Below are 55045 nucleotides of genomic sequence, written 5' to 3'. Positions count from 1 at the left end.
CGGGCCATGGCGCGGTTTTCCACCTCGGCCATGGCGGTGAGCACATCCTCGAGCTGGGCCGCGTTGACGGCGAGCGCCCCTGCCCCGTCGTCGCGGGAAAGCTTGAGGTTGAGGGAGACGTTGCCGCGCCCAAGCGCCTTTCCGATGCGGGCGCGCAGGGCGGGTTCCAGCCCCTCGACCCAGTCGGGGACGCGCAGGCGCAGGTCGAGCCCCTTGCCGTTGACGCTGCGCATTTCCCATGTCCAGGAAAAGCCGTGCTGCGCCCCCTTGGACGCGGCGAACGCCGTCATTGATCTGAGCACGCGGATCCTCCTGCCCTGTCCCTGTCGGGTGCGGTTTCGTTTCGTCCTAGACATTCGTCGGGGCAAGGGCAAGCGTGGCGGCGGGCACGGGGATGTGATCCGATCTTAACCAATTATTAACATTTCGGGCGCCCTGTCGGGGAAAACGTGTCACATTCCAGGGAAGCCCCGGATTGCCCGGCGGGCCGTACCGGGGGCTTCACGCCACCGACCCCAACGAGGGCAGACCCATGCATGACGACACGGACAGACCTGACGACGTGATCGAGCTTCGGCCCCCGGGCCCCGGCGGGAGCCGCGAGCCGCAGGCGCTTGTCGACTACTGGCAGGGGCTTCGGCAGGGAACCACGGTGCCGCGGCGGGCCGAGATCGACCCGCGGCGGATCGAGGGGCTGTTGTCGGACACGTTCATCATCGAGCGGATCGCGCCGGGGCTGGCCCGGTTCCGGGTGGCCGGCGCGCATCTGGCCGACCTGATGGGGATGGATGTGCGGGGGATGCCGGTTAGCAGTTTCATCCACCCCGACCGGCGGGACGGGTTCGCCGGCGCGCTGGCGCGGCTGTTCGAGGAGCCGGCGACGGTGCAGCTTGACCTGCTGTCGCGGGGCGGGTTCCGGCAGCCGGAGTTGAGTGCGCGGATGGTGCTTCTGCCGCTGCGCAGTGACCTGGGCGATGTGAGCCGGGCGATGGGCTGTCTCGTGGCCGAGGGCGAGGCGGGCCGGGCGCCGCGGCGGTTCGAGATCGCCCGCCTGCGGGTGGCGCCGGTGGATGGCGGCAAGGTCGAGGTCAGCCGGCCCGTGGCGGCGCCGCCGCGACCGGCGCCGAAGCGGCGCGGACGCCCGTTCCTGCGGCTGGTGACGAGCGATTGACGACGCGGATTGTCGCGAACCGGACAGGTTGGCGCGTTTTCCGGCTTTCGCGCGGGGCGCGGCGCCCCTAGCCTGCGGCGGAATTCCCTTTCGTCAGGATCCGCCCGCATGGCCCTTGTCTCTTCCGTTACCGCCACCCCGCTGCGCCTGCCGCTGAAACAGCCTTATGTCTGGTCGCAGGGGGTCGAGCATCATTTCACCGTCAACCTGATCACCATGACCCTCGAGGATGGCACGGTGGGGTATGGCGAGACGACCTTTGCGCCCGATGCGGATGCGCAGAAGATCGTGCTGGAGAAGCTGGGCCGGGGGCTGGTGGGCCGGTCGGTGTTCGATATCACGCAAGGTCTGCAGGATGTCTACCGCGAGCATTTCCTGGTGTTCGGGGGGAATATGCCCCGGTATTTCAATCAGTTGCGGAACGGTCTCGAGATGGCGGCGCTGGATGCGCAGGGCAAGGTGCTGGGCCGTCCGGTGTGGGACCTGCTGGGCGGGGCGGTGCGCAAGGACGTGGGGTATTTCCACTTCCTGCAGGGCCAGTCGGCCGGGGAACTGGCCGAGGATGCGGCGGCTGCGGTGGCGGCGGGCCATCCGATATTGTACCTCAAGGTGGGTGTGGGCGCCGAGTATGACATGGCCGCCGTGCGGGCCGTGCGGGAGGTGGCGCCCGATGCCCGCCTGCGGCTGGATGCGAACGAGGCGTGGGACCAGGCGGTGGCGCTTCGGATGATCGCGCGGCTGGCGCCCTATGACATCGAGTATATCGAGCAGCCGACCGCCAGCACGACGCAGGCGGCGTTGGCGCATGTGGCGGCGCGCTCGCCCATCGCGATCGGGGCGGACCAGAGCGTGTTCACGCTGCAGGAGGTGCATACGGCGGCCGCGGTCCACCGGGCCGACATGATCGCCGTGGGCCCGCGCGAGATCGGCGGCCTGCGCCCGATGATGAAGGCCGCGGCGGTGGCGGAGGCGGCGGGGGTGCCGCTCTGCATCCATTCGTCGATGACCACGGGGATCACCACCTGTGCCGAGCATCACGTGGGCCGGGCCATTCCGAATCTCGACGACGGCAACCAGATCATGTGGCAATTGCTGGCCGAGGATATCGTGGCCGCGCCGGACCTTGCGCCGAAGAAGGGCCGGCTTGCGCTGGAAGGCAAACCGGGGCTGGGCTTCACGCTGAAGGAGGAGGTGGTGCAGGCGGCCGCCGAGCGGCACCGGGCGTTCGCCGGCTGATCAGCCGACCATGGGGGTCATCAGCTCGACCTCCTGCCCCTCCTCGATGGCGGTGTAGAAGCAGGTGCGGCGGTTGGTGTGGCAGGCGGGCCCGTACTGGTGGACCCGGACGAGGATGCAATCGCGGTCGCAATCGACGCGGAGCTCGACCAGCTCCTGGACGTGGCCGCTGGTTTCGCCCTTGACCCAGAAGGATTGCCGAGAGCGGCTCCAATAGGTGACGCGGCCGGTGTCGAGGGTGCGGCGCACCGCTTCGGCGTTCATCCAGGCGAGCATCAGCACCTCGCTGGTCTCGGAATCCTGCGCGATGGCCGGCAACAGCCCGTCTGCGTTGAATTTGAGTGTTTCGGGGTCGAATGCCATGAAGGAAACCCTTTCCGTCTGCGTCACGCGCCTCTATCTATGGGGGGAACGCGGAAAGGGAAAGCCATGAGCGGCGAAACCGACCTGATCAAACTGTACTCGGCCCGGATCCTGGAACTGGCGGCGGATATTCCGCATCATGGCAGGCTGGAGGAGGCGGATGCGAGCGTGAAGCGGCGGGCGCCGCTGTGCGGTTCGACCGTGACGGTGGATATCAAGACCGACGGGTCGGTGATCACCGATTACGCGGCGGAGGTGAAGGCCTGTGCGCTGGGGCAGGCCTCGGCCAGTATCGTGGGCGGGCATATCATCGGCTGTGATTTGCAGCAGGTGACCGAGGCGCGCGATGCGCTGAAGGCGATGCTCAAGCAGGACGGGCCGACGCCCCCTGCCCCGTTCGACGGGCTGGAGGTGCTGCGGCCGGCGAAGGATTACAAGAACCGGCACGCGTCGATCCTGCTGACGCTGGAGGCTGCGGTGGAGGCGCTGGAGACGGCGCAGGCGTCGAGCTCCTGCGCCTGAGGGGCGCTGCGCGAGGTTTGGCGCACAATCTTTTGAATTCCGGATAAAAAAACCGCCGCACGCTTGGGGACAAGCGGCGGCGGAAGGAAGCTCGGTTCCGTTTTCGGCCTGTCCGTGATCAGGGGGAGGCAGACCCCGGGGACAGTGATCAGGCGCGGCGCATCGAGACTATGGGGACAGGCGATGCGGGTTGCGCGACAGGCCAGGAACGTCGCAGGCAGAAAGGTTACAGAAGCCCCGGCAGGTAGAGCCCGCCCAGAAGCGTGACCATCAGGGCGGCGCCGCCGATGAGATCCCCGACAAGGGTATCGCGGGAGCGGTAGGCGGCGGTCTTGAACTGGCTGAGCATTGGGTGGCTCCTTCGTCCGGTGTGGCTTTGTTGCTTATTTGTTCTCATTTTGGAAAGGGTTTGTAAAGAACTTTGTGAGAACAAAACGGAACGTATGGGGATAATTCAGGTTAACGCCTTGGTAAGGAACAAAAGTTTTTGTTCCACTTCCGTTCCTTCCTGTGGATAAGTTTCAGCCGACGCTGATCAGGCGGATCGCCTGGTCCTGCTCCATCAGCCAGAGGAGGATGCGCGCGGCCTGCCCCCGCTCGCCGGTCAGGTCGGGGTCGTCATTGAGGAGTTTGCGGGCGTCGGACTGGGCCACCGCCATCAGCGCCGCCTGCCCTTCGAGATCGGCGATGCGAAAGCGTGGCAGGCCGGACTGCGCCGTTCCGATCAGGTCGCCCGCGCCGCGCATCTCGAGGTCGGTCTCGGCGATGCGGAAGCCGTCTTCGGTTTCGCGCATGGTGGTGAGGCGCTTCTCGCCCGTCTCGGACAGCGGCGGCTGGTACATGAGCAGGCAGGTCGAGGCGGCCTCGCCCCGGCCGACGCGGCCGCGAAGCTGGTGAAGCTGGGCGAGGCCGAAGCTTTCGGCGCGTTCGATCACCATGATCGAGGCGTTGGGCACGTCGACGCCCACCTCGATCACGGTGGTGGAGACGAGAACGGCGGTGTTGCCGCGCTGGAAGGCGGCCATGGCGGCATCCTTCTCCTCGGGCGGCATCTGGCCGTGGACGAGGCCGACCACGCCCTCGCCAAGTGCCGCGCGGAGGCGTTTGAAACGCTCGCCGGCGCTGGAGAGGTCGATGAGTTCGCTTTCCTCGACCAGCGGGCAGACCCAGTAGGCCTGTCGTCCCTCGGCGATGGCGCGGCGGAGGTGGTCGACCACCTCGTCCATGCGGCCCTGGCTGACGAGCGCGGTGGTGATGGGTTTGCGGCCCGGCGGCTTCTCGTCGAGGATCGAGACATCCATGTCGCCATATTGCGCCAGCGACAGGCTGCGGGGGATGGGCGTGGCGGTCATGACCAGCACGTCGGCCTGGGCGCCCTTGCGGCCAAGCTCGAGCCGCTGGCGGACGCCGAAGCGGTGCTGTTCATCGACGATGGCGAGGCGAAGGTCCTGGAATTCCACATCCTTCTGGAAAACGGCATGGGTGCCCACGAGGATCTGGATGTCGCCCGCCTTGAGGGCGGCGAGCTTGCGGCGGCGTTCCGCCCCCTTGTCGCGGCCGGTGAGGATTTCGATGACGACGCCCGCGGCCTCGGCCAGCGGGGTGAGCCCTTCGAGATGCTGGCGGGCGAGGATTTCGGTGGGGGCCATCATGACCCCCTGCCCGCCCGCCTCGACCGCGATCAGGAGGGCTTTTAGCGCGACGAGGGTCTTGCCGGCGCCGACATCGCCCTGCAGGAGGCGGTTCATCCGCCGGTCCTGCGCCATGTCGGCGGCGATCTCGGCGATGGCGCGGGTCTGGGCGCCGGTGGGGGTGTAGGGCAGCGCGTCGAGCACCTTGGCCTGCAGTTTGCCGGTGCCCACGGTGGCGCGGCCCTTGGTGCGGCGGAGCTTGGCGCGGGCGAGGCCGAGGGTGAGCTGATGGGCCATGAACTCGTCATAGGCGAGGCGTTCGCGGGGGGCGTCGGACGGGCTGAGATCGGCCATGTCCTGTGGCGCGTGGGCGCGGGCGATGGCCTCGTGCCAGCTTGGCCAGCCGGCGCTGGCCTTTTGCGCCGGGTCGATCCATTCGGGCAGTTCGGGCGCGCGGGCGACGGCGGAATGGGCGGCCTTGCCCATGGTTTTCTGGGTGACGCCGGCGGTGAGCGGGTAGACCGGCTCGAAATCGGGGATGGTGCCGGCCTCGTTCGGCGGCAGGATATGGTCGGGGTGGACCATCTGGGCCATGCCGTCGAAGAGCTCGACCTTGCCGGAGACCACGACGCGCTGGCCGGTGGGGAGGATGCGGCGGAGGTATTCGTCGCGGGCGTGGAAGAAGACGAGCTGGAAGGTGGTGGCCGCATCCTCGACGTTGACGCGGTAGGGGCCGCCGCGGCGCTGGGGCGCGCGGTGGTCGCCGACGGTCACCTCGACGGTGACGGTTTCGGGGTAGTTGGCGCCCTGCACCGTCTCGCGGCGGCGGCGGTCGATGCCGGAATAGGGCAGCGTGAAGAGTACGTCGCGGGGGCGTTCTATGTCGATCGCGGCGAGGGCCTTGGCGGATTTGGGGCCGACCCCTTCCAGGGTTTCCAGCTCGGCGAAGAGCGGGAAAAGGATGGGGGGCCGGGTGCTCATGCCTGCCCTACGAGGTCGAGCCAGCCGTCCTCGTCGATGATCTCGACGCCGAGTTCCTCGGCCTTCTTGGCCTTGCTGCCGGCGCCGGGGCCGGCGACGACGAGGTCGGTCTTGGCGGAGACGCTGCCCGAGACCTTGGCGCCGAGGGCCTCGGCGCGGGCCTTGGCCTCGGCCCTTGTCATCTTCTCGAGCGTGCCGGTGAAGACGACGGTCTTTCCGGCGACGGGGCTGTCGGCGGTCTGGGGGCGGGTCGCTTCGGCGACGGTGAGGTGGGCGGTCAGGCGGTCGATGCTCTCGCGTTCGTTTTCCTGCGCGAAGGCGGTGACGAGGGAGCGGGCCATGACCTCGCCCACCCCGTCGATGCCGAGGAGGCGTTCCCATTCGGGGCCGTCGCAATCGGCGGCGCTGTCCATGGCGGCGGTGAAATCGTCCCAATTGCCGTAGAAGCGGGCGATGAGGTTGCTGGCCTGTTCGCCGACATGGCGGATGCCGAGGGCGAAGAGGAGGCGGCCGAAAGGGATGTTGCGTTTTTCTTCAATGGCTTCGAAGAGGTTCTTCGCGCTTTTCTCGCCCCAGCCTTCGCGGTTCTTGAGTTGGCGTGGGCCTGCGCCATAGCGCTCTTCCAGCGTGAAGATGTCGGCGGGTTCCCTGATCCATTCGTCGCGGTAGAATTGCTCGATCTGCTTGGCGCCCAGCCCTTCGATGTCGAAGGCGGCACGGGAGACGAAATGCTTCAGCTTTTCAACCGCTTGCGCCGGGCAGATGAGGCCGCCGGTGCAGCGGCGGACGGCGTCGCCCTCCTCGCGGATGGCCTCGGAGCCGCATTCGGGGCAGGTTTCGGGGAAGGTGTAGGGTTCGGCATCTTCGGGGCGCTTGGAGAGGTCGACATCGGCCACTTTCGGGATGACGTCGCCGGCGCGGTAGACCTGAACCCAGTCGCCTACGCGGATGTCCTTGCCGCCGCGGATCTCGTTGCCCTTGCTGTCGCGGCCGGCGATGTAATCCTCGTTGTGGAGGGTGGCGTTGGAGACGACGACGCCGCCGACGGTGACGGGGGTGAGGCGGGCGACGGGGGAAAGGGCGCCGGTGCGGCCGACCTGGATGTCGATGGATTCGAGGCGTGTCCAGGCCAGTTCGGCGGGGAACTTGTGGGCGATGGCCCAGCGGGGGGTGGTGCTGCGATAGCCGAGGCGGGCTTGCAGGGCGAGGTCGTCGACCTTGTAGACGACGCCGTCGATGTCGTATCCGAGCTCGGCGCGGAGTTGCTCGATCCTGGCGTATTGGGCGAGCATTTCGGTCGGACCGTCGCATAGCTCGGTGAGCGGGTTGGTCTGGAAGCCGAGATCCGCGAGGCGGTTGATGGCGCCCATCTGGGTGTCGGCGAGCGGCTCGCTGACCTCGCCCCAGGCATAGGCGAAGAAGCGCAGGGGCCGGTTGCGGGTGATGGAGGAATCGAGCTGGCGGAGGGAGCCGGCGGCGGCGTTGCGGGGGTTGGCGAATTGCTTGTCGCCCTTCTCGGCCTGCCGGGTGTTGAGGGATTCGAAATCTTCGTGGCTCATGTAGACCTCGCCGCGGATCTCGAGCACGTCGGGGGCGCCTTTCAGGGTGACGGGGATGTCGTCGATGGTGCGGGCGTTGGCGGTGACGTTCTCGCCCACCGCGCCGTCGCCTCGGGTGGCGGCCTGCACGAGCTTGCCGGATTCGTAGCGCAGGGACAGGCTGAGCCCGTCGATCTTGGGCTCGGCGGTGTAGGTGAGTTTCGCGTCGGCCGCGAGGCCGAGATAGCGGCGGATGCGGGTGTCGAACTCGGTGATGTCGGCGTCGTCGAAGGCGTTGGCGAGGCTGAGCATCCGCACCGCGTGGGTGACCTTGGCGAAGGCCTCGGAGGGCGCCGCGCCCACCTGGTCGGAGGGGCTGTCGGCGCGCTTGAGATGGGGGAAACGCGCCTCGATGGCGGCATTGCGCGATTTGAGCGCGTCGTATTCCGCGTCGGTGATCGCGGGGGCGTCTTCGGTGTGATAGGCGGTGTTGGCCTCGGCCAAGCGCTGGGCCAGGTCGGCCAGTTCTTCCGTCGCCTGCGCCTCTGTCAGGTTGTCGACCGCTGGTTTCTGCGCCATCTTGCCCCTCCGCCTGAACGGGGCGCGGCCGGCCTGCCGCGCGCCCCCGGTCTGTCGGTCCAAGTGATAGGGCGCGGCGGCGGGCGCGTCCAGACGTCAGGCGCCGACGGCGAGCGGCCTGTCCCCGTCGGCGGCGGGATCGGGATTGCGGAGCACGTAGCCCCTGCCCCAGACGGTTTCGATATAGTTGGCCCCGCCCGTGGCCTCGGCCAGTTTCTTGCGCAGCTTGCAGATGAACACGTCGATGATCTTCAGCTCGGGCTCGTCCATGCCGCCGTAGAGATGGTTGAGGAACATCTCCTTGGTCAGCGTCGTGCCCTTGCGCAGGCTGAGGAGTTCCAGCATCTGGTATTCCTTGCCGGTGAGGTGCACGGTCTTGCCCTCGACCTCGACCGTCTTGGCGTCGAGATTGACATGGACCTTGCCGGTGCGGATGACCGACTGCGCATGGCCCTTGGAGCGGCGGACGATGGCGTGGATGCGGGCGACCAGCTCCTCGCGGTGGAACGGCTTGGTCAGGTAATCGTCGGCGCCGAAACCGAACCCCTTGATCTTGCTTTCGGTGTCGTCGGCCCCGGTCAGGATCAGGATCGGCGTGTCGACCCGCGCGAGGCGCAACTGCCGCAGCACATCGTGCCCGTCCATGTCGGGCAGGCCGAGATCGAGCAGGATCAGGTCGTAATCGTAGAGCTTGGCGAGATCGATCCCCTCCTCGCCCATGTCGGTGGTGTAGACGTTCAGGTTCGCATGGGTGAGCATCAACTCGATACTCTTGGACGTGGTCGGGTCATCCTCAACCAGTAGCACACGCATGACGGTCTCCGTTCGTTAAACTCTTCCCGACACGAGTAGTGACTAACAATGGTTAACTACAGGTTACCCGGACCGAAATATTATCGGCTGCTACTTTGGGTTGTCGACCGCTTTGTCGCCAGAGGGACGATTTGTCGCTTTCAGGCCGTCGGTGCCATGGGCCGAGAGCGCGGTCAGCCATTCCTGGAATTCCTCGTCGCTGAGCCCGTAGCGTTCGAGCGCCTCCTCGCGTTCGAGCAGGCCGTAGAGCACGCCGCGCACCACCATCAGCTTGCGCGAGGCAACCCAGCGGCTGGTGTCGGGGGGCGGCAGGTCGGCCCGTGTCATCACCGTTCCGTCAGGAAGCTGCACGGCCCTTTTCCCGGCCACTTTCTTCAGATACATCACTCTCACCCTTACCTTTCATGGGCCGGAGTGTTGCCGCAGTCGCTTAACGCGGGGTGAAACCGGGCCTTGAGAGTGTGTTGCATTTTCCTATATTCCGCGGGACCGGACCGGAGAGAGACATGGCGCTCGACACTGAACTGAATTCGCTGGGCCTGCCCAAGGCCCCTGCCGACACGCGCGTCGTCGTGGCGATGTCGGGCGGCGTGGATTCCTCGGTCGTGGCGGCGATGCTGGCCGAGGAAGGCTATGACGTGGTGGGCGTGACGCTGCAGCTTTACGACCACGGCGCGGCGCTGGCCAAGAAGGGCGCGTGCTGTGCGGGGGTGGATATCCACGATGCAAGGCGCGTGGCCGAGGAGATGGGCTTTCCGCATTACGTTCTGGATTACGAGAACATCTTCAAGGACGCCGTGATCGACGAGTTTGCCGACAGCTATCTGGCCGGGGCGACGCCGGTGCCCTGCATCCGCTGCAATGAACGGGTGAAGTTCAAGGACCTGCTGGAGACGGCGAAGGACCTCGACGCCGATTGCATGGCGACGGGGCATTACATCCAGCGCAAGGTGGGCGCCGCGGGGGCGGAGCTGCATTGCGCCGAGGATGCCAACCGCGACCAGAGCTATTTCCTGTTCTCGACCACGCCGGACCAGTTGGAGTACCTGCGCTTCCCGCTGGGGCACCTGCCCTCGAAGGATGCGACGCGGGTGCTGGCGGCAAGGTATGGCCTGGCGGTGGCGGACAAGCCGGACAGCCAGGATATCTGCTTCGTGCCGAACGGAAATTATGCCTCCGTCATCGAGAAGCTGCGGCCGGGCGCGGCCGAGCCCGGGCAGATCGTGCATGTGGATGGCCGGGTTCTGGGCGAGCACGAGGGTGTCATTCACTACACGATCGGGCAGCGCCGGGGGCTTGGTATCGGCGGGCTGTCGGAGCCGCTTTACGTGGTGAAGCTGGATGTGGATGCGAAACAGGTGATCGTCGGGCCGAAGGAGCTGCTGGCGACCCGGGTTGTGCCGGTGCGCGAGATCAACTGGCTGGGCGACGAGGCGTTCACCTCGAAGGAAGAATGGCACGTGTCGGTCAAGGTGCGGTCGACCCGGCCGCCGCGGGAGGCGATCATCCGGCCTATCTCGGAGACGGAGGCGGAGGTGGAGCTGCTCACGGCCGAGGAAGGCGTGTCGCCCGGTCAGGCCTGCGTGTTCTACGAAACGGGCGGCAGCCGGATTCTCGGCGGCGGGTGGATCTGGCGGGGGTAACAGGGTTCCGTTACGTCAGTCGAGCCGGAGGGGCCGCCGCGCTTGCCGGACGTGAAGGACAGCTTATAAGGGAATGTATCAACAAGATACTTTCCCAAAAGGTGTTTCCTGTGCGTATCAGATTGCTCTCCTCCCTGCCCTTCGTTCTAGTTCTGGCGGCCTGTGGCGCCGATATATCTTCGGAACCGGTCAAGTTCGCCGTGAAGCCCGGCGTCGACCCGGCGTTCATCGCCACCACCGTGACCAAGCCCTTCCGGGCGCAGGTTGTCGATGAGAATGGCAGCCATATCCGGCAGGAAGACGGGGTGACCTGCGTGCTGGAATCGAAGGAATTGAAGGCGACGCTGGTGACGCCGGCGAAGGTGGAGTTTCCGATCACGCGCGGGCGCCCCTCGCCGATGCAGATGAGATGCCTGAGCGAGGACTACATGGCCGAAGGGGTGATGCATCCTGGCTTGAGCGGCACGATCGTGGTGGGCCCGTCGCTGGTCGGGGTTGCCGCGGCGGTGGTGTCGGCCGGGGTGGCGCATGCGCAGGACCGGTGGGGCTATGCCAATGAAACGGTCTGGGTGACGTTGCAGGAGCGCGGCGAGTAGGCCCTGGGCGAGCCTGTGTTTCGCATGGGCAACGGTGGATAGGCGGACCGGGGCGCTCACGCCGCGCCAATGGCGCGCACGGGCGCATGGCCCTAGCATGGCGCCAGACCCCCGGTAGGATGGAGCTGTCCCTTGACCCATGTCCCCGCGCGTTTCGCAACCTGCCTTGCGCTGTTGGCCCTTGCGGGCTGTGGCGGCGGGCTTTCCTCCGGCGCGACAGAGATATCGCCGCGGGATGCGGCGTTTTCGGCCCGAATCGACGATACCGTGCGGTTCGCCGTCAGGACCCGGGTGACGGAGGGGGGCGCCAGCCGCGAGGTTCGGGGGCTGACCTGTCAGTTGAGCTCGGACCAGTTGAGCGCGACGGTGGTGACGCCGGGCAAGGTGGCGTTTCCGACGGTGCGCGGCCGGCCCTCGCCCCTTCGGATTACCTGTTCGGACGACGCCTTCAGCGGCACGACCGTCCTGCAGCCGGGGGTGACGGACCTGAAGATTGCTGCCCCCTACGTGCCGGGCATGTCCTCGGCGGCGTTGAAGGCGGGCGTGAAAAACCCCGCAACGCTCTGGGTTTATACCAAGGGGCCGGTCTGGGTGAGTGTCAGGCGGACGGACGGTTAGCGACAGGGCTGCGATTTCCGGGTTGCCGTGCGGGGCGGGCGCTGCCAGTGTCCTTTTGTCCATACATAACAAGAGGCCCTGCCCCATGTCCACGCCCGCCGATACGCCGCCCGTCTACCTCGACTACCTGAACCGTTTCGATATCGACGCGCTGGGGTTCACCGACGGGGAGATCCTGTCGGCGATCGAGGATTCGCTGAGGATGCAGGGCAAGGGCGAGACGGCGATCGAGCCGCGGATGCATATCCGGCCGCGCGCCGGGGTCGAGGGGCATTTCAACGTGCTGCGCGGCTGGATCGGCGGCGAGATCGACAGCGCCGGCACCAAGGTGGTGGGCGATTTCGTCGATAACTACAAGTCGGGGCGGCCCTCGGAGTATGGGCTGCTGACGCTGTTCGATCCGCGGATGGGGGCGCCCAAGGCGCTGATCGACGCGACGGGGATTACCGAGATGCGCACGGGCGCGATCACCGCGCTGGGGGCGAAGTACCTGGCGCCGGAGAAGCCGAAGGTGCTGGGCCATATCGGGGCGCGGGGGACGGCCTATTGGAACGTGCGGCTTCTGTGCCACCTTTTCGATTTCGAGGAGGTGCGTGTGCATTCGCGGCGGCCGGAGAGCCGGGAGGCGTTCGCGGAGCAGTTGCGGCGTGACCTCGGGCGGGAGATTACGGTAACGGAGGACTGGAAGTCCTGCCTGCAAGATGCTGATATCGTTGTGGAAGCGTCGAGGTTGTCTGAGCCGCAGCCGCTTTTGAAGACCGACTGGATCAAGCCCGGTGCGCTGGTTGTTCCTTACGGCACGATGTCGGCGGTGGAGCTGAACCTGACGGATATCATGGACAAGGTGGTGATGGATGACTGGGGCCAGGCGCATGGGGTGTTCGGCGCGCTGAGGGAGCATGTGGATCAGGGCAAGCTGACCGAGGAGACGCTGCATGCGGAACTGGGGCAGATCGTGGCCGGGGTGAAGCCGGGGCGCGAAAGCGCCAAGGAGACGATCCTGTTCTGGCACCGGGGGCTGTCGCTGTCGGATATCGCGTTGGGCCATGCGATGCTGGCGAAGGCGACGGAGATGGGCGTGGGGCAGCGGTTGCGCTTCTACTGAAGGTGTTTCAGCACGGCCTTCGCGGCGCGGAGGCCGGGGGCTTCGCCGCCCTTGCCGAGGCGGTCCATGGTGAGTTGCATGGCGTCCGGCTGATCGCCGGGATCGTCGAGCAATTCCAATAGCTTGGGGGCGATGAGCTCAGGTCGGCAATCGGCGCCGTTGAGTTCGGGCACGGCGCGGGTTTCGCTGACGAGGTTCACGAGCGTGAGCGTGTCGATCCGGAGCATGTGTTGCAGGATCATGCGGCTTACGGGGTGCACGTCGTAGGCGATGAGCATCGGCGTGGCGGCGGCGGCCAGTTCGAGCGAGACGGTGCCGGAGGCCGCGAGCGCCCGGTCGGCGGCGCCGAAAGCGGCCGCCTTTTCAATGGCATAGACCTTGGGGCTGCGGTTGTCGGGGGCGACGATGACGGGCTGTCCGGGCCAGTTGGCGGTCAGTTCGCGAACCTGTGCTGCGCGGGCCTCGGTGGCGGGGATGACGAGGCGCAATTCGGGGCGGGCGCGGCAGACCTCTTTGAGGGCTTGGCCGAAGATGGGCGTGAGCTGTGCCACTTCGGAGCGGCGCGAGCCGGGCAGGACCATGAGCAGCGGCGCGTCGCCGATGCCGCGGCTTTCGCGGAAGGCGGCGATCTGCTTTGGCGTGGCCTGTGGTTCGCTCACGACCGGGTGGCCGACGAAATCGCAGGCCATTCCGGCGGCTTCCATGTAGGGCGGCTCGAACGGGAGAAGGGCCAGCACCTGGTCGATATGGGAGGCCATGCGCTCGGCGCGTTTGGGGCGCCAGGCCCAGACAGAGGGGGCCACGTAATGCACTGTTCTGATGTTGCTTTTCGCCTTCACGATCTTCGTGACGCGGAGGCAGAAATCGGGGCTGTCGATGGTGATCAGCACGTCCGGCTGCGCGGCCAGCACGGCGTTGGCGGCCTCGTGCAGGCGGCGGCGGAGATGGGGGTATTGGTTGAGCACCTCGACCAGCCCGTGCACGCTGAGATCGTCCATCGGGAAGATCGAGGAGAGGCCTTCGGCCTCCATCATCGGGCCGCCGATGCCTTCGAACTCGACATCGGCAAGCTGGTTCAGCCCGGCCATGAGGGCGGCGCCGAGCCGGTCGCCCGAGGCTTCGCCGGCGATCAGGAAGATGCGCATCTAAAGCTCTGACGCGACAAGGAAAAGGCCCTTGTCGCGCGCGGCCTGAAGGGTGGTTTCGCGGTCGAGGATTATGACCTTGCCAGCCTCGATCACGAGCCCCGCGAGGCCCGCACGCGCCACGGCGTCGATGGTGCGGGGGCCGATGGTGGGCATGTCGATGCGGAGGTCCTGGCCGGACTTGGCGGCCTTGACCAGCACGCCGGGGTGGTCACGGCGGAACTCGGGCGGGGTGGCGGCCACGAAGTCGAGCAGCGCGTCGGTGCCCTGCACGGTTTCGATGCCGAGGCACTGGCCGCCGGCGACGACACAGGCCTGGCCGAGGTCGAGGGGGGCGAGGCCGCGCAAGATCTCGATGGCGCGGGTGATGTCGGACCGTGTGGCATCGTCGGGTTCGGTGCCCGCGTGGAGGCCGGGATCGGCGGTGAGCGCGGGCAGGACCTGATGCGCGCCGACGACCGAAAAGCCCTGTTCCTCGAAGATGGCGATGACGGTCCGCAAGAGGCGGTCATCGCCCATTTGCAGCGCGGCCATCAGGCGGGGGGCGAGCGCGGCCATCTCGGCATCGAAGGCCGAGGGGTCGAGCGCGGGGCGCACGAGGGAGCCCGCGAAGACCATGCGGTCGATGCCCGCCTCCTTCATGGCCGAGAAGAGCGTGCCGATCTTCTCGAGCCGGTGGCGTTCCGACCGGGCCTCGAGCTCGCTGGGGATGCCCTCGAGCGTGATGACCATGGCGTCGGGGTTGGCGCGGGCAATGGCCACGGGCAGCGCGCCGGCGCAGGCGAGGATCGCAAGCTTTCCGGGCATGGTCAGATCGAGCCCGGGGTGAGGAAGGAGCGGTCGGAACCGGCGGTGATGAAGTTGACGATCTGGCGGACGTAGTCGCTTTCGGTCTCCTCACCCAGCCGGCGGGCGCGTTCCTGGAAGCTGCCCTCGCCCTGGGCCAGCATCTGGAAGGCGGCGCGCAGCGCGGTGATGTCGGAGCGGGCCACGCCGCGGCGCTTGAGGCCGACGAGGTTGAGCCCGTCGAGCTCGCCCCTCGGGGCCTGCACGAGGCCGTGGGGGATCACGTCGTTGGTGACCATGGTGACGGCGCCGATGATGGCCCCCTGCCCGATGCGCACCCATTGGTGGACGCCGGAGAGGCCGCCGATGATCACGTCATCCTCGATGACGCAATGGCCGGCCAGCGCGGCGTTGTTGACGATGATGACGCGGTTGCCGACCTTGACGTCATGGGCGACGTGGCAGCCCGCCATGAAGAGCCCGTCATCGCCGACGCGGGTCATGCCGCCGCCGCCCTCGGTGCCGGTGTTCATGGTGACGTGTTCGCGGATGCGGTTGCGGGCGCCGATCACCAGTTTGGTCTTTTCGCCGCGGAACTTGAGATCCTGCGGGATCTCGCCGATGCAGGCGAAGGGGAAGAGCGTGCAATCCTCGCCGATCTCGGTGTCGCCGCTGATGACCACGTGGCTTTTCAGCGTGACGCCGTCGCCGAGTTTCGCATCCGGCCCGACATGGCAGAAGGGGCCGATCTGCACCCCCTGCCCCAGCTGAGCGCCGGGTTCGACGACCGCGCTGGGATGGATATCGGTTTCGCCGCGCTCGCTCATGCCGGTCACTCCTTGGGCATGTCGACCATGGCGGTGAACTCGGCCTCGCAGGCCATGTCCCCCTCGACCGTGGCCACGCCGCGGAACTTCCAGACCTTGCCGCCGGGGCGGCCGCGCAGGGTTTCGATGTCGAGCGCCAGCACGTCGCCGGGTTCGACCATGCGGCGGAACTTGCAGCTTTCGATCGACATGAAATAGATCAGGACGTTCTTGTCCTGCAGCCCGAGATGGGCGCCGACCATGACGGCGGCAGTCTGGGCCATCGCCTCGACCATGGTGACGCCGGGCATGATGGGCTTTTGCGGGAAGTGGCCCTGGAAATGGGGCTCGTTCATGGTGACGTTCTTGATGCCGCGGGCCGACTGGTAGCCGTTCATGTCGACGACGCGGTCGACCAGCAGGAACGGGTAGCGATGGGGAATCAGCCGCTGGATCATGTTGATATCCGCGGTCTTCAGCGGCTCTGTCATCGTCGGTCCTTTCGGTAAGTCGCGTGCGGGTTCCCTACCAAGCGGGGCCGGGCTGGGCAAGCGCGGGGGTTAGTCGCCGTCGGTGGTGCCGGGATCGGTGACGGGATCGGGGCCAGTCTCGGTGACGGGATCGGCCGGCGCCGGGGCGGTGCCGGTATCGCCCTCGGCTTCGGGCAGGCTGTCGCCCAGGGCCGCGTCGATGCGGGTGATGGCGGTGCCGGTGACGTCGACCGCGTCGGTGCGGAAGAGCACGGTGCGGGCGTCGAGCACCACGGTGCCGCCGGCCTCGCGCATGACCTCGGAGAGCACCGGTTCGACGGCGCGGAGGAACTGGATCGGCAGGCGCTCGCGGTCGCGTTCGAGGTCGACCACGCGGCGTTCGCTGTCGCGGCGGATCTCCTGCACCTTGGCGTCGAAGGCGTCGGCCATGTCGCGGAATTCCTCGGGCGAGGTTTCGGCGCGCAGCTCGGTCAGGCGCTTCTCCTCGGCCTCGAGCTCGGCCTCGAGCCGGCGGTTGCGCGAGGCGAGCTTTTCCCGTTCGGCCTGGTGGTCGGCGACCATGCGCTGGCCCAGCTCGGTCTGCTCGAACAGGCGCTCGGGGTCGAGGACGAGGATTTCGCTGCGGATGATCCCGAGGTCCTGCGCCCCGGCCCGTGGCAGGCCAAGGCAGATCAGAGCAACCGCCGCAACAGCAAGGCCGCGCAGGCAGGTCAAGTTCAGAAGTCCGTTCTGACCGAGAAGTCGAACTGGCGCTCGATGTCGCCCGGCTCTTTCTGGAGGGCCTTGGAGAAGTCCATCCGGATCGGGCCGAAGGGCGATTCCCAGAACAGCGAGAGGCCGATCACGTGGCGCGCCTCGAAGCCGACCGACTGGGCCACGGGGGGCACGACGGTGTCGACGTTCCAGATCGAGCCGACGTCGTAGAAGGCGCCGCCGGTGATGCCGAACTCGGCCGGCAGGCCCAGCGGGAACTCCGCCTCGAACTTGGCCGCAGCGAAGAGGTTGCCGCCCAGGTGTTCGCCGGACTGGATGGGGCCCATGCCGTTGGGCTCGAAGCCGCGGATGACCTTCTGGGTGAACCGGTCGACGGCGCGGCCGCGGGTGCCGCCCATGAAGTCGATCGAGCCGGCCTCGAAGATGCCGCGCAGGGTGACTTCCTCGTTCAGGACGCGGGTTTCACCGACCACGCGCAGGGTCGATTTCAGGTATTCCTGGTCGCCGCCGAGCCCGGCATATTCCAGCCCGGTGTCGATCAGGACACCGGCGTTGGGGTTGAGGCCGGTGTCGCGGCTGTCGAACACGTAGCGGTAGCCGATGGCGCTGGCGAACTGGCCGCCGAGGGCCGCCTCGGCTGCAAGGGTCGGCGAGGCGCCGGTGTAGTTGCCGAGGTCGGAATAGGCAGCGCTGTAGTAGAGCGTCAGCCTGGAGCGTTCGGCCAGCGGGAAGGTGATGCCGGGCCGGAAGTTGGCATAGGTCGTGTCGTAGAGGCTGTTGTCGCCGTCGGTCTCGACATAGGCGGACGAGAAGGAGAAGGCGACATCGCGGCCGAGGAAGGCCGGTTCGACGAAGTTGATCGAGTAGTTTGAGCGGTCGCCCGAGAGCGCGACGGTGGCCGCCAGGGTCTGTCCCCGGCCGAGGAAGTTGCGCTCGCGGAAGCCGACCGAGATGCCGAGACCGGCATCGGTGGAGTAGCTGCCGCCGAAGGTGAGCGAGCCGGTGGTGGTTTCCTCGACATCGACATCGACGACGACCTGGTCGGGGCGCGAGCCTTCGCGGGCGTTCACCTCGGCATCGCTGAAATAGCCGAGGGCGCGGATGCGTTCGGCGCTTTCGCGGATTTCGCGCGGGTTGAACGGGTCGCCCTCGACGGTGTCGAACTGGCGCCGGATCACGCGGTCGAGCGTGGTGGTGTTGCCCTCGATGTCGATGCGTTCGACGAAGACGCGGGGGCCGCGGACGAGCCGGAATTCGACATCGAGCGTGAGCGCGCGGTCGTTGCGGGTGATGTTCGGCTCGACGCGCAGGAAGTCGATGCCCTTCTTGATGGCGAGCCGTTCCATCCGGGCGATGGAGTTCTCGACCAGCGTGGGCGAATAGACGACGCCCGGCTTGATCTTCAGCACGTTCTGGAACTCGGCCGAGTTGGCCTCGGGGATCTCGCTGGTGGTGGTGATCCGGCCGAAGCGGAACTGCTGCCCTTCCTGGATGTTGAAGGTGACGAAATAGCCGTCACGCTCGCGCGCCAGCTCGGCATTGGTGCCGGTGACGCGGAAATCGACATAGCCGCGCGACTGGTAGAAATCGGTCAGGACCTGTTCGTCGAATTGCAGGCGGTTCTCGACGAAGGTGTCGTTGGAGATGATGGCCCGCAACAGACCGGCCTGCTTGCTGCCGACGACGCGGCGCAGGCGGCGGTCGGAATAGACCTTGTTGCCGACGAAGCTGACGCGCTGGATTTCGATGCCCTTGCCCTCGAAGATCTCGAAGACGAGGTCGACGCGGTTGTCGCTGCGGCGGATGATCTTGGGGGTGACGCGGGCCGCCACGCGGCCGTTCTCGACATAGGCCTGCGAGATGTTGGAGGCGTCACGCTCGGCCTGGCTGGGACTGAAGACCTGACGCGATTTGCTCTGGACGATGCTGGTCAGGTTCTCGTCCTTGATCTTGCGGTTGCCCTCGAAGGCGATCTTGTTGATCGTCGGGTATTCGCGAACCTTGATGACCAGCGTGCTGCCACGCGGCTCGATCTCGACGGTTTCGAAGAGGCCGCTGTCGACGATGCGCTGGTAGGCTTCGTTGAGTTGTCCGGCCGAGACCGTCTGGCCGCGGGAGATGCCCGCATAGGTCAGGATGGTGCCCGGTTCGATGCGCTGGTTGCCCTCGATCGACACGGAGGTGAATCGGTAGGTCTGAGCGGAGGCGTCCTCCGGAGCGGCGAAGCTGGCCAGCACGATCGCGAAAACGATCAGGCCCCGTGCCACGAAACTCTTAAGGGAAAAGCGTGCTTGGCGCACGTCTCGCCACGCATTCAAGACATTCATTTGCAAACCCAGTCAGACATCCCAGTATAGGAAGTCAGTAACCTCTCTCTCTGGGCTTGTCAAAGCGCGTGTGGGCAGATTTTGTGTATGTTCCGGGACGGAAGACAAGAAGCGCCCCGACCCCGGGCAACCCATGCGGGCGCCGGGCCGTGTCAAGCGCGGTGAAACCGGTTGGAATCCGGGTGTTGCGCGGCGGGATTGACGGCGCGCGGAGGCCGCTCAGATCGAGCCGAAGAAGGCCCCGGCGAGCAGCGCCACGGCGATGGTGGCGAGATAGAGAATCCGGTCCCAGTTGACGTCCACCAGGAGGCTGATGCCGCGGTATCCGCTGACGATTTGTTGCATGGTCCTGCCCCTACTATGTTTCAGGCGCTAACTGACGCAGCAATGTGACGCGAATCCGGATCGGATTGGGGCGAAATCGTGGCGGGCCGCCCTGCCCCGGCGTCAGGGGCAGAAGAGATCGTTGGTGATGGCGAAGGCCATGACCGAGAGGACGAAGAACAGGCCGACGGTCATGATGATGCGCAACGCCTTGTCGCTGGGCGGGCGCCCGGCAACTGCTTCATACGCATAGAAAACCAGGTGGCCGCCATCGAGCACCGGGATCGGGAAGAGGTTCAGGAGGCCGACCGCGGTGGACAGGACGGCGATGAACCAGATGTAGTTCGAGATCCCCTGGCTGGCCATGGCGCCGGAGACCTCGGCGATGCCGATGGGGCCGGACATGTTGCAGCTGCTGATGGCGCCGGTGATCATGTGGTAGAGGCCCGAGACCGAGCCGGAGATCACCTGCCCGACCTGCGCCGTGCCGTTGGCGAGCGCGTCGAGCGGGCCGAGCCGTTCGGTGGCGGGCTCGAAGGCTAGGCCGCCGGCGATGCCGATGCGCCACTCGGTGCGGAAGCCGCCCTCGTCCTGCGGCTCGTCCACGCGGCGGGGGGCGAGGGCGAAGTCGAGCATCTCGCCGTCGCGCCAGACATCGAGCTGAAGCACGCGGCCCTCGGACGATTCGACGATGTCCTTGAGTTGCGCAAAAGACACGATCGGCTGGCCATCGACGGCGGTGATGACATCGCCCTGCTTCATGTCGATGTCGTAGGCCGCCGATTGCGGCGAGAGCTGCACCACGTGGGGCGGCATCGGGTACGGGCCCTGCACCGAGATCAGTTCGCCGTCGCGGCGGACCTCGTAATCGAGCAGCGCCTCCTGCGGGAGGGCGTCGATGAAATCCTGGAAGCTGTCGCCGGTGTCGGCGTCGCGGGCGGGAACCTCCTGCCCCTCGATTCGGACAAGTTCGTCGCCCGGCTGCAGGGTGATCCCCTCGACCGGCAGATCGGTCAGTTCGCCCACGGCGAGCGGTTCGGCGACCTTGCCCTGGGACATCATCACCGCGGTGAAGACGATGATCGAGAGGATGAAGTTGAAGACCGGCCCGGCGGCGACCGTGAGGGTGCGGGCCCAGAGCGGCGCGCCCAGCATGGTATGGCGTTTCTGGTCGCCGTTCATGGTGCCGTACTCGTCGCTGGCGGTGCCGCTGGCGGCGTTGGCGTCGCCCATGAACTTGACGTAGCCGCCGAAGGGCAGTGCCGCGAACTGCCAGCGGGTGCCGTGCCGGTCGGTGCGCGAGAGGAGCACCGGGCCGAAGCCCAGCGAGAAGACCTCGGCCTTGATCCCACACCAGCGCCCGACGATGTAATGGCCGTATTCGTGGATCGCCACGATGATCGAAAGGGCGACGATGAACGCCACCACGGTCATGAAAACGCCGCCAAACTGGGGGATGATCGCCATCGGGTCCACGCGCAACTCCTACCTTGTTCTTTCTCTTACCACGTCGTCTGCGCGGGTTCTTGCGAGGTGGTCTGCCTCGAGCACCGTGTCAAGCGTGAAGCCGGCAGAAGTGAGGCTGTCCTCTGACGACAGCCGGGCAAGCACCTCCTCGACCACGTCGCACATGTCGCAGAAGCCGATATGGCCGGCGATGAAATGGTCGAGCGCGCGTTCCTTGGCGGCGTTGAAGATCGCGCCGGAGAAGCCGCGCGCCTCCATCACCTCGCGGGCGAGGCTGAGGACGGGGTAGCGTTGCAGGTCGGGCGCGCGGAAATTGAGCTGGCCCACGGCGGCGAGGTCGAGCTGTTCGACGGGCAGCGCGTAGCGTTCGGGCCAGTACATGGCGTGGCCGATGGCATGGCGCATGTCGGGCGGGCCGACATGGGCGATCATGCCGCCGTCGCAGTAGGCCACCAGCGCGTGCACCAGGGATTCGGGGTGGATCAGCACCTCGATCTGGTCGGGGGTGAAGCCGAAAAACTCCCGCGCTTCAATCATTTCCAGCGCCTTGTTGAACATCGAGGCGCTGTCGATCGTGATCCGCTGGCCCATCGCCCAGTTGGGATGGGTGGAGGCCTGTTCGGGGGTGGCGCGCGCGATATCCTCGAGCGGCCAGTCGCGGAAGGCGCCGCCGCTGGCGGTGATGATGATGCGGGTGACGGCGGCGGCATCCTCGCCCCTGAGCGCCTGGAAGATGCCGGAATGTTCGCTGTCGACGGGCAGGATGCGGCCGCCATTGATGCGGGCGGTCTGCATGACCAGCGGCCCGGCGGCCACGAGCGATTCCTTGTTAGCGAGCGCGAGTGTCGCCCCCTGTTCCAGCGCGGCGAGACCGGGGCGCAGCCCGGCGGCGCCGACGATGGCCGACATCACCCAGTGCGCCGGGCGTTGCGCAGCCTCGATCAGGGCGGTTTCGCCTGCCGCGGCCTCGACGGTACTGCCCCTGAGGGCGGCGCGCAGGTCGTCGAGGCGGGTCTCGTCGGCGGTGACGGCAATCTCGGCCTCGAGCGCGATGGCGTCGTGGGCCAGTTGCGCCACGTTCTGGCCGCCGGTCAGGGCGACCACATCGAAGGAGGCGGGATCGCGGCGGACGAGGTCGATGGTGTTCTGACCGATCGAGCCGGTCGCACCGAGGATCGAGATCCGTTTCATGCGGTGTGCGAGATCACGTTGAGGGCCCAGAGCAGCATGGCGATGGCCGCGCCGCCGAGCAGCCCGTCGAACCGGTCGAAGACGCCGCCATGGCCGGGGATGAGGTTGGAGCTGTCCTTGACCCCGGCCCGGCGCTTGACCGCGCTCTGGGCGATGTCGCCCATCTGGGAGGCGAAGGAGACGAGGACGGAGACCAGCACGAGGGCGAGGCCGGCGCCGGTCGGGCCGGCGAAGATGGCCCCGGCGATGGCGGCGGCGACCCAGCCGCCGATGGTGCCGCTCCAGGTTTTCTTGGGGCTGACGGCGGGCCAGAATTTCGGGCCGCCGAGGCTGCGCCCGAAGAAGTAGCCGGCCACGTCGGTGGCCACGACCACGGCGACCAGCCAGAGGATCGAGGCGAGCCCCGCCTGCCCGCGCAGCACCACGAGGGCGAGGCAGGCCAGCAGGATCCAGATATGGACGCAGAAGCAGAGCGGCTTGTCGCGCCCTGCCCTTGCGGCGGTGACGACGGCGGAGGCGGCGAGGATCGGCAGGGCGAAGATGCCCGGCAGGAGGGCTGCGAGCAGCAGCAGCGCGCCGCCGGCGAGCGCCCCGTCCTGCATCGGCGCGGGGGCCGCGAACATGCGGGCGTTCTCCCAGGCCATGAGACCGCAGACGGTGCAGGCGACGATGGTGAAGACCCAGCCGCCGAGCCAGAGCGCGACGAGCCCCGCCACCCCGATCGCCACGCCCGAGAGAACGCGCGGCACGAGATCATGCCACTGTCTCGGGTCGCTCATGCCGTCACGGCCCCGAAGCGCCGGTCGCGGGCGCCGTAGCCCTTCAGCAGTTCGGTGAACACGTCCTTGGTGAAGTCGGGCCAGAGCGTGTCGATGAATTCGTACTCGGCATAGGCCGATTGCCACAGGAGGAAGTTGGAAATCCGCGCCTCGCCGCTGGTGCGGATCACCAGGTCGGGATCGGGTAAAACGCAGGTATCAAGGTACTTTGGAAGCGTTTCTTCATCCACTTCCCCGGGCTTGAGCCGGCCCGATGCCACGTCTTCGGCCAGCCGCCGGGTGGCGCGCGAGACCTCGTCGCGGCCGCCGTAGTTGAGCGCGATGGTGAGGTTGGTGCCGGTGCAATGGCTGGTCATCTGCTCGGCCTCGTCCATCAGCGCGCGCAGCTTGGCGTCGAGGCGCGGCCGGTCGCCGATGAAACGGACGCGGACATTCTCTTTCACGAAGTCCTGCATCTCTTTCATGATGTAGCGGCGGAAGAGGCTCATGAGGCCCGCGACCTCGGTCTGGGTGCGTTTCCAGTTCTCGGTGGAGAAGGCGAAGATCGTCAAGTACTCGACGCCGAGGTCCGGGCAGGCGGTGACGATCTCGCGCACGCGGCGGGCGCCGGCATGGTGGCCGAAGAGCCGGGGCCGCCCGCGCGCCTGCGCCCAGCGGCCGTTGCCGTCCATGATGATCGCGACATGGCGGGGGCCTGTGGGGGCGTCGATTGTCCGCGTGTCGCGCGCCTTTGCCATGTCAGACCTGCATGATCTCGGCTTGCTTGGATTCGAGCGCCTCGTCGACCGCCGCGATATACTTGTTGGTCAGCTCCTGCACCTCGGTTTCCCAGAATTTCTGGTCGTCCTCGGACATGCCGTCGGACTTGGCCTTCTTGATCTGGTCCATCCCGTCGCGGCGGACGTTGCGGATGGCGACGCGGGCGTGCTCGGCATACTGGCCGGCGACCTTGCCGAGTTCCTTGCGGCGTTCCTCGTTCAGTTCGGGGATCGGCAGCATGATGATCGTACCGTTCATCTGTGGGTTGATGCCCAGCCCGCTTTCGCGGATCGCCTTCTCGACCTTGTTGACGAGGGACTTGTCCCAGACATTGATGGTGACCATCCGCGGTTCGGGCACGTTCACCGTGCCGACCTGGTTGATGGGTGTCATCTGGCCATAGGCCTCGACCTGAACGGGTTCGAGCATGCTGGCCGAGGCGCGGCCCGTTCTGAGCGAGGCGAATTCTGTCCGGAGCGAGTGCATCGCCCCGTCCATCCGGCGTTGCAGATCGTTCGTGTCGAGCTCGAAATCATCCGACATGTCGTGGAATCCTTGCTTGCGGTCGTTGGTCTTGCGACCCTTTTTATCCTCAGGCGTGCACCGTTGTATAGGTGCCCTTGCCCGAGAGTATGCTGCGGAAGCCGCCCGGCTCGTCGAGGGAGAAGACGATGATCGGCAGGTTGTTGTCGCGGGCGAGCGCGATGGCGCTGGCATCCATCACCTTGAGATGCTTGGCCAGCACCTCGTCATAGGAGACGTTGTCGAAGCGGACCGCGTCGTCATGCTTGACCGGGTCCTTGTCGTAGACGCCGTCGACCTTGGTGCCCTTGAAGATCGCCTCGCAGGCCATTTCGCTGGCGCGGAGCGTGGCGGCGGTGTCGGTGGTGAAATAGGGGTTGCCGGTGCCGGCGGCGAAGATGCAGACGCGCTTCTTTTCGAGGTGGCGCACGGCGCGGCGGCGAATGTACGGCTCGGCGACCTCGTCCATCCGGATGGCCGAGATGACGCGGCAGAAGACGCCGAGCCCCTCGAGCGCGCTTTGCATGGCGAGCGCGTTCATCACGGTGGCGAGCATGCCCATGTAATCGGCCGTGGTGCGCTCCATCCCCTGCGCCGAGCCCTGAAGCCCGCGGAAGATGTTGCCGCCGCCGATCACCATGCAGACCTCGACGCCCATGTCGTGGACCGACTTGACCTCCTGCGCGATGCGCTCGACCGTCGGCGGGTGCAGCCCGTACCCCTGGTCCCCCATCAAGGCTTCGCCGGAAATCTTCAGAAGCACGCGGCGAAAGGTGGTCTTGTCGGGGTCTGAATCGGGCATGGGGTGGGCTCCGTCTGCGCCGGGCTGGCAATCGCGCGCAAAATGTCGGAAAAGGCGGGCAGGTTCAATCCAAGAAACCCCTTTCCTGCGGATAAAGCGCGAAAGCGCGCCCCGCGCGAAGGCCCGGAGCCCGCGATACCCCCTGCCCCGCCATGATGAAGCTTCCCGATATCCCCGCCGACATGCCGGTTCTGATCGCCGGGCCGACCGCGTCGGGCAAGTCGTCGCTGGCGATGGAGATCGCCGGGGCGCAGGGTGGCGTGATCGTCAATGCGGATGCGATACAGGTCTACGAGAACTGGCGGGTTCTGACCGCGCGGCCCTCGGAGGCGGACGAGGCGGAGGTGCCGCATCTGCTCTACGGGCATGTGGCGCATGACGGGGACTACTCGGTGGGGCGGTGGCTGCGCGAGGTCAGGGAGGTGCTGGCGGGAACGGCGCGGCCGGTGATCGTGGGCGGCACGGGGCTCTATTTCACGGCGCTGACCGAGGGGCTGGCCGAGATCCCGGCGACGCCGCCGGAGGTGCGGGTAGAGGCGACGGCGCGGCTGGAGGCGGAGGGGCTGGAAGCGCTGCTGGCCGAGCTGGACGGTGACACGCTGGCGCGGATCGACCGGCGGAACCCGATGCGGGTTCAGCGGGCGTGGGAGGTGCAGCGGACAACCGGGCGCGGTATTGCCGAGTGGCAGGACGACACGCCGCCGCCGCTGTTGCCGCCCGGGGCCTGTGCCCGGCTGGTGGTGGAGGCGCCGAAAGAGTGGCTCAACCCGCGGATCGAGCGGCGGTTCGACCTGATGCTGGAGGCCGGGGCGCTGGAGGAGGCGCGGGCGAACCTGCCGATCTGGAACCCGGCGCACCTGTCGGCCAAGGCCATCGGCGCGCCGGAGCTGATCGCGCATCTGAAGGGCGAGATGACGCTTGACGAGGCGCGGGAGGCCGCGATCGTGGCCACGCGGCGCTTTGCGAAACGGCAAAGAACGTGGTTTCGCGCCCGGATGGCGGGCTGGGAGCGGCTATCCGCCGCCGACTTGTAGTATTCCGGACATTTTTTCCTTTTAATGCGCCCTGACCTCGTGAAAACTGTTGAAAAGGCGACGGGACGCGGGGGACAGGGCCGCATTGACCAGACAAGTCAGGATCATGAGCATCGCCCAGTGGTCGGGCGCGGGCACGTGGCGGGCGGAGCTGCCGCATTCGCACGAGGATCACGCGCTGATCTGGGTCACGCGGGGGCAAGGCCGGTGCATGGTGGAGGGCGTGATGCGCGGCCTGAGCGTGCATACAGCGCTGTGCGTGCCGGCAAAGACGCTGTTTTCGCTGGAGATGGGCAAGCAGGGGTTCGGCACGGTCTGTACCATCCCGGCGCGCAGTGCGGTGCTGATGCCCGACCAGCCGGTGTTGCTGCGGATCCGGGATGTGCATGCGCAGGCAGACCTGACCACGCTGCTGGAAACCATGCAGCGCGAGCAGAGCAGCGCGCGCCCCTTTGCCGACGAGGCGATGATGGCGCATGCCTCGCTGCTGACGGTGTGGCTGCGGCGGGCGATCATCGACCAGCCGGACGACCCGCCCAGCCCTACCGCCGCGCAGCGGCTGGTGATGGCCTACGCGGCGCTGGTGGAGCGGGATTACACGACGGGCAAGCCGATGTCGGATTATGCCCGCATCCTTGGCGTGACCCCCACGCACCTGACCCGCGCCTGCCGGTCGAGCGCGGGGATGACGGCGTCGGAGATGCTGACAAGGCGGACGGTGCACGCGGTACGCGACCTGCTGGAGACGACGGACCATCCGGCGAACCGGGTGGCGGCGATGCTGGGGTTCCGCAGCGCCGCCTATTTCTCGCGCTTCGTGCTGCAGCATACGGGCAAGTCGCCCACGGCGCTGCGCAAGGCCAAGGCGGGCGAGAAGCCGGTGGCGCGGCAAGCGGCGCCGGGGGCCGCCGCGCCGGCCAAGCCGATGCCGGCCCGCGCGCCGGAGGCGGCGCCCGCGCCTGCCGCTTCCCCTGCCCCTGCCCCTGCCTCCTCGCCGGCCGAGCCTTCGCGGGCGCCGGACCGCACGGAGGAGCCGATGCCCTATCGCCGCCCCGCCTCGATGCCAACGCCGGACAATTGATGGCGGCGTGCGGGCGGAACCTGACGAATGCGGGCGTGTTGAGTGCAGGCGGATGAAAGCCATCTTCCACCATCATTTCCAGGTGTCCCCATGTCATTGAGCAACCGTGCCGATCCCCCCCTGCATCCCGCCGCAGAGGGGCTGGCGCGGGAGTTGCGCGAGGGCGCTATCGGGCGGCGGGAGTTCCTGGCGCGGGTGAACGGCCTTGGCGCCAGCACCGCCGCCGCCTGTGCGCTGGGCGGGTTCGCTTTGCCCTCGGCCGCCACGGCGCAGATCGCGCGGGGCGGCACGCTGCGCATCCAGCAGACAGTGCGCGAGATGAAGGACCCGCGGCTGTTCGACTGGAGCGAGCTGGGCAACCAGACGCGCGGGTTTTTGGAGTACCTGGTGGAGTACCAGGGCAGCGGGGCCATTCGGGGGATGCTGCTGGAAAGCTGGGAGGTGAACGAGGACGCGACCGCCTATGTCCTGCATGTGCGGCAGGGCGTGCGGTGGAGCAATGGCGATGCGTTCACCGCGCGGGACGTGGCGCGCAACATCGCGCGGTGGTGCGACAGCTCGGTCGCGGGCAATTCGATGGCCGGGCGGCTGAGCGGGCTAATCGACCCCGAAACCGGGAAGATGCGCGACGGCGCAGTGACGGTGCGGGACGAGCAGACGGTCGAGCTGTCGCTCAGCGCGCCGGATATCGCGGTGATTGCCAACATGTCGGATTACCCGGCGGCGGTGGTGCATGAAAGCTATGACGGCGGCGACCCGTTTGCCCACGGCATCGGGACCGGGCCGTTCCGGCCGGTGAGCCTGACGCCGGGGGAGAGCTGTATCCTCGAGCGCCAAACCGGGCAGGACTGGTGGGGGACGGAGGTCTACGGCGGGCCGTATGTCGACCGGGTGGAGTTTCTCGATTACGGCACTGATCCTGCGAACTGGGTCGAGGCCGCGCGGGAGGGCGAGGTCGACCTGCTTTACGAGACGGTGGGGGATTTCGTTGACGTGATGGACGGGCTGGGCTGGACGCAGACCCGGACGGAGACCGCGGCGACCACGGTGATCCGGGGCAACCAGCAGGCCGAGATCGACGGGCGGCGGCCCTACCAGGAGGCGGCGGTGCGCCGGGCGCTGGCGCTGGCGGTGGATAACGAGATCTGTCTCGAGCTGGGCTATGGCGGGCGCGGCACGGTGGCGGCAAACCACCATGTGAGCCCCATTCACCCCGCCTATGCCGATATCGGCCCGGCGGAGTATGACCCCGGCGCGGCGATGGAGCAGATGCGCGAGGCCGGGATGGAGGCGTTCGAGCACGAGCTGATCACCATCGACGACGAATGGCAGCGCAACACGGGCGATGCGGTGGCAGCCTTGATGCGCGATGCGGGGCTGCGGGTGCGGCGGACGATCCTGCCCGGCGCGATCTTCTGGGAGACGTGGAAGGAGTACCCGTTCTCGGCCACGCAATGGAATCACCGGCCGCTCGACGTGCAGGTGCTGATGCTGGCCTATCGCTCGGGCGCGGCGTGGAACGAGAGCGGCTATGCGAACCCGGCCTTCGACGCGCTGCTCGACGAGGCGATGTCGATCGCCGATGCGGGCAAAAGGCGGGCGGTGATGGAGAAGATCGAGACGATGCTGCGCGAGGACGGGGTGATCATCCAGCCGTTCTGGCGGGCGCTTTTCAGTCATCACAACGGTCTGGTGAACGCCGAGAAGCATCCGGCGCATGAGATCCATCTCTACGAGATCGGGTTTGCCGAGCCGGAATGAAAAAGCCCCGGAATGCCGGGGCCTTGATAGGTGAGGCGACGGGGCGGCCCTAGCTGCCCCAGATCACCTTCACGTAGTTGGTGGTTTCCTGATATGGTGGCACGCCGCCGTATTTCTCGACCGCCTTGGGCCCGGCATTGTAGGCCGCGAGCGCCAGACGCCACGAGCGGAAGGCGCGGTATTGCTGGGCGAGGTAGCGGGCGCCGCCATCGAGATTCTGGTAGGGATCGTGCGGATCGACCCCCAGCACCGCCGCGGTGCCGGGCATGAGCTGCGCAAGGCCGATCGCCCCCTTGTGCGAGAGCGCCTTGGCGTTCCAGCCCGATTCCTGCTGCACCAGCCGCAGGAACAGGTCGGTCGGCACGCCGTGGCGGAGCGCCGCCGATTTCGCCATGTCGAGGAACTCGCCCCGGTAGCGGCCGTTATAGGCCTGCGCGCTGCCCCACTTGGTGGGCGTCACCACCTTGTCGGGCTGCAGGCGCACGGAGGCCTTGTATTGCTGGCTGGCGCGGGTATCGAGCACCCGCGTCTGGTTGCTGAAGTTCTTCTTGCCCTTGCTGCCGAAAATGTCGGCCTGGGCGGTTGCCGGAAATGAAAACGCGGCGCAAAGCACCGCCGTTACAATTGTGCGCATCCCCGTCACTGTCCCCAATTGTCCCCAGATCCAATAATGGGGGGACTATACGGATTTTGGCGCGGATTTCCAGATCACCGTGCCTTGCCGGGGCGGAACAGGCGGATTCCCGTCATTTGTTTAGAATTTTAGGCTTTCCTTCACCCTTCTGCGATGGTGTAACCAGCAGAACACGAGATGAACCGCAGGAGGGCGCGATGGCCGGATCGGTCAACAAGGTAATAATCATCGGAAACCTGGGCCGCGATCCCGAGGTGCGGACGTTCCAGAACGGCGGCAAGGTGTGCAACCTGCGCGTGGCGACCTCGGAGCAGTGGAAGGACAAGAACACCGGCGAACGCCGCGAGCGGACGGAATGGCACAGCGTGGCGATTTTCTCCGAAGGGCTGGTTCGGGTGTGCGAGCAGTACCTGCGCAAGGGGTCGAAGGTTTACATCGAAGGCAAGCTGCAGACGCGCAAATGGCAGGACCAGTCCGGGCAGGATCGGTATTCGACCGAGATCGTGCTGCAGGGGTTCGACGGAACGCTTCAGATGCTCGACGGCCGCGATGGCGGCGGTGGCAGCCAGGGTGGCAATTACGGCGGCGGCGGCAGCGATTACGGCAGCGGCTATGACAGCGGGCCGTCGCAGGGGCAGCCCGCGTCGCCGGGGCCCTCGCGGGATTACGACGACGAGATACCGTTCTGATCTTTCCGGGATAGCCGTTCGAAGGGGGCCGTGCTTTGCGCGGCCCTTTCTAGTTGAAGAACAGCCGGACGAGGCCGAGGGCCAGCAGGAAGCCAAGGGAGAGCCCCGCCGCGAACAGCGTCAGACCGAAGAGCGTGGGGCGCGGAGCGGGGGCATGGTGACCCAGTACCGTGTTATTCGTGTTTTTCATGCCGCGGACTTAACGGTCTGTTAGGTTTCCAAATCGTTAACTTGGCCCATGCGGCTAGAAAAAAGTTTCATGGGCGACTGGCCCGCCCTGCCCTGTGCCCTTCAGCAGCACCCGTTTTATGGGCAGGCCGTGCGCCGGATGGGGGGCGAGGCGGGGATCTACCGGGTCGTTGCTGACGGCAGGGAGATCGGGCGGGTTCAGGTGCTGTATCGCCGTGTCGGGCCGGGACGGCTGGCGTGGATCGGGCGGGGGCCGGTGTGGCTTCCCGGGGCCCCGTTGGCCGCGCGGCGCGAGGCGTTGGCGGGGCTTGCCGGCGCCGTGGGGGGCGCGGCGGTGGTTCAGCCGGATACACCGCTCGAGGCATGCTGGCTCGGGGCGCCGGCGGTGATGAGTGCGGCGAGCGTTGCCGAGATCGACCTGACGGCGCCCGCGGCAGACCGGATGGCGCGGCAGCATGGCAAATGGCGCAACCGGCTGCGCGGTGCCCGGGCCGCGGGCCTGACCGTCCGGCACCGGCCGGTGGACATGGCGGCGGACGCGGGTTTGCTGGGGCGGGAGACGGCGCAGCGCAAGGCGCGGGGCTATGCTGCCCTGCCCCCGGCTTTCCTGCACCACTGGGCCGGAGGGGATCGTCAGGCCACCCGGCTCTTCACAGCCCATCAGGGTCAGGACACGGTGGCCTTCATGCTGTTCCTGCTGCACCCGCCGGTGGCGAGCTATCATATTGGCTGGTCCGGCGCGGCGGGCCGCAAGACGTCGGCGCATCACCTGCTGTTGTGGGAGGCGTCGGAGTGGCTGGCGGCGCGGGGGTTTGCGCGGCTCGATCTGGGCACGATCGATACCGAGAGAGCCCCCGGCCTCGCCCGGTTCAAGATCGGCAGCGGCGCCCGTATCCGTGTTCTCGGGCCCACGCTTCTGCCCCTGCCGCGCTTTTTGCGCGTTGCGTCGGCGGTTGACCGCGCTTTCCCTCTGGCCATTCGCCGGAACCACGGTTAAGCCGCGCGCAAACATCCCAAGGACACCCGAATGGACCTGCGCAACATCGCGATCATCGCTCACGTGGACCACGGCAAGACCACGCTTGTCGACGAATTGCTGAAGCAATCCGGCGCCTTTCGCGCCAACCAGGCCGTGGCCGAACGTGCCATGGACAGCAACGACCTCGAACGAGAGCGGGGGATCACCATCCTCGCCAAGGCGACCAGCGTCGAATGGAAGGGCACGCGGATCAATATCGTCGACACGCCCGGCCACGCCGATTTCGGCGGCGAGGTCGAGCGGATTCTCAGCATGGTCGATGGCGTGGTGCTGCTGGTGGACGCGGCCGAGGGGCCGATGCCGCAGACGAAATTCGTGACGTCGAAGGCACTTGCGCTGGGGCTGCGGCCGATCGTGGTGCTGAACAAGGTCGACAAGCCGGATGCCGAGCCCGACCGCGCGCTCGACGAATGCTTCGACCTTTTCGCCAATCTCGACGCCAACGAGGATCAGCTCGACTTTCCGCATATGTATGCCTCGGGCCGCTCCGGCTGGGCCGATCACGAGCTTGACGGGCCGCGCAAGGATCTGTCGGCGATGTTCGACCTGATCGTGAACCACGTGCCGGCGCCGAAACAGCTCAAGCGCGCGAACGAGGATTTCCGGATGCTGGCGACAACGCTGGGCTCGGACCCGTTCGTGGGGCGGATCCTGACCGGCCGGGTCGAATCGGGGCATCTGAAGGTGGGCGCGACGGTGCAGGCGCTGTCGCGGATCGGCCAGAAGATCGAGCAGTTCCGGGTGACCAAGATCCAGGCGTTCCGCGGCCTGACGCTGCAGGACATCCCCGAGGCGCAGGCGGGCGATATCGTCACGCTGGCGGGCATGTCGAAGGCCACCGTGGCCGACACGATCTGTGCGCTGGCCGTGGACGAGCCGCTGTCGGCGCAGCCGATCGACCCGCCGACCATCTCTGTCACCTTCGGCATCAACGACTCGCCCCTGGCGGGGCGGGACGGCAAGAAGGTGCAATCGCGCGTTATCCGCGAGCGGCTGATGAAGGAGGCCGAGCAGAACGTCGCCATCCGCGTGACCGACACGCCGGGCGGCGAGGCGTTCGACGTGGCGGGCCGTGGCGAGTTGCAGATGGGCGTGCTGATCGAGAACATGCGGCGCGAGGGGTTCGAGCTGTCGATTGCCCGGCCCCGCGTGCTGATGCGCGAGGACGAGAACGGCCAAACGCTGGAGCCGGTGGAAGAGGTCACGATCGACGTCGATGACGACTATTCCGGCGCGGTGATCGAGAAGATCACCGGCGCGCGCAAGGGCGAGATGACCGAGATGAAGCCGGCGGGCACCGGCAAGACCCGGATCGTGGCGCATGTGCCGTCGCGCGGGCTGATCGGGTATCATGGCGAATTCCTGACCGACACGCGCGGCACCGGTGTTCTCAACCGCGTCTTCCACGGCTGGACCCCGCACAAGGGGCCGATTCCGGGCCGCCGGGCGGGGGTGCTGATCTCGATGGAAGCGGGCGAGGCGGTGGCCTATGCGCTGTGGAACCTCGAGGATCGCGGGCGCATGTTCATCGGCCCGCAGGAGAAGATCTACCAGGGCATGATCATCGGCGAGCACAGCCGCGAGAACGACCTCGAGGTGAACCCGCTGAAGGGCAAGAAGCTGACCAACGTGCGGGCCAGCGGCACCGACGATGCCGTGCGGCTGACGCCGCATATCCAGTTCAGCCTGGAAGAGGCGATCGCCTATATCAACGATGACGAGCTGGTCGAGGTGACGCCGAACGCCCTGCGGCTGCGGAAGCGCTATCTCGACCCGCATGAGCGCAAGCGGCAATCGAAATCCTCGTGACGGGCCCGGCGCGTATGTAGCGTGCTCGGCGACAGTCACCTCGTCACGAAAAAGGCCCGGTCAAACGACCGGGCCTTCGTTTTTGGGGTATTGGATGCGCCGGATTAATTGCAGGGCGCTTTGCGCAGCACGTAGTGGCCGGCTTTTTGCAGATGGGTCTTCTCCATGTAGACCGGCGGGTAGTAGACCTTGACGTATTGTCCGTCGACATGCTCCCACTGGTGCTTGGCTGCCATTTCAAGATGCTTGGTGGTGTAATACGTGGCCGGAACCCAGTGCTTGTCATAACAGGCAACTTTCTGGCCTTCCCAAGCGACCGCGGGGGCAGCAAATAGCATCGCGGTGGCAGCAACAGCAAAGATAGTCTTCATTTAAAAGTCTCCCTAAGGTTTAGCAGTAGAACTTTTGGACCGCACATCGGCAAATACTCCCGCATGTGCGATTATGTATTCTGCGCCGAGTCGGCGAAAATTTCGCGATTTCTTTAAGAATGAGGCCAAAATAAGGCAGTTTCGCCATATTTCTGCCACAGTTGGCCAAGTGATTGAGTTGGCTACTGTTTCGGAAACGGAAACAAATTAGCCCTATTCCGACGTTTGCCTCGCCGAACGGGAACGATCAACCGATCGCGACGCCTTGCAGCATCCGGGCTGTCGGCTTAAGGGTGGGATTGCGCGTGGCGCGGCGTGCCATGCCGTGGCGGGTGCCGAAGCCTGCCTATTCGCTGGTCTCGACGATCAGCAGGTCGCGCTCCGAGGCGTCGCGCGCGTGGTCGAGCGCTTCCTGGTACTCGGGCGAGCGGTAGCATTCCTCGGCCGCTTCGACCGAGGGGAATTTCGCCACCACGTTGCGCGGCCGGTCATTGCCTTCGAGCTGGACGTAACGGCCGCCGCGAGCGATGAAATAGCCGCCGTGCTTTTCGATCGCGGGGCCGGCGAGCTTGGCGTATTTGCCGTAGGCGTCCTCGTCGGTGACGGTCACGTGGGCGATCCAGAGTGCGGGCATTGGGTCTCTCCTGAGGTCTGTTCACATACCGTCAACGATGACGAGGTCGCGCGTGCTGTTCGCAAGCGCGATGGGCAGGATGCGCTGGTAGGCGTCGGAATTGTACCAGTCAAGCGCGGTCTGCCGGTCGGGGAACTCGATGACGACGTGCCGGTCGGGGCAGTCGCCCTCGAGCACCTCCTGCGCACCGCCCTTGACCAGGAACCGGCCGCCGAAGGCCTCGGCCAGGGCCGCGGTCTGGCTGGCATAAGCCTTGTAGCCCTCGGGGTCGGTCACGGTGATCCGCGCGATGATGTAGGCGCTCATCGAAACCTCCCTCAGCCGGCCAGGACCTGTTCGGCCGCCTCGATCGCGGCGCCGGCGTTTTCCACGTCCCTGCCGCCGCCCTGGGCCATGTCGGGGCGGCCGCCGCCGCCCTTGCCGCCCAGATGCGGCACCGCCGCCTTGACGAGGTCGACGGCCGAAACGCGATCGGTCAGGTCGGGGGTCACGCCGGCGGCCACGGCGGCCTTGCCGCCCGCGTCGGCGATGAGCAGCACCGCGCCGGAGCCGAGCCGCGCCTTCATCTCGTCGATGAGCGGCGGCAGGTCCTTGCCCGAGACGCCATTCAGCACCTGCGCCAGGAATTTCACGCCGCCAACGTCCTTGGCCTCGGCCCCCTCGCCTTTCGACGCGCCGCCGCCCATGGCCAGCTCGCGCCGGAGCTGGGCCACCTCGGCGGTCAGCGCCTTGCGCTCGTCGAGCAGCGCGCGGACACGGTCGACCGCCTCCTCGGGCCGGGTCTTCAGTTCGGAGGCCACGGCGGCCAGACGGTGATCCTGTTCCGAGAGGTAGCGGAAGGCATCGGCCCCGGTCAGCGCCTCGATCCGGCGGACGCCGGCGCTGGAGGCGCCTTCGGCGATGGTGACGAAGACGCCGATATCGCCGGTGTGGCGCACATGGGTGCCGCCGCACAGCTCGATCGAGTAGGTCCGGCCGTCGAGCCCCTTGCCCGAGCCGTCCTCTGCGCCCATCGACACGACACGCACCTCGTCGCCGTATTTCTCGCCGAAGAGCGCCTGAGCACCGATTTCGCGGGCGTCGTCCGGCGTCATGATCCGGGTTTCGACGGGGGAGTTCTGGCGGATGAAGCTGTTCACCTCGGCCTCGACCTGGGCCAGTTCCTCGAGCGTCAGCCCCTTGGCATGGCTGAAGTCGAAGCGCAGCCGGTCAGGCGCGTTGAGGCTGCCGCGCTGCGCCACGTGATCGCCGAGCGCCTTGCGCAGCGCCTCGTGCAGGAGGTGCGTGGCCGAGTGGTTGGCGCGGATCCGCGTGCGGCGGGCGTGGTCGACCTCCAGCTTCGCGGCGGTGGCGTTGGCGATCTCGCCGTCGGTCACCTCGGCGAAATGGATGAAGACTCCGGCCACCTTTTTCGTGTCGGTGATGCGGGCGGTGCCGGTATCGGTTTCCAGCGTGCCGGTGTCGCCAACCTGCCCGCCGGCCTCGGCGTAGAAGGGCGTCTGGTTCAGCACGAACTGGACGGTGTCGCCGGCCTTGGCACTGTCGATGCGTTTGCCCTCCTGCACCACGGCCACGATCTGGGCCTCGGCCACTTCCGTATCGTAGCCGAGAAAATCGGTGGTGCCCTTCTCTTCGGCGATGTCGAACCAGACGGTCGAATCCGCCGCCTCGCCCGAGCCGGACCACGCCGCGCGGGCCTTGGCCTTCTGCTCGGCCATGGCGGCATCGAACCCTTCGGTGTCGACCGCGCGGCCCTGTTCGCGCAGGGCATCCTGGGTCAGGTCGAGGGGGAAGCCGAACGTGTCGTAGAGCTTGAACGCCGTCTCGCCGGGCAGGTTCTGGCCCTCGGGCAGGCCCTTCAGCTCGGCATCGAGCAGGCTGAGCCCGCGGTCGAGCGTCTGCTTGAAGCGGGTCTCCTCGAGCTTCAGCGTCTCCTCGATCAGCGGCTGGGCGCGGCCGAGTTCGGGGAAGGCCTGTCCCATCAGCGCCACGAGGGTCGGCACCAGGCGGAACATCACCGGATCTTTCGCGCCCAGCAGGTGCGCGTGGCGCATCGCCCGCCGCATGATCCGCCGCAGGACATAGCCGCGCCCCTCGTTCGAGGGCATGACGCCATCGGCGATGAGGAAGGAGGTCGAGCGCAGGTGATCGGCGATCACCCGGTGATGCACGTTGCCCGGCCCGTCGGACGCGCCGTCGGTGATGTTGGCCGAGGCCTCGATCAGGGTGCGCATCAGGTCGGTGTCGTAATTGTCGTGCTTGCCCTGCAGCAGCGCGCCGATCCGTTCCAGCCCCATGCCGGTGTCGATCGACTGCATGTCGAGCTCGCGCATAGTGCCGTCTTCGAAGCGTTCGTTCTGCATGAAGACGAGGTTCCAGATCTCGATGAACCGGTCGCCGTCTTCCTCGGCGCTGCCCGGCGGGCCGCCCCAGATCCCGGGCCCGTGGTCATAGAAGATCTCGGAACAGGGGCCGCAGGGGCCGGTGGAGCCCATCGACCAGAAATTGTCATCCGTGGCGATGCGGATGATCCGGTCATCGGTTAGCCCTGCGTATTTCTTCCAGATCTCCGCCGCCTCGTCATCGGTGTGATAGATGGTGACGAGCAGCTTGTCCTTGTTGAGGCCGAAATCCTTGGTCAGCAGGTCCCAGGCATAGGGGATCGCCTGGTCCTTGAAGTAGTCGCCGAAGCTGAAATTCCCCAGCATCTCGAAGAACGTGTGGTGGCGGGCGGTATAGCCCACGTTGTCGAGATCGTTGTGCTTGCCGCCGGCGCGGACGCATTTCTGGCTGGTGGTGGCGCGGGTATAGTCGCGATGCTCGACCCCGGTGAAGAGGTTCTTGAACTGGACCATCCCCGAGTTGGTGAACATCAGCGTCGGGTCGTTGCGCGGCACCAGCGGAGAGCTGGGAACGATCCGGTGATCGTTGCGCTCGAAGAACGACTGGAAGGTGGAGCGGATTTCGTTGAGCGTCGGCATCGGGTCTCTTCCGGTAGCGGATTTCGCGGGCGTCACGCTGATTTAGCGGTGCGTCAGGCCCATGTCCACAGCTAGCGGTCACCACGAAAAGGCCCGGGCCGATACGGCCCGGGCCCCTGCCCCGCAAATGGCGGAAGATCAGGCTTCGAGGATGTCGTCCGAGGTGCCGCTGCCGTCCTCTTCATCGAAACCCGACATGTCGAATTCGAGCCCGTGGGCGGCCCGGATCTTGTCTTCGATTTCCAGCGCGATCTGCTTGTTTTCCTTGAGGAAACTCTTGACGTTCTCGCGCCCCTGGCCGATGCGCTCGTCGCCGTAGCTGAACCAGCTGCCGGATTTCTCGACCACGCCGGCCTTGACCCCGAGATCGATCAGTTCGCCGGTCTTCGAGATGCCCTCGCCATACATGATGTCGAATTCCACCTGCTTGAAGGGCGGGGCGACCTTGTTCTTGACCACTTTCACCCGGGTCTGGTTGCCGACCACCTCGTCGCGGTCCTTGACCGAGCCGATGCGGCGGATGTCCATCCGGACCGAGCTGTAGAATTTCAGGGCGTTGCCGCCCGTGGTGGTTTCGGGCGAGCCGAACATCACGCCGATCTTCATGCGGATCTGGTTGATGAAGATGACGGTGCATTTCGAGCGGCTGATCGAGCCGGTCAGCTTGAGCATCGCCTGGCTCATCAGCCGGGCCTGCACGCCGACGCTGCTGTCGCCCATGTCGCCTTCGAGCTCGGATTTCGGGGTCAGCGCCGCGACCGAATCGACCACGACCATGCTGACCGCGCCGGAGCGGACCAGGGTGTCGACGATTTCCAGCGACTGCTCGCCCGTGTCGGGCTGCGAGATCAGCAGCTCGTCAAGGTCGACGCCCAGCTTCCTGGCATAGATCGGGTCGAGCGCATGTTCGGCGTCGACGAAGGCGCAGACGCCGCCCTTCTTCTGTTCCTCGGCCACGCAATGCAGGGTCAGCGTGGTCTTGCCCGAGCTTTCCGGCCCGTAGATCTCGACGATCCGGCCCTTGGGCAGGCCTCCGATGCCGAGCGCGATATCGAGGCCCAGCGAGCCCGTCGAGGTCGACTCGATATCCTGTACCGGGTTGTCGGCGCCGAGCTTCATGATCGAGCCCTTGCCGAACTGGCGTTCGATCTGCGCCAGCGCGCTGTCGAGCGCCTTCTGCTTGTCCGCGTTCTTCTTCGAATCCATCGTCAAAAGATCTGCCGTTGCCATGTGGTTTTCATCCTTATTTCACACCCTGTTCCGGGCGTCCATCGCTGCATTCGTTCACCTCTTGTTCTCGACGTTATGCAGACAAAAGTGGAACATTTCAAGAAAATTGTTGTCAAATCCACTTTTGCCCAAGGGGGTTAAGAAGTAGTTTACGGTTGAGGCGAAACCGGGGGCAGATGACCAGCATGCTTGTTTTTGCACGGGAAAAGCTTGTGTTCCTGTCGGTGCCCAAGACCGGGACGACCGCCTGGCAGGCCGCGCTGGAGCCGCTTGCGACGATGGTGGTGCGCGACCCGCCGGAGTTGAAGCATGCGCCGGTCTTCCGCTACAACCGGTTCTTCCGGCCGATGCTCGAGAAATTCGTGGGCGAGGACCTGACGATTCTGGCGGTGATGCGCGAGCCGGTCGACTGGCTGGGAAGCTGGTACCGCTATCGCCAGCGCGACTTTCTCGAGGGCCAGCGGACCAGCACGCAAGGCGTCAGTTTCGACGATTTCGTGCTGGCCTACATGAAGGGCGACCGGCCGGCCTTTGCCAATGTCGGCTCCCAGGCGAAGTTTCTCGAGCCGCAGCGCAACGGGACGGCAGCGACGCATGTCTTTCGCTACGAGGACCAGGCCGGGCTGAAAGCCTTCCTGGAAGAGCGGCTTGGCACGCCGCTGGCGACCGATGTCAGGAATGCCTCGCCGCCGATGCCGCTCGACCTGTCGCCCGGGGTGGCGGAAAGGTTTCGCCGGAAGTTCGATTACGAGTTCGCCTTGTACGAGGGCATCGGCCCCGGCGGAGCGTACACGCCGCTGCCGGGCGACGTGACCCGGTCGGCATGATCTGTCGAAGCGGGCACGATCGTCGGTCTGCGGGTCGCGCCGACAGCCCTGCCCCCACAGCATGTGCGTCATGGCGGATATCCCTGTATGGCAGGGTCAGACCGGCCCGATTCGATCAGGCATAGGGAGGGGCGAAAGCGTGCGGTTGTCCATATTGCTGTTGGCCTATGACATGCAGCGCGAGGTCCCGAGGACGCTGCGCTCGACCCTGCCGCCGTTGCAGAAAGCTGTCTCGGGTGAAGATTACGAGATCGTCATCGTCGACAACGGCTCCGACCCGGCCACAGGCCTGGCGGGGGGCTTTGCAATCTCGAGATCTTCCGGCGCTATGTCATCTCGCGGGGCGCGCGCAACGTGCTCCTGCTCGGAGAGGCCACGTTCCACCAGTTCCACGGGGGCGCCGCGACCGCGCGCCCGGACTATTTCGGCGACAGCCGCGAGGAGTACAGGCGGGTCACGGGGGCGGATTATGCGCGCCCGCAGTACGATTTCGAAGTGGATACCGGCCTGGATTACGATGGGGGCAGCGTGATCGAGAAATGGTACCATGGATAGGATGTCACCACCCGTCACCGTGCTGGGGATGCATCGAAGCGGCATCTCGCTCGTCTCCGCCTGCCTGGAGGCGGCCGGGCTTTTCCTCGGGGAGGTGAACACGTCGGCGCCCTCCTGTCCCTGGCCGAAGGGCTGGCGCTGTGGCGGGTGACGAACAGGAAGCTTCTGGACCTGGCGGAGACCATGCCCGTCACACTGTTGCGGTTCAGCGGCGAGGGGCTGCGCGACCCGTTGTTTTCCCGGCCGATGTCCCGCTTTGTCCGGGATACCGGGCTGCAGAAGGATTGGCGCGATTTCTACGATGGCACCTTGTTGCATCATGATGCCGCCGACGCGGACGGGGCCGAACCGGGCGAGGATGACCTCCGCCTCTGGCAGGCGCTGAACGCGCGGGCGGACACGGAAACGTAGAGCCCGGGGCCGCGGTTTCGAGATGTCAGGCCGGGCGGTTGCGGCCTTCGCTGACCTGGGCGCCGACCGTCTCGGTCAGTTCGGTGAGGGAGAACGGCTTGGGCAGGAAGACCGAGTTCGGCACCTCGGTCTCGCTCTCGCCGAAGGTTTCCGGCGCGTAGCCCGAGATGAAGATCACCTGCGTGTCGGGGCGGGTCGTCAGCGCCTCCCGCACCCAGGAGGGCCCGTCCATCCCCGGCATGATGACGTCGGTCAGGAAGACGTCGATATGCAGGCCGTCATCCTCGAGGATCTTCAGCGCGGCCTCGGCCGAGTCGGCCTCGAGCACGGTGAACCCCCTCATTTTCAGGGCGCGGCTGGCGAAGGCGCGCACCGGCGCCTCGTCTTCCACCAGCAGCACGACCCCCTCCGCCTTGGCGTCGCGCAGCGAGGGCAGCGGCGCGGGCGCGGCCACCCGCGCGGGCGCCTCGTGTGCCGGGAACAGCATGAGGAAGCGGGTGCCCTCGCCCGGCGTGCTGTCGACGAAAATGAACCCGCCGGTTTGTTTCATGATGCCGTAGACGGTCGACAGGCCCAGCCCGGTGCCGTCGCCCGGCCGCTTGGTGGTGAAGAAGGGCTCGAAGATCTTTTCGAGATGATCGGCCGCGATGCCCGCCCCCCGATCGGTGACGGTGACGGCAACGTAGCGGCCCGGCGCCACGACGGCCCTGTCGCGGCGAAGCGGCTCCTTCAGGATCCGGTTGCCGGTGGTGATGGTGATGTCGCCCCCGTCGGGCATGGCGTCGCGCGCGTTGACCACGAGGTTCATCAGCACCTGCTCAAGCTGCCGCTTGTCGGCCCGCACGGCCCAGAGCTCGGGATCGTGGCTGACCTCGAGCGTGACCTTTTCGCCGACCAGCCGGTTCAGAAGATGCGTCAGATCCGACAGCACCTCGCGCAGGTCGATGACCCGCGGCCGCAGGGTCTGCTTGCGGGAATAGGCCAGCAGCTGGCTGACAAGGGCCGCGGCCCGATTGGCGTTCTGACTGATCTGCACAAGGTCGGCATAATCGCCGTCATCCTGCTCGTGGCGCAGAAGCAGAAGGTCGCAATGACCCGAGATCGCCGCCAGAAGGTTGTTGAAATCATGCGCCACCCCGCCCGCGAGCTGGCCGATGGCCTGCATTTTCTGGCTCTGGACGAACTGGGCTTCGAGGAATTTGAACTTGGTCGCATCGTGCAGGACGGCGATCAGCACGGCTTCGCCATTGTCGATCGCGGGCGTCAGTGCCACCTGCACGAACACCTCCCGATCCTCGCGCCTGACGCGGACGGTTTCGGCCTGGACCGTGCCGCGCCCGGCGGCCGCATCGTCGAGCCAGTCCGGCAGCGGGCGGCCGGGGCTTTCCAGCACGTCGGCCAGCCGCCGGCCCTCGGCGCTGTCGATCGCCAGCAACGCGCGGGACGGCCGGTTCGACAGCAGGAGCCGCCCGTCGCGCGACAGTTTGAGCAGCGGCACCGGCAGCGCCTCGAAGAAGGCCCAGCCGTCCGGCGCGTCCTCCGCCGCGGCGACGGGCGGGAAAAGGAAGACGTCGCGCGTGCCGTCCTCACGGGGCCAGTCGGCCACCAGACGGCCGGCCGGGCCCTCCTCGGTCAGGATCGTGCAGACCTGGCCCGCGCGAAGCGGCCCCTGCGGACAGAACGCCTCGCACTCGCCGCCGCGGGCGCCGAGCAGCCTTTGGCCGGCGTCGTTGAGGCCGAGCACCTCGTCCCCTGCCCCGAGGCGGACGACCGGGACCGCGCCGCCCGGCACGGCCGGTCCGGACGGAGAGGCCGTGAAGTGCACGCGCCAGAGGCAACGGTCGCCGCCGGTCGAATGGACGCTGACCGAGAGCCTTCCATCGGGCCTGTCGACCTCGCGCAGCGCGGCGCCGCGGGTGCGGACCTCTCGTTCCATGTCGAACAGGAAGGCCGACACGTTGGCCAGTTCCGCATCCAGGAGCCCGGTCAACGTCGTTTCATCCTCGCCACCGAAGGCCGAGCGCGCGGCAGGATTGGCGTAAAGCAGCACCAGGTCCGGCCCGGTCAGGGCCACCGGCACGGGATCATGGGCGAAGAAATCGGCCACGTGTCGCACGGCAGCGCGGTCGGCCCGGTCGGTGCGCCGGACCACGACCCAGATGCAGATCGCGGCCAGAGCCAGAAGCACCGCCGTGAGAACGAATGTCAGCCGGGCGAGACCGCCGCCGGAGAGCAGGGCCGCCGCGGCGAAAAGCAGCGCCGCGCCGAGGATCGCCATGCCGCGTGGCCGGAGTTGCGCCACCGCGCGTTGCGTAGAAGACTCGTCAGCCGTGTCGAAGTGCAAAACCGTGCCCCGAATGAAAAACAGCGATATCCCCTGTTTTTCTCAAAATGATTAAGCATGATTTAACGGCGCCGAATTCTGCAGGTCAAGGTTGTGGCTTGCGTCATCCGGGCGCAGTGAACTGCGCCAGGTAAAAGCCGTCTCCGGTGTCCGAAACGGGCCATCTTTGCTGTAACTTCAGCGTCCAGTCGCTTGAATTCACTAGGAACTCTTAAGTTTTCTCTTCGTTTTCCGCGCGCAGGATGGAGCAGGTCGTGTAGACCAGCGTACCGCCGGGACGCACCAGTGCCGCCGCGCGTTCCAGGATTTCGGTCTGCAATTTCGTCAGTTCCGACAGCCGGCCGGGCGCAAGTCGCCATTTGGCCTCCGGCGCCCGCCGCCAGGTGCCGCTGCCGGAACAGGGGACGTCACAGAGGACGAGGTCGTAAGTCGCGTGGCCGGCCAGGTCGGCGGCGGACAGGAGCGTGACGTCGCAGCCGGCGCGGGCGGCACGTGGCGGCAGGTCCTTCATGCGGGCCGGCTCGGCGTCGTGGGCGAACCAGGTGGCGTCGTGACGGGCGGCGAGTGCGAGGGTCTTGCCACCGCCGCCGGCGCAGTAGTCGAGCACCCTGCTGCCGGGCGCCAGCGTGAGCGCGTGCATCGCGGCCTGGCTGCTGCCGTCCTGCAACTCGACGATCCCGTCCCGGTAGGCGGCAGACCCGGCGATGCGGCGGGCACCGGAGGAGACGATGAGGGCGGTCGGCGCGATATCGACCGGATGGGCGGATATGCCTTCTTCCTTCAGAAATTCAATGGCTTGCGACAGGTTCTTGAGGCGAATATTCACGCGCAGGGTCACCGGCGCACGGGACCGGAGCGCATGCGCGGCGGCCTCGGCCTCATTGCCGAGGGTCTCGCGGAAGGCCGTGACGAGCCAGTCAGGCAGATCGAGCCGGTCGCCGTCGGCCTCGGGCGGGGCGCCGGCCGTGCGCTCCTCGGGGGTCAGCGGCGCCGGGGCATGGACCTCGCCGGTGAAGAGCGTCTCGGGGTCGGTATCCTCGGCCCGGATTGCGCCGATCATCACCCCGCGGCCCGTTCGGGCGCCGCCGAGACAGGCGTAGGATCGCAGGCAGCGCAGGGCCTGGAAGACATGATCCCGGACGGCGGCGCGGTCTTTCGAGCCGGCATAGCGGGCGCCGCGGGCCCAACGGGTGAGGCTCTGCTCGGCAGGCTGGCCGTCAAGCACCTGGTCGAGGACCGCGATCGCGGCGGCCACGCGGGCGCCCGGGGTCACGTGTTCACCTGAAGGTTGGTGTATATGATACTGATATTCCTCAACGTTGAGCAGGTTTGGGCACGAAACCTCCGGGGCGTGCAATGGCGCGTTTTCCTGCCCATACCTGATTAGGCCCTCTTTCGTCGATCAATCCGGGGCGGACCGTCGAAACCGGGACAATCTAGGATGCCGCGGACACGGAACACAAGACGGCAGTTCCCTTATGGGACGAGCCGCGCCACCGGGCTCGGACGGGGCGATGTTTGCATTCCCCGGTCACTGCTCTAATGATGCGGGAAAGGAGCGTGCGATTGTCCAGTATCATCAAGGTTCTGACCGACCCGATCCTGCCGATCTTCGCGATTGCCATCATCGGCTACCTGCTGGGCCGCACCGGGCGGGCGACCGAGGAAAACGCGCGCATCATCAACCGGTTCGCCATGTCGATCCCGATGCCGGTGCTGGTGTTCGGGCTGCTCGCACGGTCGGATTTCGGCGCCTTCGTCTGGGACAAGCTGCTGATCTATGCCGCCGGCGAAGCCGTGATCTTCACGATCGTGTTCTTCGGTGCCCGGAAGCTCTTTGCCTGTGCCGTGACCGAGGCCGTGCTGCTGGGGGTCTGCGCGGTCTTTTCCAACACGGTGATGTATATCCTGCCGATTTCGCAACTTGTTTACGGCGTGGATGGCGTGGGGCCGGTCGTGTCGGTCATCGTGCTGGATGTGCTGTTTCTTTTCGCGGGGTCGCTGATCTTCCTCGAGCTGTACGGCAACAAGGCCTGGCACGCCGGGGCGATCGCCGGGAAGCTGGTGCGGATGCCGCTGATCGTGGCCATCCTCGCCGGGCTGATCGCCGGGGTGGCGCAGGTGGACATGCCCGGGCCGGTGGATACGTTCATCGACTTCAACGGTGCCGCCGCCCCGCCGATCGCGCTGTTTGCCCTGGGCGTGGTGCTGTCGAAGACACGGATGTCGGCCGATCCGGTGGTGCTGACGGTCGGGGCGATCAAGATGCTGGCCTTTCCGGCGCTGGTCTGGGCCGTCTTCGCGGCCGTCTCGCCGGGCTGGACCCCGCAAAGCCAGCAATTCATCCTTGCCGCCGCGGGCCCCGCCGGGGCGATGGCGTTCAGCATGGCGCTGCTCTACGACGTGCGGGCCGACCGGATCGCGCAGATCATCGTGGGCACCAGCGCGCTGACCCTGCTGTCGCTGGCGCTGGTGTTGACGATCTAGGGCGGTTCGTCACGCTATTCCCCTCGTTTCGGGCAAATTGTGCCTCAATCGGTTGGTAACTCCGGCTATTGTAGCTTCTTACGAGTACCTGGAGATTCGTGCCTTGCGCCCTGCCCCGCTGCCCATGCCCGTCACCCTGTTGCGCCATGCGCGGCTGTTCGAACTGATCCGCCAGGACAATCTTGCGGCGCTGCGCCGCGAGACGTCGCTGGCGAAGGAGACCCTGCAGGAAGAGAGCGCCGCCTTCGCCAGGCGGGCGGCACAGACGCTGTCGGCGCAGAATTAGAGACTACTCCGGCGCACCCCGGTAGCCCGTCGCCACCACGAACTTCTCGGAACTGTCCGAACGCGAGGCCGGCGGCTTGACGTTGGCGACCTTGGTGAAACGCTGCTTGAGGAGCTTCTGCAACTCGCCCTCGGCCCCGCCGGCCAGCACTTTCGACACGAAGGTGCCGCCCTCTTCCAGCACGTCGAAGGCGAGATAGGCCGCGGCCTCGCAGAGCGCGATGATGCGCAAATGGTCGGTTTGCTTGTGCCCGGAACTGGCGGCGGCCATGTCGGACATGACGACGTCGGCCTTGCCGCCCAGCCATTCCTTGACCTTGTCGTCGGCGCCCTCGTCCATGAAATCGAGCTGGTGCAGCTCGACCCCGGCGATGGGCTCGACCTCCTGCAGGTCGACGCCGAGGATGAAGCCCTGTGCCTTGCCGGCTTTTTCACCCAGGGCATTGACGCGCGGCACCGCCACCTGGCACCAGCCGCCGGGAGCACAGCCGAGGTCGACCACCCGCGCGCCGGGGACGAGGAAGCGGAACTTGTCATCCAGTTCCATGATCTTGAAGGCCGCGCGGCCGCGATAGCCCTCGGCCTGCGCGCGCTTCACGTAAGGATCGTTGAGCTGCCGCTGCAGCCAGCGGGTGGAGGACGACTTGCGCCCCCGCGCGGTCTTCACCTTGACCGTCAGATCGCGCTGTCCGCGCCCCGAGGTGTTCTTTCCGTCCGGTTTCTTGGCCATCATGCGTCCGTATCTTCGAGCACCCCGTCCGAGGACATGAGCGCGTAGAGTATGCCCTCGCGCAGGCCGCGATCGGCGACAGACAGCCGGTCGGTGGGCCAGCAGCGCAAGAGCGCCTGAAGGATCGCCGCCCCCGACATGATCAGCGCCTGCCGGTCGATGCCGATGCGCGGATCGCGGCGCCGCCCGGCGGGGCCGAGGGCGAGGTAGGTGCGGATCACCTTGTCGATTTCGTCAGAGGTCATGCGCAGCCCGTCGACCTTGTTGCGGTCATAGCGCTTGAGGCCCAGGTGGCTGGCGGCGACGGTGGTGACGGTGCCGGAGGTGCCGACGATCTGGAAGCCCTCGCGCGGGGGTTCGTCCTTGTAAGGGGCGAATTCGGCGAGGTTCTCCTCGAAGAACCAGCTCATCAGGGCGAAGCGGGCGCTGTCGTCCTCGACGTCGCGGAACTGGTCGCGCAGGGTGGCGACGCCGAGCGGCACGCTGATCCAGTCGACCACGCGGGCCCGCGGCCCGCCGTCATCGGGCAGGTCGAAGCCGCCATGCATCCGCATGATGGCCCGCGCCCGGCCCTGGGGCGGCACGTCGGTCAGGTCGATCCAGACCAGCTCGGTCGAGCCGCCGCCGATATCCACCACCAGAAGCTGTTCGGTCTTCGGGCTGACCAGCGGCGCGCAGGAGACGACGGCAAGCTGAGCCTCCTGCTGGGGCTGGATGATCTCGAGCCGCAGGCCGGTTTCGCGATAGACCCTGTCCATGAACTCGCGCCCGTTGGCGGCGCGGCGGCAGGCCTCTGTCGCGACGAGGCGCATCTTGACCACCTTGTTGCGCTTGAGCTTCTGCTGGCAGACCCGCAGCGCCTGGATCGTGCGGTAGATCGAGGCACGCGAAAGCCGCCCGGTTTTCTCGAGACCCGAGCCGAGCTGAACAGACTTGGAGAAGCTGTCGACAACTGAAAATTGGCCGCCCTTGGGACGGGCAATCAGCATACGGCAACTGTTGGTGCCCAGATCCAACGCCGCGTACAGCGGCGGCGCATCGGGCCGGGTCAGTGCGGGGCTCTCTACCGCTTTCGGGATCGCGCCCGCACTTACGGGACGCTTGGGCGCCATATTCTTACGCCCTCCATTTCGAGTTGAGTCGAAGGTAGGCTCTTGCGGCGCCTCGCGCAAGCTCTTGGCGTTTCACATTATGAATATGAAAGCATTTCCGGCTAATGCTCGTGAACGGGGGCGTGACGGCCCGCCAGGCTCAGACTGTCGCAGTATGTGCGCGTTCTGTCGAAATTCGACCCTGCCGGTGGCGCGTGCTGCTTTAGAGAGAGGCCACTGAAAACGAGGAATCAGTCATGGTTGATGTCACCATCGTCTACTGGCGGGACATTCCGGCGCAAGTCATCGTCGGAAAGGGCCGCCGCGGCGCGAAGAAACAACTGCCCGAGAGGTTCGAGCAGGCGATCGACCGCGCCGCGATGAAAGTGGGGGCGTCGGATACCGACACCTACCTGGCGGAGTGGCGCAAGGCGGCGCCCTACCCGGTCGAGGGAGAGGCGGCGGACGTGGCCGAGGCCGAGGCGGCCCGGCTGGACGCGGAGTACGATCAGGAGCGTATCAAGGCCCTGATCGCCAATGAAGGCTGGGCATGAGCCCAAAACCTGCGCTATGGGAGGCCGTGATGGCTTTGTTGAACTTCAAGAAGCGTGAAAAACCCGCGATCGTGTCCGACGGACGGCTCGAGGCGGTTCTGCAAGGCTACTCGATCGAGGTGATGCCCCGCACCGCCGAAAAGATCGAGAGCTTCCGCGACCTGCTGCCCGAAGGCACGCGCGTCTATATCGCCCATATCGAGGGCACGCCGATCAACGACATGGTCGCCACCGCCAAGCGGCTGGCCGACGAGGGATACCCGGTGATGCCGCACTTCCCGGCGCGGATCATCAAGGACAAGGCGACGCTGGCCGACTGGATCGCCCGCTACAACGGCGAGGCCGGGGTCGAGCAGGCGCTGCTGCTGGCCGGCGGCGTGGCCCAGCCGCATGGCGAATTCCACTCCTCGATGCAGCTGATGGAAAGCGGCGAGTTCGACAAGGCGGGCTTCAAGCGGCTGCACGTGGCCGGCCACCCCGAGGGCAACCGCGACATCGACCCCGATGGCGGCACCGCGGCGGTCGACGAGGCGCTGCAGTGGAAGCAGAAATTCTCGGAGCGGACCGATGCCGAGATGGCCATCGCCACCCAGTTCGCCTTCGACGCCAAGCCGATGATCGAATGGGCGAACCGGCTGTCGGCCGCGGGCGTCACCCTGCCGATCCATATCGGCATCGCCGGCCCGGCCAAGCTGCAGACGCTGATCAAGTTCGCCATCGCCTGCGGTGTCGGCCCCTCGCTGAAGGTGCTGCAGAAGCGCGCGATGGATGTCTCGAAACTGCTGCTGCCCTACGAGCCGCACGAGGTGCTGCGCGACCTGGCCGCGCATCGCGAAGCCAACCCCGATTTCAACATCACCAACGTCCACTTCTTCCCGCTGGGCGGCATCAAGACGAACGCCACATGGGCGATCGAGAACGGTGGCGACGCCACCAAACCCGCAAACGCCTCCTGAAGGATCGAAAATGACCCGTACCATCGTCGAGAGCAAAACCAAAACCGCCGTCATCGGCTTCGATGAACCGTTCTGCGTGATCGGCGAGCGGATCAACCCCACGGGGCGCAAGAAGCTGGCCGCCGAGCTGGAAGCGGGCGATTTCTCGACCGTGGAATCGGATGCGCTGGCGCAGGTCGCGGCGGGCGCCAACGTGCTCGATATCAACGCGGGCGTTGTCTACAACTCGAACCCCGATCCGAACCAGACCGAACCGCCGCTGATGACCAAGGTGGTCGAGCTGGTGCAAGGGCTGGTGGATGTGCCGCTCTGCATCGACAGCTCGGTTCCCGGCGCGCTCGAGGCCGGGCTGGCGGCCGCGCATGGCCGCCCGCTGCTGAACTCGGTCACGGGCGAGGAAGAGCGGCTGGAACTGGTGCTGCCGCTGGTCAAGAAATACAACGTGCCGGTCGTGGCCATCTCGAACGACGACACCGGCATTTCGGAAGACCCCGACGTGCGCTTTGCCGTCGCCAAGAAGATCGTGGAACGCGCCGCCGATTTCGGTATTCCCGCCCATGACATCGTGGTCGACCCGCTGGTGATGCCGATCGGCGCCATGGGAACCGCCGGTCAGCAGGTCTTTACCCTGGTGCGCCGCCTGCGCGACGAGCTGGGCGTGAACACCACCTGCGGTGCCTCGAACATCTCGTTCGGCCTGCCCAACCGGCACGGCATCAACAACGCCTTCCTGCCGATGGCGATGGGCGCGGGGATGACCAGCGCGATCATGAACCCGATCGCGCTACCGGTGAAACAGTCGGAGATCGAGGCCAAGAAGGCCGAGGTGGCAGCTCTCGGCATCGTGCTGCCCGACGACATGGATGACGAGACCTTCTGCCAGCTCTTCGGCCTGGGCTCGACCAAACCGAAGGCGGGCAAGGAGATGGAGGCGATCCGCGCGGCCAACTTCCTGACCAACAACGACCCGCATGGCGGTGAGTGGATCCGGTTCAACAAGGCCCCACCGAAGCCGGGCGAGGAAGCGGAAGGCCGTGGTCGCGGTGGTCGTCGGCGGCGTCGCGCTTGAGATCGACGGGTGGATTGGGGGCCAGCCCCCAAACCCCCGGGATAATGGGACCAAGAAGAAGGGCCGGGGTTTTTCCCGGCCTTTCTCGTTTCGGTGGCGTTCAGGCGCGCTTGTCCTTGAGGTCGGCCACGCCCAAGACGTCGAGCACCTTGGCCTCGATATGCGCCGCGCTGAGCTTGGCGGTGGCGTACATGTCGTCGGGGCTCGACTGGTCGATGAAGCTGTCGGGCAGGACCATGGAGCGGAACTTCAGGCCGTTGTCGAAAACGCCATTCTCGGCCAGGAGCTGGGCCACGTGGCTGCCGAAGCCGCCGACCGAGCCCTCCTCGATGGTGATCAGCGCCTCGTGCCGGGCGGCAAGGTCGAGGATCAGGTCGGTATCGAGCGGCTTGGCGAAGCGGGCGTCGGCGATGGTCGGCTCGATCCCGCGCTGCATCAGCGCCTCGCGGGCCTTGCGCACCTCGCCCAGCCGCGTGCCGAAGGAGAGGATGGCGACGCGGGCGCCTTCGCTCACGATCCGGCCCTTGCCGATTTCCAGCACCTCGCCGCGTTCGGGCATGGTGACCCCCTGCCCCTCGCCCCGCGGATAGCGGAAGGCGATGGGCCCGCTGTCATGGGCCACGGCGGTGGCGACCATGTGGACAAGCTCGGCCTCGTCCGCCGCCGCCATGACGGTGAAGTTCGGCAGGCAGGCAAGGTAGGCCACGTCGAAGGCGCCGGCATGGGTGGGGCCGTCGGCGCCGACAAGCCCGGCGCGGTCGATGGCGAAGCGGACCGGCAGGTTCTGGATGGCGATGTCGTGCACGACCTGGTCGTAACCGCGCTGCAGGAAGGTGGAATAAAGCGCCGCGAAGGGTTTCATGCCCCCCGCCGCCAGCCCGCCCGCGAAGGTCACCGCATGCTGTTCGGCGATGCCCACGTCGAAGCAGCGGCTGGGGTAGCGTTTCTCGAAGAGGTCGAGGCCGGTGCCGTCGGGCATGGCGGCGGTGATGGCGCAGATCCGGTCATCCTGGGCCGCCTGCTCCAGCAGGGCGTTGGCGAAGACCTTGGTATAGCTCGGCGCGTTCGAGGGTTTCTTCTGCTGCTCTCCGGTGACCACGTCGAACTTGGCCCGGGCATGGCCCGCATCGCTCGACTGTTCGGCGGGGGCATAGCCCTTGCCCTTCCGGGTAATGGCGTGGATCAGGATCGGGCCGGTCGCCCGCTGCCGCACGGTGCGCAGAACGGGCAGAAGCTGGTGCATGTCATGGCCGTCGATGGGGCCGACATAGGAAAAGCCAAGCTCCTCGAAGAGCGTGCCGCCGACGGTCATGCCCTTGAGCATCTCCTTGGCCCGGCGCGCGCCTTCCTGGAAGGGCATCGGCAGGAGGGATACGGCCCCCTTGGCGGCCGCCTTGAATTCCTGGAACGGCTCGCCGGCGTAGAGGCGCGAGAGGTAGGAGGAGAGCGCGCCCACCGGCGGGGCGATCGACATCTCGTTGTCGTTGAGGATGACGATCAGGCGCTTCTTCAGGTGGCCCGCGTTGTTCATCGCCTCGAAGGCCATGCCGGCGCTCATCGCGCCGTCGCCGATCACGGCAATGGCATCGCCATGGCCGGTGTCGCAGACACCGCCCAGATCCCGCGCGACCGCGAAGCCGAGGGCGGCGCTGATCGAGGTGGAACTATGGGCCGCGCCGAACGGGTCATAGGGCGACTCGGTGCGCTTGGTGAAGCCCGAGAGCCCCTCTTTCTGGCGGATCGTGCGGATGCGGTCGCGGCGGCCGGTGAGGATCTTGTGCGGATAGCACTGGTGCGAAACGTCCCAGATCAGCTTGTCGCGGGGTGTGTCGAAGACGTGGTGCAGCGCGACGGTCAGTTCGACCACGCCAAGGCCCGCGCCGAGATGGCCGCCGGTTTCGGAGACGGCGGAGATGGTTTCCTGCCGCAGCTCGTCGGCCAGCTGCACGAGCTGCGCATCACTGAACCGCTTCATGTCGGCGGGCGTTTTCACCTGGTCCAGCAGGGGTGTATTCGGGCGGTCTGACACAGGGGGTCCCCTCTCTGGCTCGTCGCTTCCGTCAGGTCTGGCGTGAGATAACGAAGCGCGCCAGCTGCCGCAAGCGCTCGGCCTCCTGACCATGGCAAGATATGGCCTCGCAGGCCTCTTCTACAAGGGCTGCGGCGCGGGCGCGGGCGGCATCGAGGCCCAGAAGCGACACGAAGGTGGCCTTGCCGGCGGCGGCGTCCTTGCCCACGGCCTTGCCCGCGGCGGCAGCATCGCCGGTCACGTCGATCACGTCATCCTGGATCTGGAAGGCGAGGCCAAGGGCGGCGGCGTACCGGTTTAACGGGCCGGTATCGGCGCCCGCCATGCGCGGCCCGGCGGTGGCGGCCCAGCCGATAAGCGCTCCGGTCTTTCCGGCTTGCAGGGCGGTGATGTCTTCCAGCGTCAGCGGCGCCTCGGCGGTTTCGGCGGCGATGTCGAGCGCCTGGCCCAGCACCATCCCCTGCCCGCCCGCCGCACGGGCCAGCGTCAGGGCGAGGTCAGCGCGGGCCTCGGGCGTTTCTGCCCCCTCTGGGTGCGCCGCCAGTTCGAAGGCCAGCGATTGCAGCGCGTCACCGGTCAGAACGGCGGTGGCCTCGTCCCATTTCACGTGCACGGTGGGCTGGCCCCGGCGCAGATCGTCATCGTCCATGCAGGGCAGGTCGTCGTGGACAAGGCTGTAGGCATGCATCGCCTCGATCGCGCAGGCGGGCCAGATCGACCGGGCGTCGGACACGCCGTGCAGCCGCGCGCCCTCCATCACCAGTGCCGCGCGCACGCGCTTGCCGCCGCGCACCGCGTAGCGCATCGCCTGTGCCACGGGGCCCGCGCCAAAGGGGTCCAGCACATCGGCCAGATGCGCCTCGACCGAGGCGCGCACCCCGGCGAGCCGGTCTTCCAGATCGGTGCTCACAAGTTTTCGACGGGTGTCGTGCCGGTCGGGTTGCCTTCGCCGTCGAGCGTGATGGCGGCGACCTTCTCCTCGGCTTCCTTGAGCTTTTTCTCGCAGCGCTTCTTCAGCTCGGCACCGCGCTCGTAGAGCTTGATGGAATCCTCCAGCGCCACGTCGCCCCGCTCCAACTTGCTGACCACCTGTTCGAGCTCTTTCATGGCCTCCTCGAAGGACATTTCGGAAACGGGGGTGTCGGTCATGGGCGCCTCGCAAGTCTTGCCGGATTTGGCGTCACCATAGACGGGGGGCGACCGGGGTTCAATTCGGTTGACGCCCCATGGAGGTTGCGGAATTGTGACGGCCATGGCGAAAACGCGCGGCCCTTCTCCCCTGCCCGACATGGATGCGATGATGGCGCTTGTGCAGTCCTTCGAGGCGTTGGCCGAAAGGGACGCGCGACTGGCGGAAGCGGCGCTGGAGGAGGTGCTTCGGCTGGTGCCGGGCAAGCGGGCGATCCTGTCGGGGCGTTTCGGGGAGCGGCCGGCGATCTTCCGGTTCTATATCGAGCATGCCGAGGACTATGCGGCGCGCGACTGGGCCGAGTTGCAACGGACCGAAAGCTACATGTCGGAGGGTGATTACCGGGTGAACAGGCCGCTGGCGCATGTGCCGGAACTGGGGCTCGTGGTGGTGGAGCGGGTGCCGGGCCAGCCGCTGATGGAGGTGATCCGGGCGACTGAGAGGGCGCATCGGGCGGATTTCCTGCCTTCGGCCGCGCAGTGGCTGCGCAAGTATACCGCGCCCAGCGAAGAGCTGACGGAGGTGCGGCTTGACGGGTGGTTCAAGCGGATCGGGCGCGGAATGGCGCGGCAGCGCAACGGGGGGCTGCGCCGGGCCGAAGCGGCGGTGCTGGCCGAGCTGCAGCGCATTTCAGCCCCGCGTGAGGCGGGCCGCTGGCGGGTGGCGATCAGCCATGGCGATTTTCATCCCAACAACCTGTTGGCGGACGGGCCGCGCCTGACGGGGATCGACACGGGCGGCTCGGCCAAGCTGCCGATCTACAAGGACATGGCGCGCTTCCTGTCGCATATGGCGCGGCGCGGGCTGATCCCATCGGGGGAGGCGCGGTTCGGGGTCGACGCCCGGGGCCTCGATGCTTTCGCCGAGGCGTTCGCGCTCGAGGACGTCGAGCGCCGTGTCTGGCTGCCCTTCATGCTGGGGGTCGAGGTGCTGGTGCGGATCGAGGCAAAAACCCTGTCCGCCGCGCGTATCCGCAAGGCGGAAGCGTTCTACGACACGCTGCTCGACGGGTTGCGGGATATCCGCCCCTAGCGCCCCTTGAACAGCCCGCCGAGAATGCCGCGAACGATGCGCCGGCCGGTCGTGCCCTTCATTTCCTTGATCACCGCGTCCGACATGGCATCGCCGAACTTCCGGCCGAAACTGCGATCCTCACGGCTGGTCGAGCGCGGCACGCGCGTGCCGGAATAACGGCGGCCCGCGTTGAACTCGCGTTCGGCGGGAGGCATTTCTTCCACCGCCTCTTCCGCGGCTTCGGCCTGCTTGGCGGCCTTTTCTGCCCGGGCGGCGAGGATCTCGTAGGCCGATTGCCGGTCGAGCAGCTCGTCATACTTGCCCCTGACCGGCGAGGCCGCCATGGCCGCCTCGCGTTCAGCGGCGCTGGCCGGCCCGAGCTTGGAGGATGGCGGGCGGATCAGGGTGCGTTCGACGATGCCCGGCACGCCCTTGTCTTCCAGCATCGAGGTCACCGCCTCGCCCACGCCCACGTCGCGGATCGCGTCGACCGTTTCGAACCGGGGGTTGGGCCGGTAGGTTTCCGAGGCCCGCTGCAACGCCTTGCGGTCGCGGGCGGTGAAGGCGCGGAGCGCATGCTGGAAGCGGTTGCCGAGCTGGCCGAGGATATCCTCGGGGATGTCATCGGGGTTCTGCGTCACGAAATAGACGCCCACGCCCTTGGACCGGATCAGCCGGGCCACCTGTTCCACCTTGTTGACCAGCGCCTTTGGCGCGTCGTCGAACAGCAGATGCGCCTCGTCGAAGAAGAAGACCAGCTTGGGCTTGTCCGGGTCGCCCACCTCGGGCAGCGTCTCGAAGAGTTCGGACAGGAGCCACAACAGGAAGGTCGCGTAAAGCCGCGGCGCGCCCATCAGCTTGTCGGCGGCGAGGATGTTGACCTGCCCCCGGCCATCGGCGGCAGTGGTCATCAGGTCGGCAAGGTCGAGTGCCGGTTCGCCGAAAAAACTGGCGCCGCCCTGGTTCTCGAGCACCAGCAGCGCCCGCTGGATGGCGCCCACCGACTGGGTCGAGACATTGCCGTAGCGCAGCGACAGCTCGTCACGGTTCTCGCCCACCCAGACCAGCAGCGCCTGCAGATCCTTGAGATCGAGCAGCGGCATTCCCTCCTCGTCGGCCACGCGGAAGGCGATGTTCATGATC

Annotated in this window: 58 protein-coding genes (2 of these 58 only partly in view); 23 read left to right on the top strand and 35 right to left on the bottom strand. The window is 66.8% G+C overall.

All coding sequences use genetic code 11. The features are described from left to right. Positions 1-302, bottom strand: the 5' end (the start) of a protein-coding gene (locus tag RLN94_RS07830; RefSeq protein WP_350126973.1) for a YicC/YloC family endoribonuclease. Its footprint begins 589 nt before the window's first position; only the first 302 of its 891 coding nucleotides appear in the window; the start codon lies at positions 300-302; its stop codon lies beyond the left edge, outside the window. A 230-nt stretch (positions 303-532) separates the two neighbouring features. Here RLN94_RS07830 and RLN94_RS07825 point away from each other — a divergent pair, with 230 nt between their 5' ends. Next, positions 533-1171 carry a PAS domain-containing protein gene (locus RLN94_RS07825; RefSeq protein ID WP_350126970.1) on the top strand — a complete coding sequence of 213 codons (639 nt, stop codon included), beginning with the start codon at positions 533-535 and terminating at the stop codon, positions 1169-1171. Between the two features lie 108 nt (positions 1172-1279). Continuing rightward, positions 1280-2407: a mandelate racemase/muconate lactonizing enzyme family protein gene (locus RLN94_RS07820; RefSeq protein WP_350126967.1), complete on the top strand. Its 1128-nt coding sequence runs from the start codon at positions 1280-1282 to the stop codon at positions 2405-2407. On the opposite strand, the gene hisI is transcribed toward RLN94_RS07820, so the two are convergent. Then, positions 2408-2770 (bottom strand): phosphoribosyl-AMP cyclohydrolase, encoded by a 363-nt coding sequence (hisI, locus tag RLN94_RS07815; protein ID WP_350126964.1) that lies wholly within the window; start codon positions 2768-2770, stop codon positions 2408-2410. A gap of 66 nt (positions 2771-2836) precedes the next feature. Here hisI and RLN94_RS07810 point away from each other — a divergent pair, with 66 nt between their 5' ends. After that, positions 2837-3292, top strand: coding sequence for an iron-sulfur cluster assembly scaffold protein (locus RLN94_RS07810; protein WP_350126961.1), 456 nt, complete (start codon positions 2837-2839; stop codon positions 3290-3292). Between the two features lie 226 nt (positions 3293-3518). On the opposite strand, the gene RLN94_RS07805 is transcribed toward RLN94_RS07810, so the two are convergent. The 5 genes from RLN94_RS07805 to sciP all read right to left on the bottom strand — a co-directional run bounded on the left by RLN94_RS07805 (position 3519) and on the right by sciP (position 9218). Next, positions 3519-3641, bottom strand: a complete 123-nt coding sequence (locus tag RLN94_RS07805) for a hypothetical protein (RefSeq protein WP_300895462.1) — start codon at positions 3639-3641, stop codon at positions 3519-3521. Between the two features lie 172 nt (positions 3642-3813). After that, positions 3814-5904, bottom strand: a complete 2091-nt coding sequence (recG, locus tag RLN94_RS07800) for an ATP-dependent DNA helicase RecG (RefSeq protein ID WP_350126958.1) — start codon at positions 5902-5904, stop codon at positions 3814-3816. Beyond that, positions 5901-8021: an NAD-dependent DNA ligase LigA gene (ligA, locus tag RLN94_RS07795; RefSeq protein WP_350126955.1), complete on the bottom strand. Its 2121-nt coding sequence runs from the start codon at positions 8019-8021 to the stop codon at positions 5901-5903. Before ligA ends, recG begins: the two co-directional genes overlap by 4 nt. Before the next feature lie 96 nt (positions 8022-8117). Continuing rightward, positions 8118-8834, bottom strand: coding sequence for a response regulator transcription factor CtrA (gene ctrA, locus RLN94_RS07790; protein ID WP_350081169.1), 717 nt, complete (start codon positions 8832-8834; stop codon positions 8118-8120). Positions 8835-8924: 90 nt separating this feature from the next. Then, the gene (gene sciP, locus RLN94_RS07785) at positions 8925-9218 is read right to left on the bottom strand and encodes a CtrA inhibitor SciP (RefSeq protein WP_350081167.1); all 294 of its coding nucleotides are present in this window, start codon (positions 9216-9218) and stop codon (positions 8925-8927) included. Between the two features lie 122 nt (positions 9219-9340). Between sciP and mnmA the strand changes: the two genes are divergently transcribed. From mnmA to RLN94_RS07765, 4 genes are all read left to right on the top strand, one after another. Next, a complete protein-coding gene (gene mnmA, locus RLN94_RS07780) occupies positions 9341-10477 on the top strand; it encodes a tRNA 2-thiouridine(34) synthase MnmA (RefSeq protein WP_350081165.1) in 1137 nt (378 codons plus the stop codon). A 110-nt stretch (positions 10478-10587) separates the two neighbouring features. Continuing rightward, positions 10588-11073: a hypothetical protein gene (locus tag RLN94_RS07775; protein ID WP_350081163.1), complete on the top strand. Its 486-nt coding sequence runs from the start codon at positions 10588-10590 to the stop codon at positions 11071-11073. 132 nt (positions 11074-11205) lie between these two features. Further along, positions 11206-11691 (top strand): hypothetical protein, encoded by a 486-nt coding sequence (locus RLN94_RS07770; RefSeq protein ID WP_350081161.1) that lies wholly within the window; start codon positions 11206-11208, stop codon positions 11689-11691. Positions 11692-11776: 85 nt separating this feature from the next. After that, the gene (locus RLN94_RS07765) at positions 11777-12796 is read left to right on the top strand and encodes an ornithine cyclodeaminase family protein (protein WP_350081159.1); all 1020 of its coding nucleotides are present in this window, start codon (positions 11777-11779) and stop codon (positions 12794-12796) included. Here RLN94_RS07765 and lpxB read toward each other — a convergent pair. The 13 genes from lpxB to pyrH all read right to left on the bottom strand — a co-directional run bounded on the left by lpxB (position 12790) and on the right by pyrH (position 24909). Then, positions 12790-13941 carry a lipid-A-disaccharide synthase gene (gene lpxB, locus RLN94_RS07760; RefSeq protein ID WP_350081157.1) on the bottom strand — a complete coding sequence of 384 codons (1152 nt, stop codon included), beginning with the start codon at positions 13939-13941 and terminating at the stop codon, positions 12790-12792. The two genes, RLN94_RS07765 and lpxB, sit on opposite strands and share 7 nt — an antisense overlap. Further along, positions 13942-14748 carry an LpxI family protein gene (locus RLN94_RS07755; RefSeq protein ID WP_350081155.1) on the bottom strand — a complete coding sequence of 269 codons (807 nt, stop codon included), beginning with the start codon at positions 14746-14748 and terminating at the stop codon, positions 13942-13944. It abuts the gene before it with no gap. Positions 14749-14750: 2 nt separating this feature from the next. Beyond that, a complete protein-coding gene (gene lpxA / locus RLN94_RS07750) occupies positions 14751-15554 on the bottom strand; it encodes an acyl-ACP--UDP-N-acetylglucosamine O-acyltransferase (RefSeq protein ID WP_350081153.1) in 804 nt (267 codons plus the stop codon). A gap of 5 nt (positions 15555-15559) precedes the next feature. After that, on the bottom strand, positions 15560-16024 hold the full coding sequence (gene fabZ / locus RLN94_RS07745) for a 3-hydroxyacyl-ACP dehydratase FabZ (protein ID WP_350126947.1): 465 nt from the start codon (positions 16022-16024) through the stop codon (positions 15560-15562). A gap of 69 nt (positions 16025-16093) precedes the next feature. After that, a complete protein-coding gene (locus RLN94_RS07740; RefSeq protein ID WP_350081149.1) occupies positions 16094-16738 on the bottom strand; it encodes an OmpH/Skp family outer membrane protein in 645 nt (214 codons plus the stop codon). 2 nt (positions 16739-16740) lie between these two features. Beyond that, positions 16741-19005 carry an outer membrane protein assembly factor BamA gene (gene bamA, locus RLN94_RS07735; protein WP_502949392.1) on the bottom strand — a complete coding sequence of 755 codons (2265 nt, stop codon included), beginning with the start codon at positions 19003-19005 and terminating at the stop codon, positions 16741-16743. Positions 19006-19284: 279 nt separating this feature from the next. Continuing rightward, positions 19285-19410, bottom strand: coding sequence for a hypothetical protein (locus tag RLN94_RS07730; protein ID WP_350081145.1), 126 nt, complete (start codon positions 19408-19410; stop codon positions 19285-19287). Between the two features lie 102 nt (positions 19411-19512). Further along, positions 19513-20865: an RIP metalloprotease RseP gene (gene rseP / locus RLN94_RS07725; RefSeq protein WP_350158561.1), complete on the bottom strand. Its 1353-nt coding sequence runs from the start codon at positions 20863-20865 to the stop codon at positions 19513-19515. Positions 20866-20874: 9 nt separating this feature from the next. Further along, positions 20875-22047 carry a 1-deoxy-D-xylulose-5-phosphate reductoisomerase gene (dxr, locus tag RLN94_RS07720; protein ID WP_350081141.1) on the bottom strand — a complete coding sequence of 391 codons (1173 nt, stop codon included), beginning with the start codon at positions 22045-22047 and terminating at the stop codon, positions 20875-20877. After that, on the bottom strand, positions 22044-22826 hold the full coding sequence (locus RLN94_RS07715; protein WP_350081139.1) for a phosphatidate cytidylyltransferase: 783 nt from the start codon (positions 22824-22826) through the stop codon (positions 22044-22046). The genes dxr and RLN94_RS07715 overlap by 4 nt, the downstream gene beginning before the upstream one ends. Beyond that, the gene (gene uppS, locus RLN94_RS07710) at positions 22823-23563 is read right to left on the bottom strand and encodes an undecaprenyl pyrophosphate synthase (RefSeq protein WP_350081137.1); all 741 of its coding nucleotides are present in this window, start codon (positions 23561-23563) and stop codon (positions 22823-22825) included. The genes RLN94_RS07715 and uppS overlap by 4 nt, the downstream gene beginning before the upstream one ends. A gap of 1 nt (position 23564) precedes the next feature. Continuing rightward, a complete protein-coding gene (gene frr / locus RLN94_RS07705) occupies positions 23565-24128 on the bottom strand; it encodes a ribosome recycling factor (RefSeq protein ID WP_350081135.1) in 564 nt (187 codons plus the stop codon). 49 nt (positions 24129-24177) lie between these two features. After that, entirely contained in the window at positions 24178-24909 is a 732-nt protein-coding gene (gene pyrH, locus RLN94_RS07700) for a UMP kinase (protein WP_350081133.1), read from the bottom strand. A gap of 152 nt (positions 24910-25061) precedes the next feature. On the opposite strand from pyrH, the gene miaA reads away from it, so the two are divergent. The 3 genes from miaA to RLN94_RS07685 all read left to right on the top strand — a co-directional run bounded on the left by miaA (position 25062) and on the right by RLN94_RS07685 (position 28785). Beyond that, positions 25062-25943: a tRNA (adenosine(37)-N6)-dimethylallyltransferase MiaA gene (gene miaA / locus RLN94_RS07695; protein WP_350081131.1), complete on the top strand. Its 882-nt coding sequence runs from the start codon at positions 25062-25064 to the stop codon at positions 25941-25943. A gap of 85 nt (positions 25944-26028) precedes the next feature. Next, complete coding sequence (locus RLN94_RS07690; protein ID WP_350168747.1) at positions 26029-27024, top strand: AraC family transcriptional regulator; 996 nt, start codon at positions 26029-26031, stop codon at positions 27022-27024. 90 nt (positions 27025-27114) lie between these two features. Then, a complete protein-coding gene (locus tag RLN94_RS07685) occupies positions 27115-28785 on the top strand; it encodes an ABC transporter substrate-binding protein (RefSeq protein WP_350081127.1) in 1671 nt (556 codons plus the stop codon). 49 nt (positions 28786-28834) lie between these two features. Here RLN94_RS07685 and RLN94_RS07680 read toward each other — a convergent pair whose 3' ends face one another. Then, the gene (locus RLN94_RS07680) at positions 28835-29419 is read right to left on the bottom strand and encodes a lytic transglycosylase domain-containing protein (protein ID WP_350081125.1); all 585 of its coding nucleotides are present in this window, start codon (positions 29417-29419) and stop codon (positions 28835-28837) included. A gap of 197 nt (positions 29420-29616) precedes the next feature. On the opposite strand from RLN94_RS07680, the gene ssb reads away from it, so the two are divergent. After that, entirely contained in the window at positions 29617-30108 is a 492-nt protein-coding gene (ssb, locus tag RLN94_RS07675; RefSeq protein WP_350081123.1) for a single-stranded DNA-binding protein, read from the top strand. Positions 30109-30157: 49 nt separating this feature from the next. Here the strand turns inward: ssb and RLN94_RS07670 are convergent, their stop codons facing one another. Beyond that, a complete protein-coding gene (locus RLN94_RS07670) occupies positions 30158-30298 on the bottom strand; it encodes a hypothetical protein (RefSeq protein ID WP_350081121.1) in 141 nt (46 codons plus the stop codon). Between the two features lie 69 nt (positions 30299-30367). On the opposite strand from RLN94_RS07670, the gene RLN94_RS07665 reads away from it, so the two are divergent. Together RLN94_RS07665 and typA are read left to right on the top strand one after the other, a co-directional pair. Next, a complete protein-coding gene (locus RLN94_RS07665) occupies positions 30368-31294 on the top strand; it encodes a GNAT family N-acetyltransferase (protein ID WP_350081119.1) in 927 nt (308 codons plus the stop codon). 30 nt (positions 31295-31324) lie between these two features. Then, positions 31325-33145, top strand: a complete 1821-nt coding sequence (typA, locus tag RLN94_RS07660) for a translational GTPase TypA (RefSeq protein ID WP_350126933.1) — start codon at positions 31325-31327, stop codon at positions 33143-33145. Between the two features lie 104 nt (positions 33146-33249). Here the strand turns inward: typA and RLN94_RS07655 are convergent, their stop codons facing one another. From RLN94_RS07655 to recA, 5 genes are all read right to left on the bottom strand, one after another. After that, positions 33250-33516, bottom strand: a complete 267-nt coding sequence (locus RLN94_RS07655) for a hypothetical protein (protein WP_350126931.1) — start codon at positions 33514-33516, stop codon at positions 33250-33252. A gap of 346 nt (positions 33517-33862) precedes the next feature. Continuing rightward, on the bottom strand, positions 33863-34150 hold the full coding sequence (locus tag RLN94_RS07650) for a DUF1330 domain-containing protein (protein ID WP_350126928.1): 288 nt from the start codon (positions 34148-34150) through the stop codon (positions 33863-33865). 21 nt (positions 34151-34171) lie between these two features. Then, on the bottom strand, positions 34172-34456 hold the full coding sequence (locus RLN94_RS07645) for a DUF1330 domain-containing protein (protein ID WP_350126925.1): 285 nt from the start codon (positions 34454-34456) through the stop codon (positions 34172-34174). An 11-nt stretch (positions 34457-34467) separates the two neighbouring features. Continuing rightward, on the bottom strand, positions 34468-37131 hold the full coding sequence (alaS, locus tag RLN94_RS07640; protein ID WP_350126922.1) for an alanine--tRNA ligase: 2664 nt from the start codon (positions 37129-37131) through the stop codon (positions 34468-34470). Between the two features lie 138 nt (positions 37132-37269). Beyond that, entirely contained in the window at positions 37270-38361 is a 1092-nt protein-coding gene (gene recA / locus RLN94_RS07635; protein ID WP_350168745.1) for a recombinase RecA, read from the bottom strand. 185 nt (positions 38362-38546) lie between these two features. Here recA and RLN94_RS07630 point away from each other — a divergent pair, with 185 nt between their 5' ends. The 4 genes from RLN94_RS07630 (at position 38547) to RLN94_RS07615 (ending at position 40154) form a co-directional block, all read left to right on the top strand. Then, positions 38547-39188, top strand: a complete 642-nt coding sequence (locus RLN94_RS07630; RefSeq protein ID WP_350127009.1) for a gamma-glutamyl kinase — start codon at positions 38547-38549, stop codon at positions 39186-39188. A 354-nt stretch (positions 39189-39542) separates the two neighbouring features. Further along, on the top strand, positions 39543-39743 hold the full coding sequence (locus RLN94_RS07625; RefSeq protein WP_350126916.1) for a hypothetical protein: 201 nt from the start codon (positions 39543-39545) through the stop codon (positions 39741-39743). Beyond that, positions 39736-39894, top strand: a complete 159-nt coding sequence (locus RLN94_RS07620) for a hypothetical protein (RefSeq protein ID WP_350126913.1) — start codon at positions 39736-39738, stop codon at positions 39892-39894. Before RLN94_RS07625 ends, RLN94_RS07620 begins: the two co-directional genes overlap by 8 nt. Next, positions 39891-40154 (top strand): hypothetical protein, encoded by a 264-nt coding sequence (locus RLN94_RS07615; protein ID WP_350126910.1) that lies wholly within the window; start codon positions 39891-39893, stop codon positions 40152-40154. The genes RLN94_RS07620 and RLN94_RS07615 overlap by 4 nt, the downstream gene beginning before the upstream one ends. A gap of 25 nt (positions 40155-40179) precedes the next feature. On the opposite strand, the gene RLN94_RS07610 is transcribed toward RLN94_RS07615, so the two are convergent. After that, positions 40180-42432: a hybrid sensor histidine kinase/response regulator gene (locus tag RLN94_RS07610; protein WP_350153582.1), complete on the bottom strand. Its 2253-nt coding sequence runs from the start codon at positions 42430-42432 to the stop codon at positions 40180-40182. Positions 42433-42709: 277 nt separating this feature from the next. Next, positions 42710-43753, bottom strand: a complete 1044-nt coding sequence (locus RLN94_RS07605; RefSeq protein ID WP_350126905.1) for an RsmB/NOP family class I SAM-dependent RNA methyltransferase — start codon at positions 43751-43753, stop codon at positions 42710-42712. A 311-nt stretch (positions 43754-44064) separates the two neighbouring features. On the opposite strand from RLN94_RS07605, the gene RLN94_RS07600 reads away from it, so the two are divergent. Next, on the top strand, positions 44065-44985 hold the full coding sequence (locus RLN94_RS07600) for an AEC family transporter (RefSeq protein ID WP_350126902.1): 921 nt from the start codon (positions 44065-44067) through the stop codon (positions 44983-44985). Between the two features lie 103 nt (positions 44986-45088). Beyond that, entirely contained in the window at positions 45089-45271 is a 183-nt protein-coding gene (locus RLN94_RS07595) for a hypothetical protein (protein WP_350126899.1), read from the top strand. Between the two features lie 3 nt (positions 45272-45274). On the opposite strand, the gene RLN94_RS07590 is transcribed toward RLN94_RS07595, so the two are convergent. Continuing rightward, positions 45275-46000, bottom strand: coding sequence for an RlmE family RNA methyltransferase (locus RLN94_RS07590; protein WP_350127006.1), 726 nt, complete (start codon positions 45998-46000; stop codon positions 45275-45277). Continuing rightward, entirely contained in the window at positions 46000-47112 is a 1113-nt protein-coding gene (locus RLN94_RS07585) for a Ppx/GppA phosphatase family protein (RefSeq protein WP_350126896.1), read from the bottom strand. The genes RLN94_RS07590 and RLN94_RS07585 overlap by 1 nt, the downstream gene beginning before the upstream one ends. Before the next feature lie 236 nt (positions 47113-47348). Here RLN94_RS07585 and RLN94_RS07580 point away from each other — a divergent pair, with 236 nt between their 5' ends. Genes RLN94_RS07580 through RLN94_RS07570 form a run of 3 tightly spaced genes read left to right on the top strand, consistent with a single transcriptional unit; the run spans position 47349 to position 49670 of the window. Next, entirely contained in the window at positions 47349-47645 is a 297-nt protein-coding gene (locus tag RLN94_RS07580) for a virulence factor (RefSeq protein WP_300895418.1), read from the top strand. 29 nt (positions 47646-47674) lie between these two features. Next, positions 47675-48601 (top strand): methylenetetrahydrofolate reductase, encoded by a 927-nt coding sequence (locus RLN94_RS07575; protein WP_350126893.1) that lies wholly within the window; start codon positions 47675-47677, stop codon positions 48599-48601. Positions 48602-48611: 10 nt separating this feature from the next. Continuing rightward, entirely contained in the window at positions 48612-49670 is a 1059-nt protein-coding gene (locus RLN94_RS07570) for a methyltetrahydrofolate cobalamin methyltransferase (RefSeq protein ID WP_350126890.1), read from the top strand. A 100-nt stretch (positions 49671-49770) separates the two neighbouring features. On the opposite strand, the gene dxs is transcribed toward RLN94_RS07570, so the two are convergent. Genes dxs through RLN94_RS07555 form a run of 3 tightly spaced genes read right to left on the bottom strand, consistent with a single transcriptional unit; the run spans position 49771 to position 52848 of the window. Then, positions 49771-51699, bottom strand: a complete 1929-nt coding sequence (dxs, locus tag RLN94_RS07565; RefSeq protein WP_350126887.1) for a 1-deoxy-D-xylulose-5-phosphate synthase — start codon at positions 51697-51699, stop codon at positions 49771-49773. Between the two features lie 31 nt (positions 51700-51730). Beyond that, entirely contained in the window at positions 51731-52597 is an 867-nt protein-coding gene (locus tag RLN94_RS07560; RefSeq protein WP_433962347.1) for a polyprenyl synthetase family protein, read from the bottom strand. Positions 52598-52605: 8 nt separating this feature from the next. Beyond that, positions 52606-52848, bottom strand: coding sequence for an exodeoxyribonuclease VII small subunit (locus RLN94_RS07555; protein ID WP_350126884.1), 243 nt, complete (start codon positions 52846-52848; stop codon positions 52606-52608). A gap of 103 nt (positions 52849-52951) precedes the next feature. Here RLN94_RS07555 and RLN94_RS07550 point away from each other — a divergent pair, with 103 nt between their 5' ends. Further along, a complete protein-coding gene (locus RLN94_RS07550; RefSeq protein ID WP_350153580.1) occupies positions 52952-53920 on the top strand; it encodes a phosphotransferase in 969 nt (322 codons plus the stop codon). Here the strand turns inward: RLN94_RS07550 and RLN94_RS07545 are convergent. Next, positions 53917-55045, bottom strand: partial view of a helicase HerA-like domain-containing protein gene (locus RLN94_RS07545; protein ID WP_350126878.1) — the 3' portion only. It continues 416 nt past the right edge of the window; 1129 of the gene's 1545 nt are visible here — the last part of the coding sequence; its start codon lies off the right edge, out of view; its stop codon occupies positions 53917-53919. The genes RLN94_RS07550 and RLN94_RS07545 overlap by 4 nt on opposite strands.

This window comes from Roseovarius sp. (assembly GCF_040223625.1).
GTDB lineage: Bacteria > Pseudomonadota > Alphaproteobacteria > Rhodobacterales > Rhodobacteraceae > Roseovarius.
The sequence above is the reverse complement of the archived record's forward strand: the minus strand, read 5'-3'. Positions and strand labels throughout refer to the sequence as shown.

Excerpts from the sequence above, each read along its gene's own strand:
- RLN94_RS07825 (WP_350126970.1), top strand. The coding sequence starts at position 533 with ATGCATGACGACACGGACAGACCTGACGACGTGATCGAGCTTCGGCCC.
- RLN94_RS07820 (WP_350126967.1), top strand. The coding sequence starts at position 1,280 with ATGGCCCTTGTCTCTTCCGTTACCGCCACCCCGCTGCGCCTGCCGCTG.
- hisI (WP_350126964.1), bottom strand. The coding sequence starts at position 2,770 with ATGGCATTCGACCCCGAAACACTCAAATTCAACGCAGACGGGCTGTTG.
- RLN94_RS07810 (WP_350126961.1), top strand. The coding sequence starts at position 2,837 with ATGAGCGGCGAAACCGACCTGATCAAACTGTACTCGGCCCGGATCCTG.
- RLN94_RS07805 (WP_300895462.1), bottom strand. The coding sequence starts at position 3,641 with ATGCTCAGCCAGTTCAAGACCGCCGCCTACCGCTCCCGCGATACCCTT.
- recG (WP_350126958.1), bottom strand. The coding sequence starts at position 5,904 with ATGAGCACCCGGCCCCCCATCCTTTTCCCGCTCTTCGCCGAGCTGGAA.
- ligA (WP_350126955.1), bottom strand. The coding sequence starts at position 8,021 with ATGGCGCAGAAACCAGCGGTCGACAACCTGACAGAGGCGCAGGCGACG.
- ctrA (WP_350081169.1), bottom strand. The coding sequence starts at position 8,834 with ATGCGTGTGCTACTGGTTGAGGATGACCCGACCACGTCCAAGAGTATC.
- sciP (WP_350081167.1), bottom strand. The coding sequence starts at position 9,218 with ATGTATCTGAAGAAAGTGGCCGGGAAAAGGGCCGTGCAGCTTCCTGAC.
- mnmA (WP_350081165.1), top strand. The coding sequence starts at position 9,341 with ATGGCGCTCGACACTGAACTGAATTCGCTGGGCCTGCCCAAGGCCCCT.
- RLN94_RS07765 (WP_350081159.1), top strand. The coding sequence starts at position 11,777 with ATGTCCACGCCCGCCGATACGCCGCCCGTCTACCTCGACTACCTGAAC.
- lpxB (WP_350081157.1), bottom strand. The coding sequence starts at position 13,941 with ATGCGCATCTTCCTGATCGCCGGCGAAGCCTCGGGCGACCGGCTCGGC.
- RLN94_RS07755 (WP_350081155.1), bottom strand. The coding sequence starts at position 14,748 with ATGCCCGGAAAGCTTGCGATCCTCGCCTGCGCCGGCGCGCTGCCCGTG.
- lpxA (WP_350081153.1), bottom strand. The coding sequence starts at position 15,554 with ATGAGCGAGCGCGGCGAAACCGATATCCATCCCAGCGCGGTCGTCGAA.
- fabZ (WP_350126947.1), bottom strand. The coding sequence starts at position 16,024 with ATGACAGAGCCGCTGAAGACCGCGGATATCAACATGATCCAGCGGCTG.
- RLN94_RS07730 (WP_350081145.1), bottom strand. The coding sequence starts at position 19,410 with ATGCAACAAATCGTCAGCGGATACCGCGGCATCAGCCTCCTGGTGGAC.
- dxr (WP_350081141.1), bottom strand. The coding sequence starts at position 22,047 with ATGAAACGGATCTCGATCCTCGGTGCGACCGGCTCGATCGGTCAGAAC.
- RLN94_RS07715 (WP_350081139.1), bottom strand. The coding sequence starts at position 22,826 with ATGAGCGACCCGAGACAGTGGCATGATCTCGTGCCGCGCGTTCTCTCG.
- uppS (WP_350081137.1), bottom strand. The coding sequence starts at position 23,563 with ATGGCAAAGGCGCGCGACACGCGGACAATCGACGCCCCCACAGGCCCC.
- frr (WP_350081135.1), bottom strand. The coding sequence starts at position 24,128 with ATGTCGGATGATTTCGAGCTCGACACGAACGATCTGCAACGCCGGATG.
- pyrH (WP_350081133.1), bottom strand. The coding sequence starts at position 24,909 with ATGCCCGATTCAGACCCCGACAAGACCACCTTTCGCCGCGTGCTTCTG.
- miaA (WP_350081131.1), top strand. The coding sequence starts at position 25,062 with ATGATGAAGCTTCCCGATATCCCCGCCGACATGCCGGTTCTGATCGCC.
- RLN94_RS07685 (WP_350081127.1), top strand. The coding sequence starts at position 27,115 with ATGTCATTGAGCAACCGTGCCGATCCCCCCCTGCATCCCGCCGCAGAG.
- RLN94_RS07680 (WP_350081125.1), bottom strand. The coding sequence starts at position 29,419 with ATGCGCACAATTGTAACGGCGGTGCTTTGCGCCGCGTTTTCATTTCCG.
- ssb (WP_350081123.1), top strand. The coding sequence starts at position 29,617 with ATGGCCGGATCGGTCAACAAGGTAATAATCATCGGAAACCTGGGCCGC.
- RLN94_RS07670 (WP_350081121.1), bottom strand. The coding sequence starts at position 30,298 with ATGAAAAACACGAATAACACGGTACTGGGTCACCATGCCCCCGCTCCG.
- RLN94_RS07665 (WP_350081119.1), top strand. The coding sequence starts at position 30,368 with ATGGGCGACTGGCCCGCCCTGCCCTGTGCCCTTCAGCAGCACCCGTTT.
- typA (WP_350126933.1), top strand. The coding sequence starts at position 31,325 with ATGGACCTGCGCAACATCGCGATCATCGCTCACGTGGACCACGGCAAG.
- RLN94_RS07655 (WP_350126931.1), bottom strand. The coding sequence starts at position 33,516 with ATGAAGACTATCTTTGCTGTTGCTGCCACCGCGATGCTATTTGCTGCC.
- RLN94_RS07650 (WP_350126928.1), bottom strand. The coding sequence starts at position 34,150 with ATGCCCGCACTCTGGATCGCCCACGTGACCGTCACCGACGAGGACGCC.
- RLN94_RS07645 (WP_350126925.1), bottom strand. The coding sequence starts at position 34,456 with ATGAGCGCCTACATCATCGCGCGGATCACCGTGACCGACCCCGAGGGC.
- alaS (WP_350126922.1), bottom strand. The coding sequence starts at position 37,131 with ATGCCGACGCTCAACGAAATCCGCTCCACCTTCCAGTCGTTCTTCGAG.
- recA (WP_350168745.1), bottom strand. The coding sequence starts at position 38,361 with ATGGCAACGGCAGATCTTTTGACGATGGATTCGAAGAAGAACGCGGAC.
- RLN94_RS07630 (WP_350127009.1), top strand. The coding sequence starts at position 38,547 with ATGCTTGTTTTTGCACGGGAAAAGCTTGTGTTCCTGTCGGTGCCCAAG.
- RLN94_RS07620 (WP_350126913.1), top strand. The coding sequence starts at position 39,736 with ATGGATAGGATGTCACCACCCGTCACCGTGCTGGGGATGCATCGAAGC.
- RLN94_RS07610 (WP_350153582.1), bottom strand. The coding sequence starts at position 42,432 with ATGGCGATCCTCGGCGCGGCGCTGCTTTTCGCCGCGGCGGCCCTGCTC.
- RLN94_RS07590 (WP_350127006.1), bottom strand. The coding sequence starts at position 46,000 with ATGGCCAAGAAACCGGACGGAAAGAACACCTCGGGGCGCGGACAGCGC.
- RLN94_RS07585 (WP_350126896.1), bottom strand. The coding sequence starts at position 47,112 with ATGGCGCCCAAGCGTCCCGTAAGTGCGGGCGCGATCCCGAAAGCGGTA.
- RLN94_RS07580 (WP_300895418.1), top strand. The coding sequence starts at position 47,349 with ATGGTTGATGTCACCATCGTCTACTGGCGGGACATTCCGGCGCAAGTC.
- RLN94_RS07575 (WP_350126893.1), top strand. The coding sequence starts at position 47,675 with ATGGCTTTGTTGAACTTCAAGAAGCGTGAAAAACCCGCGATCGTGTCC.
- RLN94_RS07570 (WP_350126890.1), top strand. The coding sequence starts at position 48,612 with ATGACCCGTACCATCGTCGAGAGCAAAACCAAAACCGCCGTCATCGGC.
- RLN94_RS07555 (WP_350126884.1), bottom strand. The coding sequence starts at position 52,848 with ATGACCGACACCCCCGTTTCCGAAATGTCCTTCGAGGAGGCCATGAAA.
- RLN94_RS07550 (WP_350153580.1), top strand. The coding sequence starts at position 52,952 with ATGGCGAAAACGCGCGGCCCTTCTCCCCTGCCCGACATGGATGCGATG.